Source organism: Paraburkholderia elongata (assembly GCF_013177735.1).
In the GTDB taxonomy this organism is placed as follows: Bacteria; Pseudomonadota; Gammaproteobacteria; order Burkholderiales; family Burkholderiaceae; genus Paraburkholderia; species Paraburkholderia elongata.
Window position 1 is genome coordinate 1 of record NZ_WOEZ01000279.1, and the last position, 56,964, is coordinate 56,964.

The window sequence follows — 56,964 nt, forward strand, 5'->3', positions numbered from 1 at the left end:
CTTCGCCGCGTCAAGGGTCCCGCTGGCGCCAGGCTTTGGCCTGCCCTTGACCCGATACGCGCTCCCGCACGTGAGGCGCAGAAGGAAGCTGACCGATGATCCGTGACCCAGTTCGCGAAAGGCCTTGACAACTTACTGCTCATAGAAGGCATGAGCCATTCCGTCCTCACCAGGGAGACATGTCATGCTGACCGCTTGCGCTGGAATTGTGCCGCAATCCGCTGCCGCACCTTACGCCGACGATGGCAGCGCCGCGCAGCCGCAAACCCCTCAGACCAGCCCTGACCTCGCGCCAATCGACATCCGGGCCATGCTCGACACGCACGCCGAATCGTTCCGGCACGCGGGCGTGCTGTCCGTGCGCAGCGGCTTGCAATGGCCGGCATCTGGACGCGCTGCCACGCGTGCCATCGTCGTGACCGTCATGGCGGACAAGCTGGCCACGCTGCAAGCCGCGCTGCCCAAGCAGATCGACGGCGTACCCGTCGATGTACGCGCGGCAGACGCGATGGAATCGATGCAAGCGCTCGACCCTTCACGATATTGCGCACTGGCGGAAGCCCGCCACGAACTGCGGCAGCCCTATTTCGCGGACCAGGTGTTCTTCGACAAACAAGGCAACCCACTTGCGAGTCCGCCTGCACCGCTCATCGCATTCGCTGCCGCCAGCACGCGCAAACAAGAGATTCCGTACACGCCGGCGCCCGGCGCGAGTCTCGATTCGGTGACGGAGCAGGTCTCTTTGGTACTGCATGCGAGTCCCGATGCCGGGTGGGCGGAGCTATCGAAATTCATCGCCGGCGTTCGCGAAGAACTGGTGGTCGGCATGTATGACTTCACCTCCGCGCACATTCTCACCACAGTTGAGGCCGCGCTTGCCGACGGCAAAAAGCTGACGCTCACGCTCGACCATCCCGCGAAGAATCCCACGGCCGATCAGACCGACGAGCAAACGCAGACCGATCTCTCGACCCGGCTCGGCGAGCGCTTCGCCGGCACGTGGGCACTCACCAATGCCGACCCGAAGGCACCCGTCTGGATCTATCCGAACGCGTATCACATCAAGGTCGCCGTGCGCGAAGACGATACTTTCTGGCTCTCTTCGGGCAACTGGAACAACAGCAATCAGCCGGAGATCGACCTGTCGGACGTGGCGGCCGCGCGCAAGCTCGCCGAGACACATGATCGCGACTGGCATGTGATCGTCACGAGCAAGGCGTTGGCGAGCACGTTCCGCGCATTCCTGCAGCACGACTATACGGTCTCTCACAACGCGATTCTTGAGGCTAAGGCACAGCGCATGACTGTTCCGGGAGCCGGAGCCGCTGCTCTCGACGTTCCGATCGAAGCGTTTGCTGCCGGCAAGGCTCCGCACCAGTTCTTCGCGCCGAAGACCTTGACTGACACTGTGACGATCCAGCCGCTACTCACACCCGATAACTATCAGCCTCATGTTTTGGCGCTCATCGAGTCCACGCAGCAGCACTTTTACATGCAGACTCAATATATCCATCCGAGCGGACGCCCTGACGATGCAGAACATGACGCACTGATTGCGGCGCTGAAGGCGCTCATCGATCGCGGACTCGACGTGCGTCTGATCACCAGCCAGTTTCAGAATGACGCGTGGGTCGAGAAGCTGATCGCGGCGGGTGTGCCGTCGTCCGTGCTGCGCCGGCAGGCGAACGTTCACAACAAGGGTATCGTTGTCGACGGAAATGTCGTTCTGGTCAGCAGTCAGAACTGGTCGGCGGACGGCACGCTGCGCAATCGCGATGCGGGCCTGATCATTCATAGCGCCGATGCCGCGGCTTATTTCGAGCAGATTTTCCTGCACGACTGGAATTATCTGGCTTCGCCGGTGGGGAGCTGAGGGAACTCTCGAAGCGTCTGGCCAGTTCTGAAAACCGGCTCTGCGAAACGGACGTGACACAACGTGGCAGCAGTCACGCCACGAAACGGATTCGTCAGGCAACCCGCGGCCCGACGTAATTTGACCGTCACCTTCCAGCAATATGGCGATGTAATGATGATGCTTCGTACCCGCCCTAGCGGCTCGAGAACTTGCAGCCGGATGCGCTGCAGTCCGACACCGCCCGGGCGGGCACGAATTGATTCAAACCTTGCATCGAACCATGATGCCGGGGTTTAGCCATTCGCTGGACGCCCCGTCTTCACCGTCTCGAGCGACGACACTGCGGCAAGCAGGCGCTGCGGCGCTGCCGACTCCAGCATCATCAACCCTGCTCGCAACAGCTCGCTCTTCTTGACCGATACGCCGGCGTCGAGGCACTTCTGCTTGAGAGAAGCAATCTTGTCGTAGTCCGATTTCGGCATCGTGAAGCTGTCGCGCACGACTTTCTCTTTCTTCGGCTGCTTGGCTTTCTTTGCTTCGGGAGCGCTGACCGGCGCGGCTTCGGCAGTTGCCGAACGCTTCGCTTTGGCTGCCTTCTTGACAGCAGGCGCTGCTTCCGTGGTTGCTGAGCGCTTCGCTTTGGCCGCTTTCTCGACGACAGGGGCCGCTTCCGCAGCTGCCGAGCGCTTCGCTTTGGCAGCTTTCTTGGCGGCGGGCTTCGCTTCCGCAGTCGCCGCGCGCTTCGCTTTGGCTGGTTTCTCAGCGGTGGGCTTCGCTTCCGCGGTCGCCGCACGCTTCACTTTTTTGGCTGCTTTCTTGACGGCAGGCGTTGCTTCCGCGGCGGCCGCGCGCTTCGCTTTGGACGCCTTTTCGACGACAGGCGCCGCTTCTGCCGGCTGTTCCGGCGCGACTGCGGGCTCGGCGCCATTTACCCCGTGCTTGGACGAGCTCTTAGGGAAATGGAACGCCTTCTTGGTGTGCTCTTTAGTGACGGGTGTTGTCATGTGGTTCTCCGCGTTGATAACTGTATAAACAGTATATACCGTTTATTTCGCTATCGAAGCCTCGGTTCCGATGCGAACCTCAACCCGTCACCTGTACCGGACAGCATCCCACAAACCGTACAGGTACTGTACCGGAATGGTTCGCTAGAATGCTCCAAAGGTCCTATTGGCCGCCACCGGAGCCACCCATGTCCTACCTCAGCCTCAGCCTTAGCGCGCTGCCCGCCGGCATTCTGTTCGCGCTCGTCACGACCATCACGCCTGGTCCGAACAACACGATGTTGCTGGCCTCGGGCGTCAACTTCGGCTTTCGCCGCACACTGCCGCATGTTTCCGGCATCAGCGCCGGGGTCGTGCTGTTGATGTTGTCGGTTGGGATTGGTCTGGGCGAAGCCTTCGTGCACTTTCCCGTGCTGTACACGGTGCTCGAAGTCGCGAGCGTCGCGTACCTGCTGTATCTCGCGTGGAAAATCGGCACGTCGGGCGAGCTGAAGGTCAAGAAAGGCGATCGCCGGCCCATGAAGTTTTATGAAGCCATCGCGTTCCAGTGGGTCAATCCGAAAGCATGGATGATGGTGCTGACCGCCGCCACGACGATCCACCTGAGCGAGAGCTACAGCATGAACGCCATCGCGATGGCGGTGATCTTCTACGTGATCGGTTTTCCGTGCATCTGCCTGTGGGCCGGTTTCGGCACTGCGATGCGGCGCGTGCTGTCGGATCCAAAGCGGCTGCGCATTTTCAATGTGGCGATGGCGCTGCTGCTGGTGCTCTCGCTGTATCCGATCGTGCTGAAGCTGCTCGGCCAGTCCACTTAAGGTTGAGCACAGCTAGATCGCGCCCTGCCCGACTCGCTCGATGAAGCGCCACAACGCGTCGTCGGTCGAGTACGGGGCGTTGAAACGGAACCAGGCGCTCGGGGCATCGTCGGGACGGAAGTAGGAGCCGGGCGCGAGCCAGATGCCATGCGCGAGCGCGGCGGTCGCCACTTCCCCCGCGCGCTCCGCTTCGATCGGCAGCTGCGCCCACAGGAACAGGCCGGCTCGCGGCCGGTGAAACAGTTCGAGGCCGAGTGAATCGAGCCGCTCTTCGACGGTCGCATGCGCGAGCTTGAGCCGCTCGTTCACGGCTTCGACGTGACGCGCATAGCGCCCTTCGAGCAACACCTTGTCGACGATCCGCTCGATCGCTTCCGACGAGGTCAATCCCACCGCCATTTTCGTGCGCGCCAGCTCGCGCAACACCGCCCGCTCGGCGACCACATAGCCGCAGCGCAGCCCCGGCGTCACCGTCTTCGAAAAACCGCCAACGTAGAGCACACGCTGCAAGCCTTCCATTGCGGCGAACAATGGCGCGCCGGGCGGCGCCAGTTCGCGGCTGACATCGTCTTCGATCACCCACATGCGCTGACGCTCGGCGATCTGCAACAGACGGAACGCCGCCGACATGCCGAAGGTCGCGCCGGTCGGATTCTGCAGCGTGGTGTTGACGAAAATCGCCTTCGGATTGTGCTGCGCGACCAGCGCTTCGAGTACGTCGGTATCGACGCCGGCCGGGGTGCGCGGCACCCCATGCACCACCAGCCCCGCCAGCTTGAGAATTTGCAGCAGATTGCAATAACCCGGATCTTCGACGATCACGGCGTCGCCGGCGCGTAGCAGCGTGCGGACGATCAAATCCAGCCCTTGCGTCGCGCCCTGGGTGAGCAGCACGTTGGAGACGTCGACCGGCAACCCGCGCCGGTCGAGTTGCTCGGCGATCCGCTCGCGCAGCGGCGCGAAGCCGTACGGATGCCCGTAGTCGCCGAGCCGCGCCGCCGGCACCCGGCTCATCGCACGCAGCGCATGCTGCAGACCCGTCTCGTTGATCCACTCGTTCGGCAGCCAGCCGCCGCCCGCCTTGATCGGCACCGAATGGTCGGCGAACACATCGGACAGCAGCCAGGTCGCGGTCAGGCTCGGCGGTTGCCAATCGGTCGGGGCGGCCCGCGCGGACTGCAAGCGCGCCGCCACGCGGTAACCGGACCCGCGCCGCGCCACCACGAGGCCCATCGAAACAAGACGGTTGTACGCTTCGGTGACGGTGAAGGTGCTCAGCTCGTGGCTTTGCGCCAACTGCCGCACCGACGGCAACAGCGCGCCGGCGCGCAGCGACTGCGCCTCGATGGCGCGCGCGAAGCCCTGCACGACCTGCTCGACGAGCGTGGGAGCGGCGCGCCGGTCGCGCTCAAGTTGTAGTTCGATCATGATCGGGAGTGAGGAGTCGACACAGTTATCGCAATTCCACCAACACAGTTAGCGCCACACTGCGTCAACTGTTTATGCCGCCATTAAACCGCGAACGCTACAGTTTTGGCTACGCCCCGAAGGAAGTCCCCTTGGGGGACCACTTCGAGGAAAAACCATGACTTCGCGCCCCGTCATCGACGACCTGTCGTCTTTCTGGATGCCCTTTACCGCCAACCGCCAGTTCAAGGCCGCGCCGCGCCTGCTGGAATCGGCCAAGGGTATGTACTACCGCACCACGGACGGGCGTGAAGTGCTCGACGGCTGCGCCGGCCTCTGGTGCGTGAACGCCGGCCACGGCCGCGACGAAATTGTCGCTGCGATCACCCAGCAACTGTCGACGCTCGATTTCGCGCCCACCTTCCAGATGGGCCACCCGCTGGCATTCGAAGCGGCCACGAAAGTCGCCGAACTGATGCCGGACGGCCTCGACCGGATCTTCTTCACGAACTCCGGCTCGGAATCGGTCGACACCGCCCTGAAAATCGCGCTGGCGTACCACCGTTCGCGTGGCGAAGGCCAGCGCACACGTCTGATCGGCCGCGAGCGCGGCTATCACGGCGTGGGCTTCGGCGGCATTTCGGTCGGCGGCATCGCGCCGAACCGCAAGACGTTCTCCGGCGCGCTACTGCCGGCGGTCGACCACCTGCCGCACACGCATAACCTTGAACACAACGCGTTTTCGAAAGGCCAACCCGCCTGGGGCGCCCATCTCGCCGACGAACTCGAGCGCATCGTCACGCTGCACGACGCGTCGACCATCGCCGCCGTGATCGTCGAACCCGTGGCCGGCTCGACGGGCGTGCTGATTCCGCCGCAAGGCTATCTGCAGAAGCTGCGCGAAATCTGCACGAAGCACGGCATCCTGCTGATTTTCGACGAAGTGATTACCGGTTTCGGCCGTGTCGGCAAGGCGACGGCGAGCGAATACTTCGGCGTGACGCCGGACCTGATCACGATGGCCAAGGCGATCAACAACGCCGCGATCCCGATGGGCGCGGTGGCCGCGAGCCGCACGATCCACGACACGATCGTCAACAGCGGCGCACAGGGCGCGATCGAGCTGTTCCATGGCTACACGTATTCGGCCCACCCGGCTGCGGCCGCTGCCGCAGTTGCGACGCTCGACCTGTATCGCCGCGAAGGCCTGTTCGAGCGCGCGGCGACAATGGCGCCGAAGTTCGAAGCCGCTGCTCACTCGTTGCGCGGTGCGAAGCATGTGAAGGACGTTCGCAACCTCGGCATGATCGCGGGCGTCGAACTCGAGTCGCGCGACGGCGCGCCGGGCGCGCGTGCTTACGAAGCCTTCGTGAAGTGCTTCGAGGCGGGCGTGCTGGTGCGCTTCACCGGCGATATCCTCGCGTTCTCGCCGCCGCTCATCATCGACGAAGAGCAGATCGCGCACATCTTCAAGACGGTGGGCGACGTGTTGGCGACGGTGCAGTAAGACTGCAGGCGAGATGCGGCGCGCGTGGGGTGCGCGCGCCGTATTGTTGCGACGCAGCGGAGCTTCAGGAAATTGCCTTGTAGTGCTCGCGCCTGCCGTCTGGACGGCGTATGGTAATGGCAAGGGTTGGCGCCGTGGTCCGGCCCGACGGGAGACGGCCATGAAGATACCTACCGTTCGCGCGGGCGCGCATATCGAAGGCGTGCATTGGATTGCCGAGTACGCTGAAGACGTTCACGAGATTCGCGTGTTTCGCGAAGGCCAGGAAGTGGATGTGCATAATGCGCCGTCCACGTTGTTTGGCGATGAGGAAAATTCGGGGTCGAAGAGTACCGCTGATCATCGGGCTGTGGAAGCCGCTGTGCTGGCTTATTTGAGGCGGTTTGTGATTGAGCATGATGCGGAGGAGTAATGTTTTTTTTGCCTGCGCGGCGCTTTTTGTCTGTGCTTTTATGGCGTTGGCCTTTCCTTGATTTGCTATTGGTCTATTAGTGTCGCCCCTGTGCGGGGCAGGCACTTACTTTCTTTGCCGCCGCAAAGAAAGATAAGCAAAGAAAGCGGCTCGAACCCCCTGCTAAGCGGGTCCCTCGCGCAGTTGCGGTAGTGGTGCATCTAGAATCCGTGTTCTCGCACACTCCGCGCTAGTGACAAGGCAATCATGCTTCCCGCCTCGCACTATGTGCTCGCCGGAAGGGTTCACCATGCAAACCAATGGCTTCGTTTAGTCATGGTGGGGGCCATCGGCTTCGCCTCGGCGATGCGCTGCAAATACCGGATGGCTTGGGGTGTGCCGCTGGGCGCATCAAGCAGCTAGCTGTCGCTAGCACCCCCTAACGCCTGAAGCAGTTATTGGTCTAATGAAGCAGCAGCGAGCGCACCGATAGCGGGTGAGTTGCCGAATAGTCGCGGCGTGTCGGCAGCGGCGCGCGGTTTGACGAAGTACTACCGAACATCGGCAACAGCGTACGGTTTGATGAAGTACCGTGTCGGCGCGCGCAGCGCCGCCGGAAGTATGACTGCCTTGTCACTCACGCTGAATGTGCGAGAACACAGATTCCAGATGCACCACTACCGCGACTGTGCGAGGAACCCGCTTAGCAGGGGTTTTTAGCCGCTTTCTCTTGCCTACTTGTCTTTGCGGCGGCAAAGAGAAGTAGGTGCCCGCCCCGCACAGGGGCGACGCTAATAAACCAATATCAATTCAAGGAAAGGCCAACACCGCAGGCATACAGGCGAACAAGCGCCGCGCAAGCAAAAACAACCTTAGTCAGCAGGCCTCAACTTCTTAACATCCGCATCCGACGGCTCCACACTAGCGCCGTCAATATACCGATAGGAAGTCATCACACCCTTGCCGTCCTTGAGACCGGTGACACCGACAAAAGCCCCCATCGTCGACTGATTGTCCTGCGCCCGATAAGTAATCGGCCCGAAGGGCGTATCTACCCCAAGTCCCTTGAACGCCGCAGCCAGCTTATCCGAATCAGTAGAACCGGCCTTCTTGATCCCCGCCGCGATCGACATCAACGCCGAATACCCCACCACCGACCCCAGCCTCGGATAATCGTGGTACTTCGCCTGATACGCATCCACAAACTTCTTGTTCGCCGCCGTATCGATCGAATACCACGGGTAACCCGTCACGATCCAGCCAGTCGGCGCCTCCGCACCCAACGGGTCGAGATAGTCTGGCTCACCCGTCAGCAACGACACCACACTGCGATCCTTAAACAACCCACGCGTATTGCCCTCGCGCACAAACTTGCCAAGATCGGCGCCAAACAGCACGTTGAAAATCGCATCCGGCTTCGCATCGGCAATCGCCTGCGACACCGCGCCTGCATCGACATTACCCAGCGGCGTCGCCTGCTCGGCGACAAACTCCACATCAGGCTGCGCCGCCGTCATCAGCTTCTTGAACGTCGCCACCGCCGATTGCCCGTACTCGTAGTTCGGATACACCAGCGCCCAGCGTTTCTTTTTCAGCTTCACCGCCTCGGGCACCAGCATCGCCACCTGCATATACGTCGAAGGACGCAACCGGTACGTGTATTTATTGCCGTCGGCCCAAACAATCTTGTCAGTCAACGGCTCGGCCGCCAGGAAGAAAATCTTCTTCTGCTTCGCGAAGTCGGTCAGCGCGAGACCCGTGTTCGACAGGAAACCGCCGAACAGCAATTGCACCTGCTCACGCGCAATCAACTCCTGCGCGACGCGGATCGTGTCGCCCGGATTGCCGTTGTCGTCGCGCGACACCACTTCGAGCTGTTTGCCGAGTACGCCGCCCGCCGCGTTCACCTGTTCGAGCGCGAGATTCCAGCCGTTCTTGTAAGGACCGAGAAAGGCAGGCTGCGCCTTGTAGCTGTTGATTTCGCCGATCTTGATGGTCTGCTGGGCGCTCGCGCCGAAGGCCGCGAGCGATAGAACCGTTGAAACCGTGAGGCGAGAGATCCATCCTGCGCGCGTGGTCATGCGTTTCTCCGTTATCAAAAGGATTGCGGGAATGCGGTCGTTCTTATCAAGCGTTCAAGCGTCTCGCGATTCGTTCGGCGAGCCGTGTTGCGAGCCGTGTCACGAGTTGTGCTGCAAGTGGTGTTGCGAGTTGTGTTGCAAGCCCTGTTGCGCGTTGTGCTGCAATCGGTGCTGCAAGTGAAGCTGCGAGTGAAGCTGCAAACCGTGCAGCAATACGTCTGGCAATTTCACTCCGCCCGCGGTGTCGCGCGGATTCTGGCGACGCTCGCCGTGACGTCCTGCCATGCCGGCTTGCCGCCGGCGAATTGCTGACGCAGGTATGACACAAGTTCGGCGACCTGGGCATCGTTGAAACTGTCGCGGTAAGCCGGCATCGTACCGAGTTCGGGGCGCGCAGGCGAGCCGATACCATCGAGAATCACACGAATCAGATTATCAGGCGTCGTGCTGTGCAGATTCGTGTTAAGCGCCAGCGAAGGATGCGCACCAAACAATTCCGGCCCGCTGCCAGTGTGATGACAGGCTGCACACGCGCCGTCGAAGAGACGTGCACCGAGCCCTGTCGTCGTACCCGCTATCGTGCTGGCCTGCTCGTATTGACGCGCCATCGCCACAGGATCTGCGTTGGCCTCCAGGGGATTCAAAGACGCCAGATACGTGGCCATCGCGCGAATATCGCTGTCGGGCAGCGCAGCCAGATCGCTGACGACCGGTGCCATCGGCCCGGCCGCGACGCCATGCAGCGGCGCGTGACCGTAGCGCATATAGCTGAACAGTTCGTCTTCGCTCCAGGGCACGGGTGCGTTTGAAAGCGTCGACAGCGCGGGCGCCTCCCACCCTTCCGCCATGCCGCCGCCCATGAATGCGGTGCCGGCTTTCTCGGCGCCGAATGCATTGCGCGGGGTATGGCACGCACTGCAATGGCCGAGGCCGTTCACGAGATACGCCCCGCGATTCCATTGCGCACTTTGCGTCGCGCTGGCGGTAAACGTATTGCGGCCAAGGAAGAGCCCGTTCCATGCAGCCATCAACGGACGCACGCTGAACGGATACGCGAGCTTCGTTTCCGGCGGACGGGAGCGCACTGGCGTTTGCGTCATCAGGTACGCGTAGAGCGCCTTCAGATCGTCGTCGGACGTGTTTTTGAACGACGTGTAGGGGAACACGGGATACAGACGATGCCCGTCGCGGCTGATACCTTGCCGCATCGCCCGCATGAATGCGTCGAGCGACCATGTGCCGATGCCCGTCAGTCCATCGGGCGTGATGTTGGTGCTGTAGACGGTGCCGAACGGCGTATCGAGCGGTTTGCCGCCCGCGTTCGGCACGCCGTTGTGCGCGGTATGGCAAACCGCGCAATTGCCCAGCGACGCAAGCAGTTTGCCGCGCGCCACCAATTCCGGCGCGAACGCGCTCGCTAGCGGTGGCGTAATCGGCGCAATCGCTTGCGGCGACATAGCCAGTGCGCCCAGCCAACCGGCCGCGCCCGCGGCGATTGCGCCGAGAAAACCGAACCGCCAGCGCTTCTTTTTGCGCGCAGCCGCCTCTTCCGCTTGCGCATCGGCGAGCGCGGCGCGAATCGTCTCGGGCGTGAACGGCGGCCTGCGAAAACGTACACCGGTCGCATCATACAGCGCGTTGGCGATCGCGGCGGCACCGGGCAGCGACGCCGATTCGCCTGTGCCCATCGGCGGCTCGCCGTGGCGCGGCATCATCACCACGTCGATCACCGGCACTTCACGGAACGTCAGGATCGGATACGCGCCCCACTCCTGACTCGTCACCGCGTTCTCGCCGAACGTCACGCGTTCTTTCAGCGCGCGGCTGGTGGCCTGGATCACATTGCCGTGTATCTGATGACGTACGCCGTCAGGATTCACCATGGTGCCGGTGTCCTGTCCGACCACCACGCGCGTCACGGCAAGCTCGCCGCTCTTGCGATTGACTTCGACGTCGGCGACCCACGCGGACCATGCGGCCCCGAAGCCGGGGAATTTGCTGTGCACGTATCGGGCGTAAGCGAAGCCTCTACCGCGCGCTATGTCACCATCTTCCTGAGCATCTTTCAAAGCGCTGGTACGAGGTTGCCAGCCGGCTTTCTCAGCCACTGCTTTGACGAGATCGATCGCACGCGGATCAGTGAGATGTTTCAGCCGAAACTCAACGGGATCGACGCCCGCTTCCGTTGCAAGTTCGTCGATGAAAGACTCATGCGCGAATGTGTTCGGCAAGGCGGACACGCCTCTTAGCCAGGATGCGCGCACGATCGGCGGCGTGTCGTCGCAGACAATGCGCATGGTCCGATAGTCGTACGGCGGCACGGACGTGCGGTCGCCCATTTCGAATACTTGCGGCTGTGCGGAGATCGTTCCGCTGAGCAGCAGCGCTAAAGTAGGGGCGTCGTTCGATGGATAGCGCGTCGCGAAATCGTATGCCGCGAGCTCGCCTTCTGCGCTTAAAGCGCCGCGCACGTCCATCAATTGCGCAGCGCCTTTGGGCTCCCATGCATGCTCGTCTTCGCGCGATAGTTGCACGCGCACCGGACTGCCGCTTGCGCGCGATAGCAGCGCGGCGTCGGCGGCGACATCGTCCGCGCAATTGCGGCCATAGCAACCCGCCGCGTCCATGCGCACGATTTCGATGTGCGCTTCATCCAGCGCCATCAACAAGGCGAGATCGGCACGCAACGAATGGGGATTCTGCGTGCCCGACCAGACTTTCAGCTTCGCATCCCGGTAGTCAGCCACCGCGCACGAGGGTCCAATCGACGCATGCATCTGAAACGGCCATACGTAGGTGCGTTCCAGCGTTCGAGCAGGGTCTTGCGCGAGGGCTGCGTCGATATCGCCCTCGATCACCAGATCGCGTCGTTTAGCCGGATTTGCTCTGAGCGCAGCTTCCACTTCCTCGCTGGTTTCGAGCGGCGGCAAACCCTCAACTGCTTTCCACTGCACGTTCAACCGCTTCACCGCCTGCTGCGCGATCTCTTCGCGCTCAGCAACGATGCCAACGAAATCGCGGATCACCACGACCTTGACGATGCCGGGCAAGTCACCGATAGAATTTTCATCAACATGCAGCAGGCTATTGCCAATGAACTCGCCCTGCGCGACACCCGCATAAGGCGGCCGTACGACGCGGCCGTGCAGCATGCCCGGCACGCGCACGTCGTGCACGAAACTCAATTCGCCCGTGGCCTTCGCGGGGATATCGACACGCGGCGAGCTCTTGCCGACGATCTTGTACGTGTCGGGCGATTTCAGAGGCGCATCGGTGGCGAGCGTTAATTCGATGCGCCGTCCGGTAATCAATTCGCCGTAAATCAAGCCTTTTGCAGTATCGTCGTCACGCTGAACGACCACACCGTCGCGCACGTCGAGTTGCTCTGCACTTAAGTTCAAACGCACCGCCGCTTCCGCCAGCAGAAACTGCCGCGCCTGCGCCGCCGCGTGCCGCAACGGCACGGCCGAAATCTGAATCGTGGCGCTCGCAATCGTGGGACCCTGATTCGGCGCTTCGTTCGTGTGTCCAAGCACGATCGATACACGCGTCAACGGCACGTCGAGTTCTTCCGCGACGATCTGCGCGAGCGCCGTGCCGATGCCGGTACCGAGATCGACGTGTCCGTTGAACGCGACCACCGTGCCGTCGTCGCGCACCACGAGAAACATGTCCGCTTCCGTCGGCATGAACGAGGACCGCGACCCTGGCTGCCCAACCGCGGCTCGCACCGGCGCTTGCGGCGGCCGCGTGACGATCAGCACATTCTGCGCGTCGTAGAGTTGCTGCCGCGACGGCGGCGCGGCCCGGCGATCGACGCTGAGATCCGGCCCGGTCATGCGCGCGCTCCCTGATCCAACACCGATTGCGCGGCGAGCAATTCAGCCGCGCGCTGCACCGCGCGCACGATCTCGACATGCGTGCCGCACCGGCAGAGGTTGCGCGATAATTCCCGCCGAATCGTCTCGACACTCGGATGCGGATCGCGATCGAGCAACGCTTTGGCGGTCATGATCATGCCGTTCAGGCAATAGCCGCACTGCGCGGCCTGTTCTTCGATAAAGGCCTGCTGCACCGGATGCAGCGCGGCACGCGTGCCCAGTCCTTCGAGCGTGGTGATCTCACGCCCCAATGCAACCTTCGCGGTCGTCACGCATGAACGCGTCGGCATGCCGTCGAGCAATACCGTACACGCACCGCATTCGCCGAGGCCGCAGCCGAATTTTGGACCGTTCAACGCGAGGTCGTTACGCAGCAGATAGAGCAGTGGCGTGTCGGCAGCGGCGCTGACAAGATGCGTCGCGCCGTTGACGTGCAGCGCAAGTGGCGCCGGGCGGTTCATGACAATGCCGGCCACGCCGTGCGGCGCGCGTTCACAGCACCACCGGCACTTCGGTCGCCGGTGGTGTATTGCGGCTGCGCCGGCAGCGGATCAAACCGTCGATCATCACCATGCCGACGCCGGGAATATCGCCGAGCTGCACGCTTTCCAGCAGGGTATCGGCGGCCGTGTGCTGCGCACGGTCCATGAAGACGAAGTCGGCAGGACGGCCTACTTCGATCAGACCCTGGCGCAAATTGCGTTGCCGCGCGGTGTTGCCGGTCGCGAAGCAGAAGGCGATCTCAGCGGGGATGTCGGCGAGGCTGGAGATCAGCGCGATCATCCGTAAAATGCCGAGCGGTTGCACGCCGGAACCCGCCGGGCTATCGGTGCCGAGAATGATCCGATGCGGACACTTCAATTCGATCGCATGACGTGCGGTGAGCAAGGCGATCCGCTCATTGCCGTTGTGAACGATCTCCAGCGCGCGGCTCGATTGCTCGCACAGATCGCATACGTGCCGATAGGAAAGCGACGTATGGCCGCCGTTGATGTGGCCGATCACGTCAGCGTCGGCGGCGAGCACCACGTCTCTATCGATCAGACCCGAGCCGGGAATCGACGGGCCGCCCGTGTGAATCGTGCTTTGAATGCCGTACTTGCGTGCCCACGCGACCATCTGCCCCGCTTCCTCGCCGCCTTTCACGCTGCCGAGACCCACTTCGCCGAGCAGCTTCACGCCCGCTTCCGAGAGCTCCTTGAAGTCTTCCTCGACCATGCCCTTCTCGATCACCGGCGCACCCGCCATGACTTTCACGCCGCCACCGACACCCGCGCCACGCATCCCTTCGAACGAGCGTTGAGCTGTAATAGCAAGCGCCTTTACGCCGATCACGTCTTTCGGACGACCAGGCAAATGCACTTCGCCGGCGGAGATCATCGTCGTCACGCCGCCGTTCAGATTCGATTCGATCCAGCCCATCTGATTCTGCCGCGGCGTCCAGTCGCCGAACACCGGATGCACGTGCGAATCGATCAGGCCCGGGGCGACCGTGGTGCCCTTGCAGTCGACGGTAGTCCGCGCACCTTCGAGGTCGCAATCCGCCTCCTTGCCGATCGCGAAGATCACGCCGTCGTCGATCACCAGCGTGTCAGCGTCGAGAATCGGCTGGTCGATGTCGCCGGATAACAGCAGACCGATGTTCGTTACGGCGACCTTGCCCGACAAGCCTGTCAACGTCTCTGCTGCCATCTGCCTCTCCTTTTGCAACGGTTTGCAACGGTTTGCAACGGTTTGCAACGGTTCGCAACGACTGCCCGGCGCCGCGTGTGTGCGTACCCTGCACGCCTCGTGCGCCGACGGAATCACACACTCAGATAAGCGCGCCTCACTGTTTCGTTCTTTGCGAGTTCGCCGATCGTGCCGCTAAAGCGGATCTGTCCTTTCTCGAGGACGTACGCGCGGTCGCTGACCAGCTCGGCGAAATGCAGGTTCTGTTCGGACAACAGAATCGAGAGCCCTTCGCGCTTGAGTTCGAGAATCATGTTCGCCATCTGCTCGACGATCACGGGCGCGACGCCCTCGGACGGTTCGTCGAGCAGCACCAGATACGGATTGCCCATCAGCGTGCGTGAGACGGTGAGCATTTGCTGCTCGCCGCCGCTCATCTGGCCGCCTGGGCGTTTCGGCATTTCGCCGAGATTGGGGAACAGGCGGAACAGCTTTTCCGGCGTCCATTGCGGCGCGCCTTCGCGCGGCGGTTGACGGCCGGTGTCGAGGTTTTCCATCACCGTCAGATCGGAGAACACGCGGCGGTCTTCGGGGACGAAACCCATGCCCATGCGTGCGATCCGATACGGCTGCAACGCCGTGATGTTTTGTCCGCGAAAACGCACTTCGCCCTGACGGCGCGGCAGCAACCCCATCACTGCTTTCATCGTCGTCGATTTGCCGGCGCCGTTGCGGCCCATCAGCGCGACCACTTCGCCGCGGCCGACTTCGAGGCCCACGTCGAACAGAATATGCGCGCGGCCATAGAACGCATTGAGGCCGGAGACTTTCAGCATCGGTTCGCTCATTGCAGCGCCCCTTGTCCTTGATGGCCGCCGGCCGCTTCGTGCAGCGGAGCGCGTGGCTGGAAGGTCTTGCCGGTGCCGAAATAGACTTCCTGCACGCGTGCGTCGTTGCGGATCGTTTCGGCGTCGCCCTCGGCGATCAGCTTGCCACGTGCGAGCACGATCATGCGATCGGCGTACGCGAATACAACGTCCATGCTGTGCTCGGTAAAGAGCACACCGATCTTGTGCTCGGTGACGAGACGCTTGGTCAGCGCCATCAGCGCGTTGCGCTCCTTTGGCGCCATGCCGGCAGTGGGCTCGTCCATCAGCAGCAACTTCGGCCGGTTTGCCAGCGCGATAGCGAGTTCTACGCGTTTGACGTCACCGTAGGCGAGCACGCCGCAGGCGCGGTTCGCGTCTGCGCCCATGCCGACTTGTTCGAGCAGCGTCATGGCTTCATCGGCATAGCGCGAGCCCGCAGGTTTCCACAGACCGAATGTCTTGCGTTCACGCGACACCAGGGCCATCTGCACGTTCTCGAGTACGGTCATCGAATTGAAGGTCGCGGCAATCTGAAACGTGCGGCCGACGCCCAGCCGCCAGATATCGCGTGGCCGCATGCCGACCAGTTCATGATCGTCGAGACGAATCGAGCCGGACGACGGCTGCAGTTGCCCGTTGACCATGTTGAAGCAGGTCGACTTGCCCGCGCCATTCGGACCCAGCAGGGCGAGCAGTTGACCGGCTTCAAGATCGAAGGAAACATCGTCGACCGCTTTCAGACCGCCGAACGACTTGGAGAGGCCGGACACGCGCAGCAAGCTCATAGCCCCTCCTTGATCGCCGTACTCCGTGATGGCGATGAGGCACGCTCTTCCGCCTTATCCACCGTATCGTCGCCAAAACGCTCACGAATGAAACCGACGATACCCTGCGGAAACGCGATCACCAGCAGCAGGATCGTGAAGCCCAGCAGCGCCTGCCAATAGTCGGTTTGCCTCGCGACGGTGTCCTGCAGCCACGTGAATACAGCGGCGCCGACGATCGGGCCAGTCAACGTCTGCAAGCCGCCCAGCAGCACCATCACGAGGCCATCCACCGAGCGGCTCACGCTGATCACCTCGGGTGAAATCGTCCCCTTGGAGAAGGCATAAAGCGATCCGGCGAGCCCGCAAAACAGCGACGCGACGACGAACGCCGCCCACTGCACGCGTTTCACGTCGATGCCGATCGCCTCGGCGCGCAGCACCGAATCGCGCGACGCCCGCATTGCATAGCCAAGCGGCGAGAACAGCATCTTGCGCAGCAGCCACACACCGATCACAGCGCAGACGAGCGTCAGATAGTAAAAAGCCACCGGCGACGACAACCAGTTCGACGGCCACAAGCCGAGAATGCCGTTACTGCCGCCCGTCACGTCGTCCCACTGGAACACGACCGACCAGACGATCTGCGCGAACGCGAGCGTCAGCATCGCGAGATAGACGCCTGAGAGGCGCACGCAAAACCAGCCGAACACGAGCGCGCCTGCCACTGCGAGCAAAGGCCCGAGCAGCAACGCGGCTTCCATCGGCAAATTGAGGACCTTGAGAAACAACGCGGCGCCGTAGGCGCCCAGGCCGAAGTACGCGGCGTGGCCGAACGAATGCATGCCGCCGGGGCCCATGATGAAATGCAGACTCGTTGCGAACAACACGGCGATCAGGATTTCAACCAGCAGCACAGGCATGTAGGGAAACGCATTGGCCGCAAGCGGCGCGAGTATCAGCACCAACAAAGCGATTGCCGCCAACCACTTCAGGCGTTTGCCCGCGGGCCTCAATGGCGCTTCAGGCGCAGCCATGCCACGCACCGCGGCGCTCGCCTTCCCTAGCAAGCCCCAAGGCCGCACCACCAGCACCACCGCCATCACGACAAATTCCGCAACGAGCGTAAAGCGGCTCAACGACAGATCGATACCGAACACCGATACATGCCCGATGCCGATACAGAGCGCCTTGATCTCGGCGATCAGCAGTGCCGCGACGAACGCGCCAGGAATCGACCCCATGCCGCCGACCACCACGACGACGAACGCATTGCCGATGGTCTCCAGATCCAGCGACAGATTCGCCGACATCCGCGGACCTTGCAGCGCACCGCCCAAACCAGCGAGAAACGCGCCGACGAAAAACACGCCGGTGAACAGCCACGCCTGATTGATACCGAGCGCGCCGAGCATCTCGCGATCCTGCGTCGCGGCGCGCACCAGCGTGCCCCAGCGGGTACGCGTCAACGCATACCAGAGCAGCAGCAACACCACCGGCCCGATCACGATCAGCGCAATATCGTAGGTCGGCAGCGGATGACCGAGAAAATCGACCGCGCCCGCCAGATGCGGCGCACGCGGTCCGAACAGGTCTTCCGGGCCCCACAGCCACAGCGCGGCGTCGCGAAAGATCAGCACCAGCGCGAATGTCGCCAGCAGGTGAAACAACTCGGGCGCGTGGTAGATGCGCCGTAACACGATCATTTCGACCAGCGCGCCGAGCACCGCAACCACCAGCGCGGCAGCCAGTACCGATAGCCAGAACCCACCCGCCGTATGGCCGAAACGGCTCGCGATGCTGTACGCGACATAGATGCCGAACATATAGAACGAGCCATGCGCGAAGTTGACGATGCGCGTCACGCCGAAGATCAACGACAAACCAGCGGCGACGAGAAACAGCGTCGACGCGTCGGCAAGTCCGTTGACCAGCTGTACCAGCAAATTCGAAAGCATCGCGACCCTTAAAATAACTCAGCGCAAACCGTCTTCGCCCTTGATCTCACTCACTTGCAAGCCGCCGACGCGCGGCAGCGGCCGGCCTGAAGCCGTCACCGCGACCGCCACGACGATTTCATTCGCGCGAGGCGCGTCCGACACCCGCGCCTCGATCGCGTCGAAATGACTGCGCACGAAGGCGGCGTCCTTGTGGCCTAGCGGCACGTCGATCGCGGTGCCGAGCGTGCCCATTTTTTTCGCCGACGGCACCAGCGCCGCGCCCTTTTCAACCGCAACTCGCAGCGGGGCGCCGAGCTTGGGGTGCAGGATCGCGGCCGCATGTTCGAGTTCGCCCGCTTCGCCGACGATTGCCGCCTTGCCATAGCTTTGCGCTTCGCCCGGTTTGATGCCTAGCGCTTCCACGCATTTGTTGCCGAGCAATGCGCCCAGTTCCTCGCCGGCTTCGATCAGCGCGTCCAGCTTGGGCTCGTAGCGACCCGCATACGGATTGTCGATCACCGCAATCGCGACTGCACGGCGTGTCGGCGGCTCGACGGCCTGCCCCATTTCAATGCGTGTTTCATCGACCTGCACGATCAGCTTGCGAAGCTTGATTGCCATTTCACTCTCCGGGTTTCGATGCGAGTTCTGCCTGATGGCCTCGGCTTATTGCTTCAGCGCATTGCATCAATTCAGTGCTTCAATTCAATACATAAGCGCATTGCGTGGATCAAGCGCCGTTCAGCGCAAGCCGTCCTTGCCCACAATCGCCTCTTTAGCAAGCCCGCCGACGCGCGCATGCACACGCTGGCCCGTGCTCATCACGAGGATATACACCAGTTCGTCCGCGGCTGGGGCACCCGGCACACGCACTTCGATCGCATCGAAATGGCTGCGCACGTAGCTCGCGTTGACATGCGTCAGCGGCACATCGAGCGCAGTGGAAGGCGCGCCGACTTTCTTGGTCGACGGCACGATCGCATTGGTCGGCACGCCGTTTTTCTCCAGCAATTCGCGCATCGCATAGCCACCGGGCACATGCCACAGCGCGCCATGCTCGAGTTCGCCACGCGAGCCGACGATTGCGCCTTTGCCGTAGCTTTCGATCGACGCATGCGGCACGGCCATCGCCGCCAGTAGCCGTTGCGCCATGTCGAAGCCGATCGGCTTGAGCGCTTCCATGGCGTGTTCGATTCTGGCTTCGTACCGGCCGGCGAACGGATTCGTCATCACCGCGGCAATCGCACCGCGCCGCAGCGGCTGCGCGAGTGCGGGGCCGAATTCGTGGAAAATGTCTTCGACGTGCGTCAGCACGCGGCGTATTTCGAACACGGAGCCTCCGTTGTTATTTCAGCGCGATTCCTGAACAACGCGCCTTGGCGATGAGTACCCGCCACACGCACCCGCCCTTGCAGGAACAGCGCGGCGCCTTCGATCAAACCTTGTTTTTGTAGACGCTGCGCGGCTTCGAAACCACGCGCCAGCGCGAAATCGATCAATGGTTGCGGCAAGGCCGGCACGTCGACGGTCACGAGCATGTCACCAAGATCGCTATCGTCCTTCAACGAGGAAGCCGGCCTGCGCACGATGCCCGCATGGTCCAGATTGACGGCGTTAGCGATCATCGTCGCGGCGGCATCGGCGGCGGCGGCGTTGCGGGCGAGCACGGTCACGCTGTCGGCGATGCCGAGGCTAAAGCTGCGCCCACGCCAGCCGCTTGTCGCGACGCCGCGAATCGGCATGGTAGCGTCAAGCGTCAGGTTTGCGTCCAAAGCTTGATCCCCTGACAGCCTCGTGCCGGAGAACACCGCCACATCAGCGAACACGCCCACGCGGTACTGCTGACCTTCGGTCAAATAGAGTGCGATGTCGCCGCCGTTGTTGATAAAGGCGCGCGATATGCCTTCACGCGCGAATGCCGTGATCAATTCGTCAGCGACGCTGCCTGCAACGGCCGCCATCGGCGTGATGTAACGCGAGCGGTGAGGATGACATGCACTCCACATGCGGCAGGCTACTGGACCTTTCAACGCACAATCGCTATGAGCCGCATTGCTCGGCACAGGCTGCCGAAGCAGTTTCAACTCGCCGACCAACTCAGGCAACACGTCAACAAAGCGCGCCCAGCAAACCGCGTAAGCAGCCTGCACCGCCGAGGGTTCGCCGTCCGCGCTAAGGATCAGATCGATCGGCCCATGCTGCCAATGCCAGCGGGCCGCGTCGAGCTGGGAGCGGGTTGCGTTCATTGTGTTCGTCGCTCTCGTCGCATCGGTCACGTTGTCGCCGTTAGCCGAGCATCGGCGGCATGGCGGGCGGCCACGGGTTGTCCGGATTACGCGCCAAAGTTCTGCGCGCGAGCGGCGCCCCTTCCGTATGCTCCGGCCCGTTCGCCAGTACGCTTGCCAGCGAACGCACCGCGTCGAGATGGCCGCCGAGATCGCGATATGCGTCATACGTCATGGTGAATTCAATCGGCGCGACGATCGCGGGCGTCGGCACAGTGCCAAATGATCGATCGGGCATACGCGAAACATCCACCATTACGGTGATGCCGCCACCCGGCCACACATAGGCGGGCGCCCCGCCACATGTTACGTTGACCAGTTTCTGTTTGATAGCGCGTGTGAGCAGCACCGGATTCTCCGTTGCTCCCGCTCGCAAACTGCCGCCCGCGCCGCCGAGAAACAACACCGTCGCGAGCGAAGGCTCGCAGTTCTCGCCGATCCGTTCGACCGTGCGGCGCACGGCATTCGGCATGGTTGCGATACGCGGCACGAGGTCCTGATCGAGTTCGTACCACTGCGCGTGTTCGCCGGTGGTCGACACCATCAGCAAGCGCATGCCTGGTTTCGCCACGGCGGGATCGAAGCCTTCGACAATCGCCAGCGGGTCCTGAATGTCGGTGCCGCCCCAACCGGTGCCGGGATTCGCGACCTGGAAATAGCGGCCCGGGGTCGATTTGCGTCCGCGAATCTTCAGACCTGAGCGCGTCATGCCGAGGCAGCGGCCCGCCTGATGTTCAGTGAGCACGCCGGTGATGTGATCGTCGACCACCACTACCTCGTCCGCGTGGCCGAACCATTGCTTCGCAAAAATGCCGATGGTGGCCGACCCACAGCCCACCCGCATACGCTGCTCTTCGACGCCGTCGACAATCGGCGCCGCGCCCGCTCGAATCACCAGACTTGCACCGCCGTCGATGGCCAACTCCACCGCTTCCTTGTTGCCAAGCGCGAGCATCATGTCGCACGTCACGCGGCCTTCCTTCTTGCTGCCGCCGGTCAAATGATGGACACCGCCGAGGCTCAGCATCTGCGAGCCGTACTCCGCCGTCGTCACATGGCCGACGATCTCGCCGTGGCAACGCACGTTCGATTGCTCCGGCCCGAGAAAGCGGTCGGTATCGATCTTCACCTTGAAACTGCAATAGCTGAAAATGCCCTCGGTGACGACGGTGATCATGTCGACGTCATCGAGCTTCGAGGAAACGATGAAAGGCGCGGGCTTGTAGTCAGGATACGTGGACGATGCGCCAATGCCGGTGACGAAGAGTGCCTGTTCCGCAACAGGATCGTGTACTTCGGACGATGCACCAAATTCGACCGTAGCCTCCGCGCTGCCTGTGATCGCTTCGGGCGAACCCGCAGCGCGCGACAGAAACACCACAGGGTCCACGCGAATCAGCCGCCCATCCGCATTCGCATAACGATCGCATGCGCCAGTGCGGCCTTCCGATATCTGGCACAACACCGGGCACGCATTGCATTCAATCTTGTTCGACGCCATCCGCTCGCTGCGCGGCATCGCTTTCTCGAGCACGGTCGGACCTGGCGTCGAGGCGGTTTCGCCGTCGACGCTGTCCGCACCGAAATCGACCTTCGTATGTTCTGTCATGGTGGGGTTCCCATACGACGACATTACAATCGGTCCTGCCCGGCTGACGAATAACCCCTGTTTAAAGGGACTTTCGCGTGATCCGCATTTTTCCATGTTGCGGTCACTCACCGTTCGTGTAGTATCCGCTACACCAAACTTGCTTGAAATCTACTCGATCAAAATAGACTGCGCAATGAGTTTCCCGGCGAACATCTGAATGCTGCGGCGCGGCATCGCCGCATGAATCACGGTTCAATCTACGCCGAAGCACGTGATCGCGCCGGGCATTTCGTCGCGCGTAATATGGGCTGTATGATGAAGGCGCGCCGTGCTCAAGCGCACCTAAGCGCACCTAAGCGTGCTTTAGCGGCTACGGCGCATGCCGTTCAACCCGACGCTAACAAAGAGATCCGAGACCGCCATGAGTCCCACTGCCGCCCGCAAGCCGGGCGCTATCGGCATCCGAGCGAAACAGGCGCAAGACACGCGCGCCAAGATTCTCAAAGCGGCAATCAAGGTCTTTGCAAAGCAAGGCTTTGCAAGCGGCCGAGTCGAAAGTATTTCGAAGGCCGCGCGTTCGCACGACCGGATGATCTATTACTACTTCGGCAGCAAGGAACAGTTGTTTGTCGAAGTGCTGGAGACGATCTACACGCAGTTCAACGAGGCCGAAAGCAAGCTCGATCTCGATCTGGACGATCCCGTGCATGGCCTCGAACAGATGGTCGAATTCGTCTGGCAGTACTACCTCGATCATCCCGAGTTCGTCACGCTGCTGTCGAGCGAGAATCTGCACCAAGGCAAGCACGCGAAGAAATCGTCAAAGCTAAAGGAGATTTCGGGCTATGCGATTTCGGTTGTGCAGAAGTTATTGGACGCAGGCAAGGCGCAAAACGTCTTTCGTGCCGACATCAAAGCGCGTGATGTGTACCTGATGATCGCGTCGCTCGGTTATTTCTATAACGCCAATCAGTACACCCTGGGTGCGTTTCTCGGTGAGCCGCTGATGGAAAAAGACGCACTCGCGCATTGGCGCGAGGTCATCAAGGATACGGTGTTGCGCGCGGTGCGCTTGCAGTTGCCGGCTGAAACTGCAGTGATAAACGAGAGCAGGATTGCCTGAAGCGTATTTCGTCTGACGTACGCTTCAGGGCGTCGTTACGGCTTTGCCGCTGCGGCGTCGTCTTCGCGGAACAGTTTATCGGCTAGGTGGAACGCCGAATTGGCCGCCGGCACGCCGCAATAGATCGCGGTTTGCAGCAACACTTCCTTGATCTGATCGCGCGTCACGCCGTTGTTTTTCGCGGCGCGCAAATGCAATGCGAGTTCTTCGCTGCGATTGAGCGCGACCATCATGGCGATGGTTAGCAGGCTGCGAGTGTGACGCGGCAAGCCTTCGCGCGTCCAGATTTCGCCCCATGCATAGCGGGTGATCAGATTCTGGAACTCTTCGGTCAACTCAGTGCGATTCGCGAGCGACCGGTCGACGTGCGCGCCGCCCAGCACCGCGCGGCGCACACCGAGTCCGGCTTCGTAGCGGTCTTCGTCGTTCATTTCTGCTCCGTCAGGAAGTCGAGCACGGTCTTCGTGAAGGCCTCGGCTTTCTCGATGTTGGAAATATGCGAGGCGTCCAGTTCGACATAACGCGCGCCCGGAATCGCTTGCGCCAGTTCGCGGCCTTGTGCCGGCGTCGCGGCCAGATCGTGCGTGCCGCTGATCACCAGCGCCGGCACCTTGATGCCGGGGGTTTCAGGGCGCAGATCGGTTGCGTCGATAGCGTCGCAATTGGATGCGTAGCCTTCCTTGTCCGTATGCACGAACACGTCGCGGATCATGGCAAACACCACCGATTCGCGTTCGATAAAGTCGGCGGTGAACCAGCGCGGCAGAACCACATCGGCCAGCGCGAGCATGCCTTCAGTGCGGGCTCGTGCGGCGCGCGGCACCCACACTTCCGGCGAACCGATGCGTGCTGCCGTATTGGACAGCACGACACGTTCGAGACGGTTCGCGTGACGCGCGGCCAACGCGACGCCGGTGAGGCCGCCCATCGACACGCCGCAGAAATTCGCACGCGAGATCTTCAGCGTGTCCATCAGGCCGAGCACGTCGCCGGTCAGTTGTTCGATCGTGTACGGGCCTTTCGGCGCTTCCGAGTGACCATGACCGCGCGTGTCGTAGCGCAGCACGCGGAAGTGTTTAGACAGCGCCGCGACTTGCGGCGTCCACATCGACAGATCGCTGCCGAGCGAATTCGACAAAACGATCCACGGCGCATTGCCGTGACGGTCACCGTCGATTCGATAATGAAGCTCGGTACCGTTGACTGCGGCGTAGGGCATGCCGGTTACTCCTTGGAAGTGGCGCGCTTGGCGCGCGTGTGATGAAGTGCCAGCGCGGCGTCCACATAAGCGTGCGCCTGGCCGACGTATTGAGCGGGATCGAGCAGTTGCTTCAGGCGCTCGAGCGAAAGATGTTCGGTCACGGCGGGGTCCGCCGAGAGCACGTCGAAGAGTGTCTTGCGCTCGGCGATTGCCGCTTTCGAAGCGCGCTCAACCAGATGGTGCGCATCGAGCCGGCCGATGCTGTCGCCGAGCGCGAGCATCACTGCTTCGCCGAGAATCAATCCGTGCGTGACGTCGAGATTAGCGGCGAGACGCGGCACATTCACGTTCAGCCCCACGGCAATCTGTTCGATGTTGGCGAGTGCACCGCCTGCGAGGCGCGCGAGATCCGGCAACGCGTCCCACTCGGCTTGCCAGCCGCCGAGCGCGCGCTCGTGCTCCTGCACCATGCCGGCGAACACCGTGGCCACCAGCCCCGGCGCGCGCGTCGCGGCCGTCAGCACCGCAGCGCAGCCGACCGGGTTGCGCTTGTGCGGCATCGTCGAGGAACCGCCCTTGCCTGCCGCGGCGGGCTCGGCCAGTTCGTCGATTTCGGTTTGCATTTGCAAGGAAATATCGCGCGCGATTTTGCCGAGCGTGCCGATCAGCATGCCGAATAACGACGCTGTTTCGGCGATGCGATCGCGCTGCGTGTGCCACGGCAAGGTGGGCACTGCGAGCTTGAGTTCTTGAGCCAGCGATTGCGTGACTTGTGGCGCCGCGTCGCGCAGGCTCGCCAACGTGCCGGCCGCGCCGCCGAATTGCAGCACCAGCACACGCGCACGCAACGCATCGAGCCGATCGCGATGACGCAGCAACGCGTCGAGCCATTGCGCGAATTTCAGGCCGAGCGTAATGGGCAGCGCCTGTTGCAACCAGGTGCGGCCGATCATCGGCGTCGCGCGATGGGTGGCTGCGAGTTTCGCCACTGCGTCGCACGTGGCTTGCAAGCCGCTGTCGAGCAGATCGAAGGTGTCGCGCAATTGCAGCACCGTCGCCGTATCGATGATGTCCTGGCTCGTCGCGCCCCAATGGACGTATTTCGACGCTTCCGCATCCGCCGCTTTGACGCGCGCGGTGAGTTGTTTGACGAGGGGAATCGCGAGGTTGCCGCCGAGCGCCGCGTCGCGCGCAAGTGCGTCGGCGTCGAGTTGATCGGCCTGGCAGGCGCTCTCGATCGCGGCCACGGCGCTGTGCGGAATCACGTTGTGGGCGGCCGAAGCGCGCGCGAGCGCTGCTTCGACATCGAGCATCCCTTGCAGCGTGGCGCGCGGCGCCCAGATGTCGTTCATCGGCTGTGTGCCGCAAAGAAGGCCGGTCAGACGGGCGCTGGAGTCGAGCATGATGGCGTCGATGAGGGAATCGGAAGTGAAGGTTTCGCCGGAACTGTCTGGACGCGCTGCGAGGCGCATCCCGGCGCGCTATCTATCGAGAGCGTACCGCACACGGCGTTGCGGCGCATTGTGCTCCGAACATCGCCGCGACGGTGGGCCGGATGCGCCGTGCGCCGAACATCGCCGCGACAGGGGGCCGGACGTGTCGTATGTGCCGCATACGCCACATGTGCTGTATATACGGTAGGCGCGGTGATGTCGGGTGACACGCAGGAAGCGTGCCTCATGCGCGCTCCGGACAATGGCGGCGGGACGCTAGCGCGGCGTGCGCGTTTCGCTTGCCTCGCCAGCATTTCGGCTTCGCTGCAAGGCAAGCGCAGACGCCTGCCACGTCCGTCTGTACTTAGGCCGCGCGAGCCGCTTGCGTGCCGTCGATCAGCGGCACGCCGGTCAGTTTGTGCAGCGCATCGAAGTCGATGTCCGAGAAGATCTCGCGCACCACGAGGCCCTTGTCGGTGACGTCGATCATCGCCAGGTCCGTATAGATGCGGTTGACGCAGTTCACGCCCGTGACCGGGTACGTGCATTCCGCCGCGATCTTGCTTTCGCCCTGCTTGGTCAGGTGCTCCATCATCACGTAGACCTGCTTCGCGCCGATTGCGAGATCCATGGCGCCGCCGACTGCCGGAATCGCGTCGGGCGCGCCGGTGTGCCAGTTCGCCAGATCGCCGTTCGCCGACACCTGGAACGCACCGAGCACGCAGAAATCCAGATGGCCGCCGCGCATCATCGCGAACGAATCCGCGTGATGGAAGTAGGCACCGCCCGTGAGCAGCGTGACGTGCTGCTTGCCGGCGTTGATCAGTTCGTCGTCTTCCTCGCCCTTTGCGGGTGCCGGGCCCATGCCGAGCAAGCCGTTTTCGCTATGCAGGAAGATTTCCTTGTCGGCAGCGAGGTGGTTGGCCACCAGCGTGGGCACGCCGATGCCGAGGTTCACGAAAGCGCCTTCAGGGATATCCTGGGCAACGCGCTTGGCCATTTCATCGCGGGTCAGTTTTTTCATGTCGGTCTCCTCAGGCGGCGGTCGCGGATGCAAGCTCGGCTTGATGCGCAGCTTGCGGCACTTCGATCACGCGTTGCACGAAGATGCCAGGCGTGACGATATTTTCCGGATCAAGCTCACCGAGCGGCACCACTTTCGACACCTGCGCGATGGCCGTTTTCGCCGCGCTCGCCATGATCGGGCCGAAGTTGCGCGCGGTCTTGCGATAGACCAGATTGCCCCAGCGGTCGCCCTTGAACGCCTTGATCAGCGCGAAGTCTGCATGCAGCGGCGATTCCAGCACGTAATGCTTGCCGTCAATCAGACGGGTTTCCTTGCCTTCGGCGAGCTTGGTGCCAAAACCGGTGGGCGTGAAGAACCCGCCGATGCCCGCGCCTGCTGCGCGAATACGTTCCGCGAGGTTGCCTTGCGGCACCAGTTCGAGTTCGATTTCGCCGGCGCGATAGAGCGCGTCGAACACATACGAATCGGTTTGGCGCGGGAACGAGCAGATGACCTTGCGCACGCGTTTGGCTTTGAGCAGCGCCGCGAGGCCGATGTCACCGTTACCGGCGTTGTTGTTGACGATGGTGAGTTCGCGCGCGCCTTGTTCGATGAGCGCGTCGATCAGCTCGGACGGCATGCCGGCTGTGCCGAAGCCGCCGATCATGACGGTCGCGCCGTCGTTGACATCGGCGACCGCCGATTGAAGTGACTCGAAAATCTTGTTGATCATGTCGAATTTCCTTTTGCGGCGCTGCGTACCGATAGGCTTTTTGCCTTTGCAGGCGCGGGCTTGTGCGGGACGGTCTCCGGGCCTGTTGCTGGCGGCGGCTCGCTGGGTGGAGATGCGGGCTGGCGCCTTTGGTTTGTTCGTTGTCGATTTGTTCTGTATGCGAACATGGATTCGATTAGCGAACGGTTAGGCGATTATGGTTGCCCTCCGGGCGGGTTGTCAAGGCAGGGGATTTCCCTTAATCATAGGTTTTTGCCTGCCCGGCAGGGGTCTTTGTTGGCTGGTTGCCTGCTCGGCGTTTTTTTGTCTGTTTGCCTGCGGCGTTGGGCTTTCGTTGGTTTGTTTGCCTGCTCGGCGCTTTGTGTCTGTGCGCCTGCGGCGTTGGCCTTTCCTTGATTTGATATTGGTTTATTAGCGTTCGCCCCTGTGCGGGGCAGGCACTTACTTTCTTTGCCGCCGCAAAGAAAGTAAGCAAAGAAAGCGGCTCCAACCGCTAATTCTTAAGCGGGTCCCCTGGCTTGGAGTGGGTAGTGGTGCATCTGGAATCCGCGTCCTCGCACATTCGGCGTGAGTGACAAAGGGCTCATCAGCTCCCACTCCGCACTGCGTGCGTCGCGGATGGGTCTGCCAGGGAAACCTGGGGCTTCGGTTGGGCGTGGTGGGGGCCATCGGCTTCGCCTCGGCGAGACACCTAGGCATTCAGAAGAGACGTTCCGCGAGCGGCCGCGGTGCCGATCAAAATGCGAGAGCGCAAGCGCGGAGATCGGTTTGGTGAAGTACGCGTCGGCGCGCGCAGCGCCGCCGGAAGTATGACTGCCTTGTCACTCACGTCGAATGTGCGAGAACACAGATTCCAGATGCTCCACTGCCTCCTCCAAGCCAGGGGACCCGCTTAAGAGTTGGCGGTGTGAAGCCGCTTTCTTTGCTTACTTTCTTTGCGGCGGCAAAGAAAGTAAGTGCCTGCCCCGCACAGGGGCGACGCTAATAAACCAATAAGAATTCAAGGAAAGGCCAAAACCGTAAGCGCACAGGCAAAGCACGCCGAGCAGGCAAACAAATCAAGCAAAGCCCAACGCCGCAGGCAAACAGCCAAACAAGCGCCGCGCAGGCAAAAACCCCACTATCCCAAACCAAGATTATTAAACTACCCTCTATCCAAATACCGAATACCCAAACCCCAAAGCGCCGCAGGCAACAACCAGCATGTCCAACACATCCCTGGATCTAAACCTGATCCCCTACCTGGTAGCAATGGAAGACACCCGCAACGTCAGCCGCGCAGCGGAGCAATTAGGCGTCAGCCAACCCCGCGTCAGCACCGCGCTAGGCCGCCTGCGGGAATACTTCGACGATCCGCTCTTCGTGCGAACATCAAAAGGCATGGAACCCACGCCGCGCGCGCTCGCCATCCTCCCCGCCGCCCGCGACGCGCTTCTTCGTATCGAGAAAGGCATGCTCGACGTGCAAGACTTCGATCCGGCCACGAGCACCCATACCTTCTCCATCGCACTCTCCGACGTCGGCGAAATCGTCTTCCTGCCGCGGCTCCTGCAACTCTTCGCCGAACGCGCGCCGTATGCGAATCTGCGCTCGGTGTCGCTCTCGCCCTCGCACGTGGAACGTGGGCTCGAATCGGGCGACGTCGATCTCGCCGTGGGCTATTTTCCCGATCTGTCGGGCAATAACTTCTTCCAGCAACGGCTCTTCACCCATCGATTCATCTGCCTGATGCGCACGGGGCATCCCCTTTCGAAGGCGCCGCTCACACTGCAGCAGTACGTGGCGTCGGGCCACGCAGTCGTGCGTGCCGAAGGACGCAGCCAGGAAGTCCTCGAACATTACCTGGAAAAGAAACGCATCAAGCGCCGCGCCGTACTCGAAACGCCGCACTTCATGAGCCTGCCGTTCATCCTCGCGCGCACCGATCTGCTCGCGACGGTGCCGCACGCCATCGGCTTCGCGTACGTGTCGGAGCATGCGTCGATCACGCTGGTCGAGCCGCCACTGCCTTTGCCGCGCTTCGATCTGCGGCAGCACTGGCATCGCAAGTTTCATAACGATCCGCGGGGAAGCTGGCTGCGCAGTATCGTCACCGGGCTCTTCAACGACGCTATGGACGAGTGGCCAAAGTGAGCTCGCGCCCCGCCGGCGAAAGGGGCATCGGCACGATGCGACGCAAAACATGGAACAATGGCCGCACTCATTGAACCCGCGCTGCGTCTAGCGTCGACGCGCGATCCCAAAGGAGCGACGGATGGCCAGCAGCAAAGCAAAGAAAACCAAACCCGCGGACGCAGTAGACCGCCCCAGCCGCGACGAAGCTGAAGCAGCGGTACGTGTGCTGATACGTTGGGCCGGCGACGATCCCAAGCGCGAAGGCCTGATCGATACGCCATCTCGCGTGGTGCGCTCCTATGAGGAGTTCTACGCGGGTTATCAGATCGATCCGCGCGAGATCCTCGCCCGCACCTTCTCCGAAGTGGACGGCTACGACGAAATGATCGTGCTGAAAGATATCCGCTTCGAGAGCTATTGCGAACACCACATGGTGCCGATCATCGGGCGGGCGCACGTGGCGTACCTTCCCGGGCATCGGGTGGTCGGCATTTCGAAGCTGGCGCGCCTCGTCGATGCGTTCGCCAAGCGTCTGCAGATCCAGGAAAAGATGACGGTGCAGATCGCCGATACATTGAACGACGTGCTGCAACCAGCAGGCGTCGGCGTGATTCTCGAGGCCGCGCATCAATGCATGTCCACACGGGGCGTGCACAAGGCCGGTGTCACGATGGTCACCTCGCGCATGCTGGGCACGTTCCGTACCGATCCGTCGACGCGTCGCGAGTTTCTGTCGATCGTGGGCAATCCGGGCGTAGTCGCGGTCGCCAATACCTGAATCGCGATTCGGTCGCGCCGCGGAGCAGGCTGCGGCGTTGGCCGCCACCTCACGCCGTGCTGCGCACCGTACGCATCTGACCAAAGGTGGCCAGCAACACTGCGCCAAGCACACACGCGACACCCGCAAGTTGCGCCGCGCTGACCGGCTCCCGCAACACGACAGCGGCCAACGCCACCGCGCTCACCGGCACGAGCGCGGTCATGAGTCCGGCTTCCGCGCCGCTGATGCGCGCAGCGCCCGCATACCAGAGAACGAAGCCGGCCACGGTCGGCACGAGCGCGTAATACAGCACGCCGCTCAGGGCGCTCGCATTGAATGGCACGCTCCAGGGCCTTTCGAAACACGCTGGCACAATCGCCACCGCGAAACCGATGCCGCACATCAATGCCGACAGCGGCAGCGGTGCGACCGGCGTGCGCAACTTACGATTAAGCAAGATGAAGAGCGCCTCGCAGACGATCGCCGCGAACACCAACACGTTACCTGCCAGCGAACCGGCCGCATGCGGCGCGGTGAAATCGTCGATATGCACGGTACACACCAGCACGCCCAAGGTGGCGAGAACAATCGCACCGATCAACGCGGGCGCGGGCCGCTCACCCAGCGCGAGCATGGCGACCATGGCCGACACAGCCGGCAGCGTGCCGGCAATCACGCCTGCATCGGCGGCCGATGCGAGCTTCATACCGCTGATGAGCAACACCGTATAACCGACGCTGCCCGCCCCCGCCTGGGCAATCACGAGCACCGTATCGTATCGATTGAGACGTGGCCAGCGCACGCCACGCCAGCGCATCACCAGCACAAACAGGGGAAACGCGATGGCAAAACGCAACGCGGTCGCGCTAAACGGCGGCAATCCGCTTGCGATCGATTTGCTGACGACAACCGTGCTGCCGACCCCGATCATCGCCAGCGCGCAAAACAGGTATCCGACATGCCGTGAATTCATGCTGCTGTCCTATTCTTTTGAACGAACAGGCAGATTAGGGGCAGTTAACGCGTGCGGTCTTGAACGAAATTGCAGAGAAAACGCTTGCCAACGGCTCGCGGTGTAGCGTCAGCTTGACAAAATGCCGGCGCGAATCCGGCTTACGGGCAAGTGGGACCGGCCGGCACTTCAGTGAGGCCCATCGAGTATCCTGATCAAAATAGGATCCCGCCGCAGCGCGGCCCAATCGCAACAACAGGAGTTCCGCAATTGGTAGCGTTTCCGTCGTCGGCGGTTTCAACCTGGGGCAGCGCATTCGTCTTTGTCAACGTCCTGTTGACGCGCCTCGGCCTGCCGATCCCTGCGGTCCCCGTGCTGCTCTTCGCGGGCTCCGCGATTGCCGCCGGCACACTGTCTTTCTGGCCGATCCTATTGGCCGCCGTACTCGGCGCGCTCATCGGCGACGGCACATGGTTCGCCGCGGGCCGGATCTACGGCCGCAAATTGATCGCCGCCTTGAGCCGGATCTCGCCGGTGGTCGATTCGAGGGTCGACATGGCTCGCTCGCTATTCGAGCGCTTCGGCGTGCCGCTCGTGTCGATCTCGAAGTTCGTCCCCGGACTGGGACTCATCACGCCGCCGCTTATGGGCACGACAGCCGTGGATAGTCGGATCTACGCTATGTGGGACCTCGCCGGCGCCCTGGCGTGGGCCACCTTCTGGCTGCTCGGCGGTGCCGCGGCGGAACGGCAGTTGCATATGCTGCTCGCGTTCGTCAGAGCGCGCGGCGGTACGGTGATCGACATCCTGCTGGCCGCGGCGTTGGCCTATCTGGTGTACCGCCTCCTGCAGCAACACCGCGAGCGGCGCCGTTTAGCGAACGCCGCCTCCACGACTGCGTCGCAAGCGACACTTGGCGGATGGCGCCGGATCACGCCTCCCAAGGTCCTGGATACCCGCCCACCAACATCAGCAGGTGAAGCGCTGCACCCTATTCCCGGCGTGCTGGCGCTCGACCCGCGCTCGCCTGAACAGATCGACGGCGCGCTGCTCGTCTATGACATGGTGATTTATTGCATTTGCCCGGACAGCGCGACCGCCGTCGAAATCAAGCAACGGATGCGCCTGAACGGCTACACGCGGATTCGCGCACTGAAGGGCGGCCTAGACGCCTGGCAAAGGCGCGGCTTTCCCGTCGAACCGCTCTCGCCGACGGACGAATCGACCACCGGCAAACGCACGCCGAAGCCCTACGGCGAAACATGCGGCGCGGTGACGCTGCGCGGGTTCGCCCCTCGGCGCAGCAAAAGCGCCTGGGCAAGTCCCTGAGCGATCAGGTACGGACGCACAGCCAACAGGGTTATTCGGGCCGCTTGGCTTGAGCGTGCAGCTGCTCCTTAAGCCGCATCACAGTTTGCGTAGCAGTCCCGCTGCCGCGCGCATCCGGCGTTTGCGCTCCTTCCTGAGCCAATTAAGCGCTGCATCGGTGTCGCCGGATCCGGCTAGCAAGCCCATGTTGTCGCGCAGCAGCATCTCGCTTGCGACAATATCGTTGAGCGTACCGAAACGCTTCTGAATCTGCTTTAACCGCTTCAGGACACGCTTGTGGCTGCCGCTCAGAACCGGCTCGAAAAACTCGAGGAGATAGCGTACTTTTTTTCCCGCCTTTCTGACGTCGTGAAACGCGGCGTAGTTGGAGCGCTTGGCGTGCGACGCACGTTTTATGCGCTTTTTCAGCGAACGTTCAGAAGCCGCCACGCGCTGATCGACGAACGTTTGCAGCGGCACGCGCTCATGGGCCGTGTTCAGTTCCTTACTGGCGCTGGTCAGGGCGTCTTGCAGCAGATGCTTGACGTCCGCGTTAGAAAGCGTTTCACGGCTCGTCACCAACGCGCTGCCGCGCGCTTCCTGGAGCTTCGGTGCTATCTCGTGCGCAACGCGTTCGTCCTGGGTAATCAGTTCGATCAGAATGTCCCAATCGCGCGTCTTGCCGGCTGCCGTCGCCAGATATTTATATAGCGCCCGTTGGCGCGTGTTCTCGCCTTTGTCCAGCAAGGGTTCGAACGCCCACCACAACGAGCGCAACCGCCGCAGCGATACGCGCAGTTGGTGCAGCGATTCGGGCGATGCGTCTTCGCGCACCGCATTCGCGTGTTCGATGGCGTCGACGACGAGGGGCGCCGCGTACGAGGCGAAGGCCGACTCCGCCGAGGAACCTGTGCCGGCCGGCTTGCTATCCGCAGCCTGATTGTCGATTTTCCGGCTCGCTCGCTTCATCGAACGTCCTTCAAAAGTCGCATTATGTCAGCCTAGCAAAAAAAGGTCCCGGTGGATATCCGCCGACGCGTCCCCTAAACTGCACGAGGATGGCCGCAAGAAAATGCGGGTTGCATGGATTGCAATCCGCCGCAAGCCGTGGTGGCCGCCTGGGTCGCGCGAGTCCGCACAAGTCTGTCTGCAACCTTGGTGATAGGTGAACTGGAAAATCCATTCCGCTCCATAGGCGCACTTCACGCATCGTTCTTTTCGGACCGCTTATCATTATTTCGCGCCGCGCATGCGCGACCTATCCAGTAGCGCCAATTTCCACGCACCTTCTCGCGAACACCCGTCCAGCATAGCCGTCACGCCACTGTCATCATTACGACACACAGGCCACGCAGGATCGGCAGTCCCGCGACAAACTTTTGGGGCTCACCTCATGCCGGAACTTTCGTACCCGCAACCGGGCGCTGCAAGTGGAAAGGGGCGCAATATCGGCCTCATCATCTTCCTCGTTGTGATTGCGATCGGCGCTGCTTATTGCGCCATGCATCTGGCAGACGATTTGCAATCGGTTCGCGAAGCCTCGTATTTGCCGTACCTGCTGCTCGGCATTGCGCTCGTGATCGCGCTCGGCTTCGAATTCGTCAACGGCTTTCACGACACGGCGAACGCGGTCGCCACTGTAATCTACACGCATTCGCTCGCGCCGAACATTGCGGTGGTCTGGTCCGGCGGATGGAATTTCCTCGGTGTGCTTACTTCAACGGGTGCGGTCGCGTTCGGCATTCTGCAACTCCTGCCCGTCGAATTGATTCTGCAAGTGGGTAGCAGCGCGGGCTTTGCAATGGTCTTCGCCCTGTTGATCGCTGCGATCATCTGGAATCTGGGCACGTGGTATTTCGGACTGCCGTCGTCGAGCTCGCATACGCTGATCGGCTCGATCATCGGCGTCGGTCTGATGAATCAGCTAATGCACGGCGTGAACGGCACGAGCGGCGTGGACTGGAATCAGGCGCTCGGCGTGGGCAAGTCGTTACTGTTTTCGCCGCTGGTCGGCTTTCTTGCCTCCGCTTTGCTGCTGCTGATCCTGAAGGCCGTGGTGCGCGTTCCCGCGTTGTATGCGGAGCCGAAGGGGAAAAAGCCGCCGCCGTTCTGGATTCGCAGCCTGCTGATTCTGACCTGTACGGGTGTTTCGTTCGCGCACGGTTCGAACGACGGACAGAAAGGCATGGGTCTCATCATGCTGATCCTCATCGGCACGGTGCCGACTGCCTACGCACTGAACAAGGCGGTCACTCCGGCGCAAACGCAAACCTACCTCGCAGTCTCGCAACAGGCCTCGACGACGCTCGCCAAGTACACCCAGGGCGCGGCACCGTCCGCCGATCCGCGCGCCGATGTCGAAGCGTATGTGCGCACCCGCCAGTTGACGCCCGCCACGTTGCCGGCCTTGCAGCAGCTGATCGATCTGATCGGCCAGCAGGTCAGCACGTCTGGATCGATAGCAACCGTGCCGCAAAGCATCGTCGATAACGTGCGCAACAATATGTATGTCGCTTCCGAAGCGATCCGCCTGATGGACAAGAGCAAACAGCCGGCGTTTTCACCGGCAGATGCCAAAGCGATCGACAACTTCAAGGCGCAAACCGATCACGCGACCAAGTTCATACCGACATGGGTCAAGGTCGCCGTGGCCATCGCCCTGGGTCTCGGCACGATGGTTGGATGGAAGCGCATCGTCATCACGGTCGGTGAGAAGATCGGCAAGCAGCATCTGACCTATGGACAGGGTGCATCGGCTGAAATGGTGGCGATGCTGACGATCGGCGCGGCCGACATGTACGGCTTGCCGGTCTCGACAACGCACGTGCTGTCGTCAGGCGTGGCCGGCACCATGGCGGCCAACGGCTCCGGCTTGCAATGGAGCACCGTGCGCAGCCTGATCCTCGCCTGGGTACTGACGCTGCCGGCTTCAATCGCGCTGGCCGCGGGCTTGTACTGGGTGTTCCGGATGGTGTTCTGAAACTGCCGAAGCCGCTGGTGCCGGGTGCAAATCCGGCCACGGTGAAGGCAAAAAAAGCGCGGTTTCTGCCGCGCTTTTTTCATTCCATCGAGCCTTCATTCCACCGGGCCGAAACTCGATCAATACATCTCGGGCACGATCATCGACTCCGGCACCGGCTGGCGGCTGTATTCGTCGTGATAGACCCGTGCGGGCAACTCGATTAGCGGATGCTCGATCTCGTGATACGGCACCTGGCTCAGCAGATGGTGAATGCAGTTCAGGCGCGCGCGCTTCTTGTCGACCGCCTGCACGACCCACCACGGCGCCTCGGGAATGTGCGAGCGCTGCAGCATGACTTCTTTCGCCTGCGTATAAGCCTCCCAGCGACGCCGGCTTTCCAGATCCATCGGACTTAGTTTCCACTGCTTCAGCGGATCGTGGATGCGGTTCTGAAAGCGGATTTCCTGTTCTTCGTCGGTGATCGAAAACCAGTATTTGAGAATCTGCACGCCGCTTCGCGCCAGCATCTTTTCGAATTCCGGCACCGAGCGGAAAAACTCTTCATACTCGTCGTCGCTGCAAAAATTCATCACACGTTCGACGCCCGCGCGGTTGTACCAGCTGCGATCGAACAGCACCATTTCGCCGCCTGCCGGCAAATGCGACACGTAACGCTGGAAATACCATTGCGTGCGTTCGCGGTTGTTCGGCGCCGGCAACGCCGCCACGCGGCACACGCGCGGATTGAGCCGCTGCGTGATGCGTTTGATCGCGCCGCCCTTGCCGGCCGCATCGCGTCCTTCGAAAATCACCACCAGCCGATGCCCGGTTTGCACGATCCAATCCTGCAGTTTGACAAGCTCGCCTTGCAACCGGAACAGCTCGCGGAAGTACACCTTGCGCGCCTCGCGATGCTCGGGCGTGAAACCCTGCGCGCCGTCGATAATGCGATCGTCGACCTCCATTTCGAGCTCCTCGTCGTATGCATCGATGAGGTCTTCCTCGAAACGGCGTTGCCGTTCTGCCATGACTTCGGCCTCGGGTCTCGGATCCAGCTCTTTCATTGCGACTCTCCTGGCAACGGAAATGGTTAGGCACGCGGCGCATGCGCGTCGCGAACGCGTTCGATTATCGAAGTGCGAGGTGTCAGCCGTGTTACCAGCGCGGCAGCCGCGCCTTGGGGCGATGGGCGTTCGCCGGCGGCCTGCGCGCCTTTTTGGGTATCCATGATAGCGAGTTTTGCGTGGCCGCCCGGCGCTAACACAATGGCTTCGCGAAGCTGAGTTCGTGGCCGTCGGGATCGGTAATGTGGAAATAGCGCTCGCCCCACGGCGCATCGGACGGTTCGAGCGATGGCTTCAAGCCCGCCGCCAGCGCCTTCCGGTAGAGTGCGTCGACGTCCGAGACATAAATGATCACGCGGCCCCACCAGTTGACTGGGGCACGCGTATCGACGATCAGGTTCAGATACGAACCGCCGAATGCAAACGACGTGAATGCTTCGTGCGAACCGCCGAATTTGATCGGAAAACCAAGCGCTTCGTAAAACAGCACCGCGCCCGGCATATTGCGGGTGGCGAGCGTGATGGCGCTGAGCGACTCGATGCGCGGCTCGGTCGGGTCTGCCGACTCTGTCGGCGCGCTCGACGAGGCAGAGGCAGAGGCAGAGGCTGCGGCTGACGTGGCGGGTGAGTTCATGGCGGCTGTCTCCTTGGTATGGCGACGCCTAACGGGCTCGCAAGGTGTATGCCCGGGCGTTGCAAGCATCGGCGTGGACATTGGCATCGGCATGGGCGTCTGCATCGGCGTCGGTCCGGGCATTGGCCGGCGTTCCCGCTCGTGCAACGACCTCAGCGTTGGCGTGGCCTGACAGACGAAAGTGTCTCATAGCCGCCTCGCGCACGCCGCCCCTGCCCGCACTTGAAAACCCGCCCACCGCCCCGCATCTGGATTCCCGCCTATCCGGAGCATCGCCATGGGAAGCCGCCCACGCTTCGTCGATGACCTGTCGCGCGCCGCATCCGACGCCCCCGGGTCCGATCCACTCAACGCTTTATCCGACGACGCCCTGCTCGACGCCTATTCCCGCACCGTAATCGGCGCGCTGGAACGCGTTCAGCAAGCAGTCGCCTTCATTTCCGTCGAACGCCGGCTGCCCGGCGCCCCCACCGGGCGCGATAGCCGCGGCGCGCGCAGCGGCACCGGCTCGGGCTTTCTGTTCACGCCCGACGGCTATTTGCTCACCAACAGCCACGTCGTGCATGGCGCCACGCACATCACGGTGACGCTCGCCGACGGCGCGAAATTCGACGCTGATCTGGTCGGCGACGATCCCGGCAGCGATCTCGCTGTCCTGCGCATCGGCTCGCCGGAGCCGTTGCCGCACGTCGAACTCGGCGAATCGTCGAAGCTGCGGGTCGGCCAGATTGCGATCGCGGTCGGCAATCCGCTCGGCCTTGCGCAAACTGTGACGACTGGCGTGGTCTCGGCGCTCGGCCGCTCGCTGCGCTCGAATTCGGGCCGCATGATCTACGACGTGATCCAGACGGATGCCGCGCTCAATCCCGGCAATTCGGGCGGCCCGCTGATCAATTCGGCCGGTCAGGTAATCGGCGTGAACACCGCGATCATTCCAGGCGCGCAGGCGATCTGCTTCGCCACCGCAATCGATACGGCCAAGTGGGTCATCATGCAAATCTTCGCGCACGGCCGCGTGCGGCGCGCGTACATCGGCGTGGCCGGCACCACGCGGCCGCTGTCGCGCCGCGTGCAGCGCTATTTCGGCCTGGGCTCGGAGAGCGGCGTGCATGTCATGGAGATCGTCAAAGGCAGTCCGGCCGCGCTCGGCGGCTTGCGCACCGACGACACGATCGTCGCGATTGACGCGCTTGCAGTGCAAGACGTCGATAGCCTGCAACGCACGCTCGACGCGTCGCGTATCGACAAGCCGGTCAACGTGACCGTGTTGCGTGGCGCGCAACGGCTCGAATTGATCTTGACGCCGGTCGAGCAGACAAGCTGATTGAGCGGTTGCACGGGGGCTCAAAGAAGCCTCACGCTCAACCGAGCGCGAGGCTTTTCTTCGGCATGCAGCGCATCCACAAAGATGCGCTGCGCAGATGCACTTAAACGATTGAAGTCAAACGCTCACTGAATCACGCGCGTGACACCACGGCCGCGCGGATCGGCGGCGGCTTCCGGCGTATCGCCATTGACCTTGATCGCCTGGATGTCGCCGCTGAAATCCTGCCCCTCGAGCTTATAGCCCTTGGCTTCGATCTGCTTGGCGAGTTCGCCGTCGATCGGCTTGTACGGCTCCCAGAAGATCGTGTTCGGCGGCAACAGTTGGTGATGGAAGCGCATTGCGCCCACGGCTTCCTGCAACGGCATGTTGAAGTCGTAGATGTTGTTGATCACCTGGAAGATCGACGTGAAGATCCGCGATCCGCCCGGCGTGCCGATCACCAGCGACACCTTGCCGTCCTTGGTCAGAATCGTCGGGCTCATTGACGACAACGGGCGCTTTTTCGGTTCGATCGAATTCGCGTCGCTGCCCACCACGCCGAACATGTTCGCGACACCCGGCTTCGCGGAGAAGTCGTCCATCTCGTCGTTCAGCACGATACCCGTGCGATCCGCCACCACGCCCGAGCCGAAGTAGCCGTTGATGGTGTACGTATTCGACACCGCGTTACCCCACTTGTCGATCACGGAGAAGTGTGTGGTTTCCGCTTTCTCCGGCATCGACGTGCCGAGGCCGGCCTGAATGCTCTTCGTATCCGAAGGCGCATTCGGATTGACTTCACCTGCACGCTTGGCGATGTACGCGTCGTCGGTCAATTGTGCGACCGGCACTTTGTAGAAGTCCGGATCGCCGAGATACTGCGCGCGATCGGCGAACACGCGCTTCTCGATTTCAGCGATCAGGTGCACGTATTGCGCGGAATTGAGCTTGACGTCCTTGAAGTCGGGCGCAATGTCGGCCTTCATCTTCAGCAACTGCACGAGACCGATACCGCCGGAGCTCGGGGGCGGTGCGGTAATCACGCGACAGCCATTCCAGTTCGCCTGGATCGGCTGGCGCCACACCGCCTTGTACTGCTGCAGATCGGCTTTGGTAATCAGACCGTGACCGCGCATGGACGCCGCGATCAGATCAGCCGTCTTGCCCGAGTAGAAGTCTTTCGCGCCTTGATCCGAAATGCGCTGCAGCACGGCGGCGAGATCCGGTTGCTTGAAGTTGACGCCCTGCTTCAGGTTGCCGAAGTAGGTGTCGAAGTTGGTCTTGCCGGCGAAGTCTTTCGCGGCATCGTCGCGGCGTTGCTGCAATTGCTCGCTAACCTCAAAGCCGTCGCGTGCGTAGTGAATTGCCGGTGCGAGCACCTGCTTCCATTTGAGCTTGCCGAAGCGGCGCTGCGCTTGCCACATGCCGTCGACGGTGCCCGGCACGCCCACCGCGCGATAGCCGAACAGGCTCATGCCTTTGATGACCTCACCCTTGTCGTCAAGATACATGTTCTTCGTCGCGGCCAGCGGAGCGCGCTCGCGATAGTCGAGGAAGTACGGCTTGCCGTCGACATACAGCGTCATGAAACCACCGCCACCGATATTGCCCGCTTCCGGATATGTCACGGCAAGCGTGAAGGCAATCGCGACTGCCGCGTCGACGGCGTTGCCGCCTTCCTTGAAGATCTGTTCTGCGGCGTCGGCGCTGTACTTGTCCGCGACCGCAATGGCTGAAGCCGTGAGAACCGCCGGCTGCGCTTTCGCGGGTGCTTTGGCAAAGGCCGGGGTGGCTTCGAGAAAACCGCTTGAAACAGTGACGAGTGCGACCAGCGCAAGTCCGCTAGCGGACGATTTAGCGTTGTGAAACAACTTCATTGGACCTCCTCCAAGACAACTCTTTCATCTGACGAAAGCTGCCTTGCGCTTATAACACGCCGGTCCGGCATTTGCGAAGCCGTTGCACGCATGTGGTGCATGCTGCAGCACACAAAAACGTGCCGCTTCATGACGCTAATTGTCGCGAGTAGCTGTGCTCGAATAGGCATCTAACGCAGTTGACGCGCCGCGCCACGAGGCGAAACGCATCGCGAGTTGAACACTCAGGCGCGCCCTCTGCTGGCGCGTGCGATTTCATCGCCGGCGCCTTGCGGCAAGCGCGCGGTCACCGGAATCGACAGGAACGAGAACAGGCCGACCACGAGAAACGCCGGCCAGAAGTCGGAAAACACGATGGTCGAGTGACCCTGCACGTTATGCGAGATTTGCAGCACGATGCCGGCGATCGTCACGCCGAGCCCCAACGAAATCTGCTGGATCACACTAGCAACGCTCGTCGCGCGGCCGACGTCGCGGCTCGGAATATCCGCATACGCCAAGGTATTCAACGAGGTGAATTGCAACGACGGGAAGAAGCCGCCGAACAGCACGACACACCAGATCAGCCAATGCGGCGTTCCAGGAAAGAACAGCCCGTAGACGGCAATGGCCAGGCCCGCGCAGCCGGCATTGAACATCAGCACCGTGCGGAAACCGAAGCGGCCGAGAAGGCGCGACGCGGCCGCCTTCATGAAGATCGAGCCGAACGCGGACGCGCAGGTGATCGACCCCGACTTGAACGCTGTCATGCCAAGGCCTTCCTGCAACGCAAGCGGCAACAGAAACGGCACCGCGCCCAGACCGATGCGAAACAGCGACCCGCCCACCACGCTTGCGTGAAAACTCGGAATACGCAACAGCCGCAAATCGAGCACCGGCAATTCGACGCGGTTCGCGTACAGCACGTACATCACCACCAGCACCACGCCGATCACGCACATGCTGACCGATACCGTATTCGATACCAGTTCGCCGCCTACCAGCGAGAGCCCCAGCATGAGCAACGACGCCCCGCTCGCCGACAACGCAAAGCCGGTCCAGTCGAGCCGGCCGGGATGCGCTTCGCGCACGTTGGCGATGTGCTTGTTCGCAAGCCAGATGCCCAGCAGGCCGATTGGAATGTTGATGAAGAAAATCAGACGCCAGTGCAGATAGGTCGTGATGAAACCACCAAGCGGCGGCCCGACCACTGGCCCGAGCAGCGCAGGCACCGTCAGATAGTTGACCGCGCGGATGAAGTCCGACTTGGGCACCGAGCGGAAAATGATGATGCGCCCTACCGGCACCATCATCGCGCCGCCGATGCCTTGCACGAAGCGCGCAACCACGAAGGTGCCGAGCGAAGTGGACGCCGCGCACATGAGCGAGCCGGCCATGAAGATGCCGATTGCCGTGCGAAACACCGTGCGCGAACCGAAGCGGTCGGCGACCCAGCCGCAAATGGGAATGAAGACGCCGAGGCCGATGACGTAAGCCGTCACGGCAAGCTTGAGGGTGATGGGGTCCTGCCCGAGATCGCGCGCCAGAACTGGCAGCGACGTCACGATGACCGTGCCGTCCACGTTTTCCATGAACATCGCACACGCGACGATCAGCGGAACGATGAAAGTGCCTAAAGCTAGAGGCATTGGCATGACGACGGGTTGCAAGGCCGTCGGTGTAAAGCTGCGATTCTACCCGTCGCCCGATGGTTGCGCACGCAACGAAATGCAAAAATGCTACGAAATAAAGGAGTGAAATGGATGGGCCAAGCGACGCGATGGTGAGCCGGCATATAGCCGGCTCACAATGCAATACGGCGGCAATTCAGGCGCGGAGTTTAATGCGAGGCGCTGACCAGCGGTTGCAATTGCGGCAGGATCTCAGTGCTTGCTCGAGCGACGTCGTTCGGGAAGTCGATCTCGATCCACGGCGAGCCGGTCACGTCGGCCGTGTCGAACACCTGGCTGCGCTCCAGCAGCGGGTCGCGCACCGCTTCTTCGTGCGGCATGTTGGCCCGGCCGCTATCCACGTAGCCCGCGACGATCTGCGTGAATGGGTGGTGACTTCGGGTGCGAGGATATCTTCCAGATACAGGAACGCGTCCTGATCGGCAAAATCCTTGGAGAGACGCGGGGTGTCGAATATCCGCGTGCGGCTCGCCACTGCGCGATCGGCATTCGGTGCGTGTGTGGCCGGCGATGAAACCAGCGGATGTTCAACTGAAATTGGCGCGATCACGTCGTCTTCGGCGTGCATACTCATTCGCTGGCCCACATTTGACTCGTTTCAGACGCCTTGGCAGGGGCGGCCGCCGGGTGTGCGGCGCGGCGCGGCGCGCCAGCCACACCAATCAGCAGGCGCAGCGTGGTCAGATGGTTCGGCGTGACCCACTGTTGACGACCGGCGTGACAAGCTGACGGGCGAGCCTTGCGTCCCATGTTCTGGGGGCCGGAACGGTCGTTGGATTTTTCTGTCTCAAATTCATAGCCCGGAAATAAATACGGGATTCTGAAAGCTTGCTTTCTTCCTTAACGTTTTCTTAAGGACCCTCCGTTGCCGCTGCCCGCCAGGCGCCGCGCAAGATATGCCGAATCACGTTAAAGTGCGACTCCAGTTGCGCCTGTCACGACGGATCACTTCGATGCGCAACGTCCTTCGGGTCGCGACACTTAGCCGCCGTCCGTTGCGAACACACTACATCGAACGCGGGTCGCCATTCACGCCTATGAAATGCTTGTTTTCTTCCGTACTCCTTGCTCTGACCACCGCGGCGCTGCCGCTCACCAGCCACGCCACAGTCCTCGATGCGCCGCTGACCTGCAATGAGAGCGGTCATCAGTTCATTGCCGACCTCGCCCAGCAGCAATTGATCGACCCGAAACCGACGCGGGTCGAAAGCAACTCCATCAATGCGTTTTCGCCGACGCAGGGCGCCGATCTGACCGCATTCGGCTTTCATGTTTTCGCGGTGGTCGGCTACGAAAAAGACGATCCGATGTTTCGCGTCGGCGATGGTGAACCGGTGGCCCGCTCCGCCTATGGCGTCGTGGTGTTTGGCAGCGAATCAAAGGTCCAGAACGCGATCACCGAGGCCGGCGGCAGCACGGCGATCGTCCATCGAGTGGCGCCGCTCGTGACAGCGATTTTCTGCAAGCGGAGTTGAGGCGGCGGTGTGCGCCGCGAAGCCGGCCGGGAATGGCCGATTGGGAGATAGGGGCGGCTGGTAAGCGAGCTTAACCGAGCGACTGCTGTCGTCGCTCGGTTGCACCGAGAGGGCCGCCGCCCTAGCCCGGACGGCGGAATTCGTTTTCGACCCACGCAGTGGCACTCGCCTTGCTCAGCTTGAAGTTCGGCGCGACCTGCACTTGTGCGAGCTGTTCGCCGAATGTGTCGAGCGCGGTCAGCAGCGCGTACGGTTCGTCTTCGTCGGGGACGATGTCGAGTGTGATGTCAAGTTCGTCATTGCCGTCAGCGCTGGCGACGCGCACTTCTTTATGCAACTGCGCGCGCAGTTGCTGCTCATGCCGGCGTAACACCTCAGACGCGGTTTTCACAAGCGTGTTGAACGCCGACGTGTCGAGTGGCTTCGGATCTTTCTTGTTGCGGCCCATCGTCCACGGGCCGACGAGCGCTGGTTCCGCTTCGCCGTCCTTGATCATTTCGACGGCCCAGCCTTCATCGTCTTCGTTCTTGATGACGCGCGCGGTCCAGCCATCGTCGCGCCACAGACGCGCTTCGTGCTGGATTTCGGGCTGCACTTCTTCCAGGTGCTCTTCCAGATGCTCGAGCGGGGTTTCGTGGATTTCGGACGCACCTTCCGTCGTGGAGTCAGCAGCGGTGTCGGACGATGGAAGGGGGGTATCGGTCATTACAGGTTTACTCACGTTCGCGGGGCGGAAACACATCTCAAGCCTGCGATTCTACCTGTCCCGCACACGCCGAATGCGGCCCCCTGACGAACGGACAAGCCGGGGCAAGCTCCTCGCCAATCGAAATAGTGCATTTCGTTATTCGCGGGAACTTATAAATCGATTATAAAAAATGCGAAAAAAACGCGGCCCGGAAGCCGCGTATAAAAGATGAAAAAGACACCCCTGGTCAAGGGGTGAAGTGAATTGTAGAACCGTAATTCGCCAAGATAGATCACACAAATTGGAAGAGTGCTTTGCAGAAAACAGAATGAACCGATGTCTACGCGGCGATACGCTAAAATCCTTACTGGATATGACACAGCGAGAGCGTCGCTATCGAGCAACACCCACAATTTGACGAATAGTTACAGCATCATCGCACACAAAGATTTTTTCTTTATTTACCCGCACTTACACACCCCCGAATCTGCTGTTACGAATTATAAAATGCATTGTTGCGCCATATGCGCTTAAAGATATAAATGGCAGGCATACACTTCGCAGCGGATCGTCAGACAGCCGGCGGAATCGGCTGTAAACACTGGAATGCGATTCTCTACGCACTGTCCCGGAGTTATCTAAACATGAAAAAAACCCTCATCGCAGCAGGCCTCATGGGCGCGTTCGCCATCACCGCTCACGCACAAAGCAGCGTCACGTTGTACGGCACGCTAGACGCCGGTCTCGTCTATTCGAACAACCAGGGCGGCCACAGCAACTGGCAACAAGGTAGCGGTTCGGTGTCGAACACCTATTTCGGCCTGCGCGGCAACGAAGACCTTGGCGGCGGTCTGCATGCCATCTTTACGTTGGAAAACGGCTTCAACCTGAACAACGGCCAGTTTTCGGAAAGCAGCACGATGTTCAATCGTCAGGCTTTCGTCGGTCTGCAGAGCGATCAATACGGCACGCTGACGCTCGGCCGCCAGTACGATTCCGTGGTCGATTACCTCGCGCCGCTGTCAGAAGCGGGCGCGGGCTACGGCAACAACCTGGCCGCCCACCCGTTCGATAACGACAATCTGGACAACTCGTTCTCGATCAAGAACGCCGTGAAGTACACGAGCGCGAACTACGCCGGCCTCAAATTCGGCGGCCTGTACGGCTTCAGCAATTCGGCCGGCCAGTTCTCGAACAACCGCGCATGGAGCGCCGGTGCTTCGTACGACAACGGTCCGTTGAGCGTTGCCGCTGCATACCTGCAACTGAACAAGTCGGGCAGCTCGAACCTGAGCGGCGCAGTCTCGCAAGGCGACGGCACCGCTGCTGTCGCAGCGAACCTGCAACGCACGTTCGGTGCGGGTATCAACTACACGTACGGCCCGGCAACGGCAGGCTTCGTGTACACGCATACGCAACTGGACGGCATCACGGGCGTGGACGTCGGTGGCGTGACGCTGCCGGGCATCGCAGGCACGAATCTGCATCTGGACAACTACGAGTTGAACGGCAAATACGCACTGACGCCGGCACTGAGCCTCGCGGCTTCGTACACGTTCACCGACGGCAAGATGTCGGGTTCGAACGGCTCGGGTGATCCGAAGTGGCACACGGTGTCGCTGCAAGGCGACTACTCGCTGAGCAAGCGTACAGACGTGTACGTGGAAGGCGTGTACCAGCACGCATCGGGCGAACTCGGCAACTTCGGCGCGAACGTGGCGGCGATCAACACGCTGGCACCGTCGTCGACCGGCAACCAGGTTGCGGCGGCCGTCGGCCTGCGTCACCGCTTCTAAGTTTTTCGGGTAGTACATGCAGAGCGGTGTACCGTTCCGCTCCGCAGTCGAACCCGCGCGTGACATGATCGCGTGCGGGTTTTTTCATGGGGCTTACGCTCTCAAATTTCGACGTGGCGATAGTGACGGTGCAAGCGCGCCGTGGGTATACTGAGGCGCTGCCTTCCTTGCCGTAACGTCGTTGCGGTTGAACGGCGGCTTCGTCGCGAAGCATGACGTTGCGTTCAATCGCGTCGCGTTTCGCCCGCGCCCCAAGTTCCCGTGCACGACCGGGGACGCCGACGATCGGATCATGAAAAGACTTCTCCTGCTTGTTCCCGCTGCTGCCGTCACCGCTTTGCTCGCTGCCTGCGGTTCCTCCAGCGGCCCCGCCCGCGATGCGTCCCAGCCGATGATGTACGTGTCTTCGCAGCGCGCCCCTGCTGATATCGCCGATTGCCTCGAGAGCAAGCTCTCGCGCGTGCGGATGTCGCGCGTAGGCGATGCGACCGAGATCGCCGTAGGCTCCGATTCGAACAACTCGTATTTCGTCACGCTGACGCCGTTGAACGCCGGCTCGGTCATCAAGGTGATACATCCCGCGAATGCACCGGACGACCCGCCGGAATCGGAAATGCGCTTCGATATTGCGCGCTGTGCGACCTGAGTTTTGGGTCACACGGTTGCGTTGTTGAAGACCACACTGAAGGCCCTGCCGATGCGCGATTTTTTATATCGCGTGCCGGCTATTTTTTTATCTGCTCATCTGCGAACATAGCCGCCCTTTAGCTTTTATCCGGCGCGCTGCGTCGTGAGGTTCGATGGCATCCAACAAAGCACATCACGCGACTGGGTTTGCAGCCGGCGTTATCGCGGCGGCGGTTGTCGCGCGCGTCGGCGGCGGCGGTTCGTTTCATATCGGAGTGTTGTTGAGCTTCATCGCCGGGGTGGCAGGGAGTACGGCGCCGGACTGGCTGGAGGTGGCGTGGTGGTCACGCGCCCGAAGGCTGTGGATTACGCATCGTACGTTGACGCATTGGGGGGTGGCATGGCTCGCGTTGCTCGCGGGTTCTTATCATTGGCTTGGGCATTCTGTTTATGCGGCGGCGGGGTTTGGGTTTGCTTGTGGTGGGTTGATGCATCTGTTGGCCGATTGGCCTAATCCGCTTGGGGTGCCATGGGTTGCTGGGCGGCATTCTCTCAACCTTTGGAATAGTGGGCACTGTGATTTGATCGTTGTTGCGGCTTCGTGGGTCGCGGCCTGGTTTATTGGTGAACATGTCTGGTTGCATGGGGTGCATGGGGGTTCGGTTTTGCGGGTTTTGGGAATGGGGTAGGTGCTGGGGTTTTTGTGCCTGCGCGGCGCTTACTGTCTGTGCGCCTGTGGCGTTGGCCTTTCCTTGATTTCTTAGTGGTCTATTAGCGTCGCCCCTGTGCGGGGCAGGCACTTACTTTCTTTGCCGCCGCAAAGAAAGTAAGCAAAGAAAGCGGCTTCACACCGCTAATTCTTAAGCGGGTCCCCAGGCTTGGAGGAGGCAGTGGAGCATCTGGAATCTGTGTTCTCGCACATTCGGCGTGAGTGACAAGGCCGTCATACTTCCGGCGGCGCTGCGCGCGCCGAAGGGTAATTCATCAACCCCATCGCGGGGTTATGAGCGCGTCGCAGACGCGTAGTTGGCAGGTGTAATTCCCAGCAATCGTACGAACGCTCGAGTCATGTGGCTCTGGTCGGCAAACCCCGAGGCGGCGGCCGCATCGGCCAACGTCGCGCCACGCGCAATCAGCTGTCTCGCAAGCATCACCCGGCGCTGCATCCTGTATGCGTGCGGCGGTAACCCCATCTCGTGCGCGAAACCTCGTAGCAGCTGGAAGCGGCTCATGCCTGTGTCAGCAGCGAGATCGGCTAGTGTGAGCGGTGACGATGGATCGTCGTCGATCCTGGTCCTCGCTCGTGCGATCGGGCCCAACGACTGGGCCACCGGCGAACGTGCATGCGTGGTCGCATGAGTCCGAATCAGATACCCAAGCAACTCGAGCATCGCCTCCTCTCGGACCAGGTCGTCCGGCACGGTTTGCGCTTCCACCGATACCGCGAACAGGCGCTCGAATAGCGCCTTCAGCAACGGATCGTGCACCACAGGTTGCGTCAGTTCGATCTCGTGCGCAGCCACGCCACGCAACTCGACGGCGACATCGGTCAGCATCGACGGCTCAAAATACAACATGCGCCATGCCCGTCCGCGCTCGTCGAGCGGGCTGCCGTCGTGCACCTCCCCCGGATTTACCATGATCGCGTCGCTCGCAAGCGCTTCAACCACGCCGCGCCCACTCGACGATCGATGCCCGCCAGCTACGATCACGCCCACGCCGAACCTGTCATGCGAATGGCGCGGAAACGAATGCGCCGTTTCGGCCACCGTCGCTTCGACGCCAGCAATCGCGCAACGAGGCATGTGAACGCGGCCGCGTGACATGGTTCGCCTCCCAGAAGTTAAAGAGCGTTCCGCGCGGCGCAACACGCGTGAGGCAGCCCGCTCATCAACCTCCCTCCTCGTCCGTGCGTCCACCCTCGCGGATCTTGCCTTGCGACACACTGCTGCCCGGCGGTACGCTATGCGTCAGCCACACATTGCCGCCGATCACCGAGCCACGCCCGATAGTCACGCGGCCGAGTATCGTCGCGCCGGCGTAAATCACGACGTCGTCCTCGACAATCGGATGGCGCGCGTTGCCCTTGATCAGCGTGCCGTCAAGGTCCGCAGCGAAGCTCTTCGCGCCGAGCGTCACGGCCTGATAGACGCGCACACGCTCGCCGATGATCGCGGTCTCGCCGATCACGACACCCGTGCCGTGGTCGATAAAGAAGCTCTGCCCAATAGTCGCGCCCGGGTGAATGTCGATGCCGGTCGCGGAGTGCGCGATCTCGTTGATGAAGCGCGCGAGCAAGGGCACGCCGAGGCGATGCAGCGCGTGCGCAAGGCGATGGTGCGTCATCGCCCACACGCCCGGATAGCACAGCAGAATTTCCGTGATGTGCTGGGCGGCCGGGTCGCCGGTGAAAGCGGCCTGAATATCGCTGACGAGCAACGCGCGAATGCCAGGCAACTGCGTGCCGAATTCTCGCGCGACGTTGAACGCGCGCTCCTTCAGTTCCGCATCAGGTGTTTCTCCAAACTCGGGCAGAAAGCGCAAGGCGCGCCGTATCTGTTCGGCGAGCAATCGCAACGTGCTTTCGAGCGTGTGGCCGACGTAGTAGTCGACGGTTTCGTCAGTTAGATCGGGGGCGCCGTAATGCGTGGGAAACAGCGCCGCGCGCAAGCCGGTGACAATGGCGATCACCGCTTCGCGCGACGGCAACTCGCGAATGCCGAGCGGATGCCGCGTGCGATGCAATTCTTCACGCGACGCACGCAAGTCCGCGACGATCTGTTCGAGACCCCAGTTGGGGGAAGGCACGTTAGGCATAAAAGGACAGCGCCGTGCGAGAGACACGGTTCAGAGTGATTGTCCCAAGAGATTACCGCGTTTTGCCGTGGCTCGCGCAGCGCCGCACGGCTGCCCGGTATGCCTGATGCTTCAGATGGTCACGCTGCTCGCATCGATCCAGCGCACCGCCCAGTCGCGTGCGTGCGCGATAGCGGTGGCTTCGTCAGGAAAACGCAAGTCAGTGGGGAAAAAACGGTTGGCGACCAGTTCGCCGTCGCTCGAGCGGGAGATGACCACATAAGGTTGCCAAGTACCATCGCCCGCGCGCGCCGGCGCACAATTCAGCAAGTAGCCGCGATGTGTGAATGCAGCATCGAAGTGCATGTGTCACCCGCCCTGACGGCCCCGTAGGATGTTTTGAGTAGCGCGCGTTTGTTCGTTGTTGGCCATGTAAAAACAGCCGGACGCATGTCGTCTCCGCATGTCGCCAATTTAACCGCGCTTCGCTCGTCGGAGTAAGATCATACTCTGTAGAAAATGGACGTCCATTAAAAAAAACGAAAGGAATCCCGGACGCAATCGCCAGGTGAAGCCAGGGAAAAACGCCCGCATATATGTCACTGCGCATAACCGCGAGGCAACTTCGGCGCAAACGCAGTACAAACGCACACACGCAAAGACGTTGTGTCACACGGAACGGGTTTTGCCGCACTTCAACCATGTCCTCTTCAATGGAGAATGCATGATGAACAGCGATATCAGCAAGCCAGCAGACGCCGGCAAACAGCCGCGTACCACCGGCCCGTGCACGGCGGAACTGCATAACGATCGCACCCATGACAGCACGGTCGACACCGATGGCAAGAATCTCGAGGCCGCCCGCATCGCCGGCTATAGCCCGATCTCGCCCGACGAAATCACGACGAGCAACGCGACCCTCGTCAACAGCGTGCCCGAGGCGCACGACGGCATGGCCGGCTTCGACAGCCGGGTTGGCGGCAATCATCTGCTGCTGGCGCTCGAACCGGGCTGCACAGTCATCGACAAAGGCATGGTCGAGCCACAAGGCGCCGATTCAACGGATGATCTGTTCGACGACCCACGCTCGATCCGCAGCCGTCGCGAACGCGGCCGCATTCACTACGCCCTTAATCATTTTCGGCCCACTCGCGTGATCGAATTACATCGGGCGAAATAAGTATTGGCGCGGCGCATATTCGTTTGAATTGCGCCGCTTGCGCCCATTAATCAGTCGATTTCAAAGCGCGCCCCGTTTGAATGACGGTGCGCGTTTCGTCATGGATTAGAAACTCAGGGTTGCAGGACTTGCAAGCCGAACCGGCTATTTCCGCCGGCCGAACGCCGACACAATCGACTGCACGTCCAATACTCAACGGAGCAGAAAATGAAAAAGATCGTCGTGATCGGCGCAACCGGCACGGTCGGCCGGGCAGTGAGCGCAGCATTGAAAGTGCGCCATGAAGTCATCGAAGTGGGCGCGACGCGCGGCCAGTATCGCGTCGACAGCACCGACCCGGCCAGCATCGAGCGCCTCTTTAGCGAGATCGGCATGGTCGACGGCGTCGTCACGGCCACCGGCAAGCTGCATTTCGGCCCACTGCCGGAGATGAGCATCGAGCAGTTCTGGGTCGGCCTGCGCGACAAGCTGATGGGTCAGATCAACGTGGTGCTTGGCGCCCAGCGGTACGTGAATGACGGCGGCTCGTTCACGCTGACGAGCGGCATTGTCGGCGACGAACCGATTCGCGAAGGCGCGAATGCAACCACCGTCAATCTGGCCCTGGAAGGCTTCGTGCGTGGCGCGGCAATCGAGTTACCGCGTGGCATCCGCATCAACGTGGTGAGCCCGACGGTCCTGACCGAAGCGCTCGACGCCTATGCGCCCTACTTCCGCGGCTTCGAGCCGGTGAGCGCCGAACGTGCGGCGCAGGCTTACCTGCGCAGTGTGGAAGGCGCGCAAACGGGCCGGGTGTATCGCGTGGGGTATTGAGCCCGCAGTTAGCTCAGTGAATCTCCGGCTCGCCGGTTGCGTCCGCTTGCGCGCCGCCGCGCTGCAGGAAATCGAAGTCGCAACCTTTATTCGCCTGCAGCACATGAACCTGATGCAAGGCGCCGTAGCCGCGCGTAAAACGCGGCTCGGGCCCGACCCAGGCGGCCTTGCGACGCGCCAGTTCTTCCTCCGGCACGAGCATGTTGAGCTTGCGCCGCGGCACGTCCAGTTCGATCAGATCGCCGCTTTGCACCAGCGCAAGCGGGCCGCCGACAAACGACTCCGGCGCGACGTGCAACACGCACGCGCCGTAACTCGTCCCGCTCATGCGCGCATCCGATATACGCACCATATCGCGCACGCCCTTTTGCAGCAGCTTCTGCGGGATCGGTAGCTGCCCCCACTCGGGCATTCCCGGCGCACCCACCGGTCCCGCATGCTGAAGCACGATCACGCAGTTCTCGTCGATGTCGAGCGCTTCGTCGTCAATGCGCGCGGCCATGTCGTTGTAGTCCTTGAACACCACCGCGCGGCCGGTATGGACGAGCAGTTGCGGCTCTGCCGCGCCGGGTTTGATCACGGCGCCGTCGGGCGCGAGATTGCCGCGTAGCACCGCGAGGCCGTTGTTGGGCAGGAGCGGCGCGCTGCGGCGACGGATCACCTCGTCGTTGAAAATCGTCGCGCCTTCGAGGTTCTCGCCGAGCGTGCGGCCGTTCACGGTTTTCTGCGAGCGGTCGATCAGGTCACCCAGTTCGGCGAGCATGGCCGGCAAACCGCCCGCATAGAAAAAGTCCTCCATCAGATAGGCGCCGGTCGGACGAATGTTCGCGAGCACCGGCGTGCGGCGCGAGATGTCGTCATAGCGATCGAGCGTCAATTCGATGCCGGCGCGGCGCGCGAGCGCGATCATGTGCACGATCGCATTGGTCGAGCCGGACAGCGCGAGGCAAGTGGTCACGGCGTTGTCGATGGAGCCGGCGGTGATCAGATCGGAGGGCTTCAGGTCCTCCCACACCATCTCGACGATACGCATGCCGGTTTTCGCCGCCATCTGCGCGTGCCGCGAATCCACTGCGGGAATGGAGGCAAAACCGGGCAGCGTAAAGCCAAGCGCTTCGGCAGCGCTCGTCATGGTCGACGCGGTGCCCATCGTCATGCAGTGTCCCGGCGAGCGCGCAATACCGCTTTCGACGCCTTGCCAGTCCGCTTCCGTGATGGTCTCCGCGCGCAACTCGGTCCAGTACTTCCAGACGTCCGACCCGGAGCCGAGCGTGACGCCGTTCCAGTTGCCGCGCAGCATTGGCCCTGCCGGCAGAAAGATCGCCGGCAGATCCATCGAGATCGCGCCCATCAGCAAGGCAGGCGTGGTCTTGTCGCAACCGCCCATCAGCACGGCGCCATCGGCGGGATACGAGCGCAGCGTCTCCTCGGCTTCCATCGCGAGGAAGTTGCGATAGAGCATCGTGGTGGGCTTCTGGAACGGCTCGGAAAGCGTCTGCACGGGCAGTTCGACCGGAAAGCCGCCCGCCTGCCAGATGCCGCGTTTCACTTCCTCGACACGTTGCTTGAAATGCGTGTGGCAGGCGTTGATCTCGCTCCACGTGTTGAGGATCGCGATCACCGGCTTGCCTGCATATTCCTCGCGGCTATAGCCCATTTGCGCGGTGCGCGAGCGATGGCCGAACGAGCGCAGATCGTTCACGCCGTACCAGCGGTGGCTACGCAGCTCTTCAGGTTTCTTTCTCTTCGTCAACGTTTGCTCCACGATGTCTTTCGCCGTCCCTAGGGGGACTTCCTTCGGGGCGTGCCGCCGCAATTCAGTGCCTCAGTGTTTCAGCGCTTCTGCTCCTTTACGCGCGACACGATCTGCGTCGGGCTGACGAATTGCAGCGCGATCAGCACCCAGATCAGCGTGATCGCCATGTAGATCATCGCCATCGCGTCGATCGATTGCGGTGCACGCACGCCGGTTGAAAATACAGCGTAGTACAAGGCGACCACGAGCGTTTGCGTCGCGGGACCCGCTGTAAAGAACGTCAACTCGAACATGCCGATGGTGCGTACCAGCACCAGCAGCCCCGCGGCCAGCATGCCGGGCACCAGCAAGGGCAGCAGCACGTAGCGGAAATAGCGGAACGTGTTGGCGCCGAAAATGCGCGCCGCCGCTTCGAGATTGGGATCGATCTGCTCGATGAACGGCGTCATCACCAGGATCACGAACGGCAGCGCCGGCACGAGATTCGCAAGAATCACGCCGCCTAGCGTCCCCGCGAGGCCGACCTTGTACATCACGGTCGCCATCGGAATGCCGTACGTCACGGGCGGCACCATCAGAGGCAACAGAAAAATCAGCATCGCCATGCGCTTGCCGGGAAACTGCACGCGGGCGAGCGCATACGCCGCGGGCACGCCGAGCACAACCGACAACACCACCACCGCACCGACCACTTCGACGGTGACCCACAATACGCTCGCCAACTGGAAATCGCTCCACGCCTGCGCATACCAATGCAGCGTAAAGCCCTGCGGCAACAAGGTGCCGAACCAGCGGGGCGCCACCGAATTCACCGCAACGGTCGCAATCAGCAACACCACGTTGACGAGAAAGAACACCATCGCGCCCCACACCAGTACATGCCAGATGCGGCCCGGCACACTGGCGCGCTGCTTCACGCGCTTGCTGGGTTGCTGCGCACCGTGGTTGTTTTCGTTCGATGTGGACGCGGACCACGAAGGATGTGCGGCGTGGTGATCGGCAGCCATCAGCCTTTGCCTCCTGTCACCGGACCGCTGTAGAAGAAGCGGCGCGCGCCGAGCATGGTGGTGACCACCAGCAGTTGCACGAAACCCATCACCATCGCGATCGCGGAAGCAAGCGAATAGTCGTAGCTTTCGAACGCGGCTTCGGCCGCGGCGATCGACATCACACGCGTCGGGCCCGCGGGCGCCCCCAACAGCACCGCCGATGGAAACACTGAGAACGCCTGCACGAACGATAAACACGCGGCCATCGTTAAACCAGGCACCAGCAGCGGCAGATAGATGCGACGAAACTGCTGCCACGGACTCGCGCCGAGCGTGGCGGCAGCGCTCGCGAGCGTCGGATCGATGCCGGTCACGTATGACAGCGTCAGCAGAAATGCAAACGGAAAACCCGACACGATCAGCGAGATCAGCACGCCCCAGAAGTTATGCGTCAAACGCACTTCGTCGGTGTAGAGATGCAGACCTTGCAGCGCCTGCGGAAACCAGCCGTTCGGGCCGAAGTACGTGAGCATGCCGTCGGCGATCAACACGGTGCCGAGCGTGACGGGAATCACCAGCAGCGTGGTGACGAGTTTCTGATAGGGCGAATTGCGGCGCAGCGCGAACGCCACGGGAACCGACACGCCGACGTTGATCAGCGTCGCGGGTACAGCGAGCTTGAGCGTGACGAGAATGGTCGGCCACATCGACGTGTCGGTGAAGAACGTCAGATAGTTGGCCCACAGGCCACCGCCGTTCATCGGCCGGAACGACAGCACCAAACCGTACGCAAACGGATAGATGAACAACGCGACGATGAAGATCAAAGCCGGTGCGACCAGCCACGCCTTGGCGTCGCGCGGCACAAATGGTACGCGTGGCGGCGACAGCGTGGGCGTGTTCATGCAGCCTCTCCGTCATAGACGAGCGTACGTGACGGCGGCACGCGCAGACTGATGCGTTCGCCCTCTTCGAATTCGCCCGTAATGCGCGCCCATAAGTCGCCGAACGCGGTCTTCACCCGCAGCAGGGAATCGTGGCCACCGTATTCCACGGTGGTCACCAGCGCGTCAAAGGCGTTTTCCGCGCCAGGTGCTGCACGCTCCATATCCTCTGGGCGCAACGCGACGCTCACGCGCTTGCTATTGAAACCGGCCATCGGCGTACCGATCAGACGCACGCCGTTCGCGCTCACCGCAACCCCATCGCCCTGCGTGCCTTCGAGCGTGAATTCAGTCACGTTGCGATAGCCCATGAAACGCGCAACATGCAAATTCTGCGGCCGCGTGTAGACCTCTTTCGGCGTGCCGATCTGCTGCACCACCCCCTCTTTCATCACGACGATGCGATCGGCCATGGAAAGCGCTTCGTCCTGATCGTGCGTCACGTAGAGCGTCGCGCGTTCGAGCTGGCTATGGATGCGGCGAATCTCCGCGCGCATTTCAATACGCAGTTTCGTATCGAGATTCGACAGCGGTTCGTCCATCAGGATCAGCGGCGGTTCGATCACGATCGCGCGCGCAATCGCCACGCGCTGCTGCTGACCGCCCGAAAGCTGCCCGGGCAGCTTGCGTTCATGCCCGACCAGTTGCACGAGCTGCAACGCTTCACGCGCACGGCGCATGGTTTCGCTCTTGCCGACGCCGCGCATCTTCAATCCGAAGCCGACGTTATCGAGCACACTCATATGCGGAAACAGCGCGTAGTTTTGGAACACCATGCCGAAGCCGCGCTTTTCCGGCGGCAGCACGTCGATGCGTTTATCGTCGAGCCAGATGCCGCCGCCGCTCAACGGCTGCAAACCGGCGATGCAATTGAGCGCCGTCGATTTACCGCAGCCCGAAGGTCCGAGCAACGCGATGAACTCGCCACGCTGGATATTCAGATCGAGACCTTGCAACGCCGCGATCGCCTGGCCCTCCGCATTCGTGAAACTGCGGCTCACCGAATCGAGCCGCAACTGCTCAAAATGATGCTTCATGGCGATTTCCTGATACGCGTGACGCTTGACGTTTGCCACACGAGTCGCGGCGGCCCAATAGAACTGATGCGCGTGAAGCTTCACGGCAGGTTTCCTGCGCGCGTGACACGCGAATCCCGGCGGACCGAACGAACGGATACGCGTGTTACTTCGCAGCCTACTTGGTCTTCTGCGCGCCGATGTCGCTGTCCCACTTCTTGAAAGCCGCAACCATTGCGGCCGCATTCAGCGGCAAAACATGCGGACGCTCGGCCAACAGCTTCGTGTACTCCGGCCGACCGTATTTCTTCAGCACATCCTGGCTGTGCGCGGGCGCCTGCTCGACGCTCACGCCCTTGATCGCCGGCCCCGGGTAGAAATAACCGTCGTCATAGGTCATGGCCTGTTGCGCGGGTTCGAGCATGAAGTTCATCAGCTTGTAGAGCACGTCGAGCTTTTCCTTCGGCACGTCCTTCGGAATCACCATGTAGTGCGCGTCGTTCACCCACGTCATATTGTCGAATGCCTGCACGCGAAATTCCGCCGGTACGATGCCGAGCGCGCGCGGATTGATGTCCCAGCCGGTGACGCTCACGGTCATGTCGCGCGTACCCTCGCCGAGCTCTTTCATCACTGCCGACGTGCCGCCCGGATAGTAAGGAATGCAATCGTTCAG

The 56,964-nt window shown here is 61.9% G+C and carries 50 protein-coding genes and 3 pseudogenes (1 of these 53 only partly in view); 17 read left to right on the top strand and 36 right to left on the bottom strand.

Annotation, left to right across the window (positions count from 1 at the left end):
- Nucleotides 1–184 precede the first annotated feature (184 nt).
- Nucleotides 185–1,873, top strand: a complete 1,689-nt coding sequence (locus GNZ13_RS45945; protein WP_172177469.1) for a phospholipase D-like domain-containing protein — start codon at nucleotides 185–187, stop codon at nucleotides 1,871–1,873.
- Between the two features lie 275 nt (nucleotides 1,874–2,148).
- On the opposite strand, the gene GNZ13_RS54040 is transcribed toward GNZ13_RS45945, so the two are convergent.
- The gene (locus GNZ13_RS54040) at nucleotides 2,149–2,859 is read right to left on the bottom strand and encodes a hypothetical protein (RefSeq protein WP_172177471.1); all 711 of its coding nucleotides are present in this window, start codon (nucleotides 2,857–2,859) and stop codon (nucleotides 2,149–2,151) included.
- A gap of 188 nt (nucleotides 2,860–3,047) precedes the next feature.
- Between GNZ13_RS54040 and GNZ13_RS45955 the strand changes: the two genes are divergently transcribed.
- Nucleotides 3,048–3,677: a LysE family translocator gene (locus GNZ13_RS45955; protein WP_172177473.1), complete on the top strand. Its 630-nt coding sequence runs from the start codon at nucleotides 3,048–3,050 to the stop codon at nucleotides 3,675–3,677.
- 12 nt (nucleotides 3,678–3,689) lie between these two features.
- Here GNZ13_RS45955 and GNZ13_RS45960 read toward each other — a convergent pair whose 3' ends face one another.
- Nucleotides 3,690–5,105 (bottom strand): aminotransferase-like domain-containing protein, encoded by a 1,416-nt coding sequence (locus GNZ13_RS45960; RefSeq protein WP_172177475.1) that lies wholly within the window; start codon nucleotides 5,103–5,105, stop codon nucleotides 3,690–3,692.
- A gap of 157 nt (nucleotides 5,106–5,262) precedes the next feature.
- Between GNZ13_RS45960 and GNZ13_RS45965 the strand changes: the two genes are divergently transcribed.
- Together GNZ13_RS45965 and GNZ13_RS45970 are read left to right on the top strand one after the other, a co-directional pair.
- Nucleotides 5,263–6,591 carry an aspartate aminotransferase family protein gene (locus GNZ13_RS45965; RefSeq protein WP_172177477.1) on the top strand — a complete coding sequence of 443 codons (1,329 nt, stop codon included), beginning with the start codon at nucleotides 5,263–5,265 and terminating at the stop codon, nucleotides 6,589–6,591.
- Nucleotides 6,592–6,751: 160 nt separating this feature from the next.
- A complete protein-coding gene (locus GNZ13_RS45970; protein ID WP_115776711.1) occupies nucleotides 6,752–7,003 on the top strand; it encodes a hypothetical protein in 252 nt (83 codons plus the stop codon).
- A gap of 851 nt (nucleotides 7,004–7,854) precedes the next feature.
- Here GNZ13_RS45970 and GNZ13_RS45975 read toward each other — a convergent pair.
- The 11 genes from GNZ13_RS45975 to GNZ13_RS46025 form a co-directional block, all read right to left on the bottom strand.
- Nucleotides 7,855–9,063, bottom strand: a complete 1,209-nt coding sequence (locus GNZ13_RS45975) for an ABC transporter substrate-binding protein (protein ID WP_172177479.1) — start codon at nucleotides 9,061–9,063, stop codon at nucleotides 7,855–7,857.
- Nucleotides 9,064–9,290: 227 nt separating this feature from the next.
- Nucleotides 9,291–12,902, bottom strand: coding sequence for a molybdopterin cofactor-binding domain-containing protein (locus GNZ13_RS45980; RefSeq protein ID WP_172177481.1), 3,612 nt, complete (start codon nucleotides 12,900–12,902; stop codon nucleotides 9,291–9,293).
- A complete protein-coding gene (locus GNZ13_RS45985; protein ID WP_172177483.1) occupies nucleotides 12,899–13,405 on the bottom strand; it encodes a (2Fe-2S)-binding protein in 507 nt (168 codons plus the stop codon). The genes GNZ13_RS45980 and GNZ13_RS45985 overlap by 4 nt, the downstream gene beginning before the upstream one ends.
- Nucleotides 13,406–13,436: 31 nt before the next feature.
- Entirely contained in the window at nucleotides 13,437–14,636 is a 1,200-nt protein-coding gene (locus tag GNZ13_RS45990) for an amidohydrolase family protein (RefSeq protein ID WP_172177485.1), read from the bottom strand.
- Between the two features lie 113 nt (nucleotides 14,637–14,749).
- Nucleotides 14,750–15,463 carry an ABC transporter ATP-binding protein gene (locus GNZ13_RS45995; RefSeq protein WP_172177487.1) on the bottom strand — a complete coding sequence of 238 codons (714 nt, stop codon included), beginning with the start codon at nucleotides 15,461–15,463 and terminating at the stop codon, nucleotides 14,750–14,752.
- Entirely contained in the window at nucleotides 15,460–16,269 is an 810-nt protein-coding gene (locus GNZ13_RS46000; RefSeq protein WP_172177489.1) for an ABC transporter ATP-binding protein, read from the bottom strand. Before GNZ13_RS46000 ends, GNZ13_RS45995 begins: the two co-directional genes overlap by 4 nt.
- Complete coding sequence (locus GNZ13_RS46005) at nucleotides 16,266–18,206, bottom strand: ABC transporter permease (protein ID WP_172177491.1); 1,941 nt, start codon at nucleotides 18,204–18,206, stop codon at nucleotides 16,266–16,268. Before GNZ13_RS46005 ends, GNZ13_RS46000 begins: the two co-directional genes overlap by 4 nt.
- A gap of 18 nt (nucleotides 18,207–18,224) precedes the next feature.
- Entirely contained in the window at nucleotides 18,225–18,809 is a 585-nt protein-coding gene (locus GNZ13_RS46010; RefSeq protein WP_172177493.1) for an amino acid synthesis family protein, read from the bottom strand.
- A gap of 120 nt (nucleotides 18,810–18,929) precedes the next feature.
- The gene (locus GNZ13_RS46015; RefSeq protein ID WP_172177495.1) at nucleotides 18,930–19,520 is read right to left on the bottom strand and encodes an amino acid synthesis family protein; all 591 of its coding nucleotides are present in this window, start codon (nucleotides 19,518–19,520) and stop codon (nucleotides 18,930–18,932) included.
- Nucleotides 19,496–20,434: a UPF0280 family protein gene (locus GNZ13_RS46020; protein ID WP_172177497.1), complete on the bottom strand. Its 939-nt coding sequence runs from the start codon at nucleotides 20,432–20,434 to the stop codon at nucleotides 19,496–19,498. The genes GNZ13_RS46015 and GNZ13_RS46020 overlap by 25 nt, the downstream gene beginning before the upstream one ends.
- Before the next feature lie 40 nt (nucleotides 20,435–20,474).
- A complete protein-coding gene (locus GNZ13_RS46025; RefSeq protein WP_172177499.1) occupies nucleotides 20,475–22,082 on the bottom strand; it encodes a 6-hydroxynicotinate reductase in 1,608 nt (535 codons plus the stop codon).
- 403 nt (nucleotides 22,083–22,485) lie between these two features.
- On the opposite strand from GNZ13_RS46025, the gene GNZ13_RS46030 reads away from it, so the two are divergent.
- The gene (locus GNZ13_RS46030) at nucleotides 22,486–23,187 is read left to right on the top strand and encodes a TetR family transcriptional regulator (protein ID WP_172177501.1); all 702 of its coding nucleotides are present in this window, start codon (nucleotides 22,486–22,488) and stop codon (nucleotides 23,185–23,187) included.
- A 35-nt stretch (nucleotides 23,188–23,222) separates the two neighbouring features.
- On the opposite strand, the gene pcaC is transcribed toward GNZ13_RS46030, so the two are convergent.
- From pcaC to GNZ13_RS46045, 3 genes are read right to left on the bottom strand one after another with little or no spacing between them, the layout of a single operon-like run.
- Entirely contained in the window at nucleotides 23,223–23,618 is a 396-nt protein-coding gene (pcaC, locus tag GNZ13_RS46035; RefSeq protein ID WP_172177503.1) for a 4-carboxymuconolactone decarboxylase, read from the bottom strand.
- Nucleotides 23,615–24,406 carry a 3-oxoadipate enol-lactonase gene (gene pcaD, locus GNZ13_RS46040; RefSeq protein WP_172177505.1) on the bottom strand — a complete coding sequence of 264 codons (792 nt, stop codon included), beginning with the start codon at nucleotides 24,404–24,406 and terminating at the stop codon, nucleotides 23,615–23,617. Before pcaD ends, pcaC begins: the two co-directional genes overlap by 4 nt.
- A 5-nt stretch (nucleotides 24,407–24,411) precedes the next feature.
- Nucleotides 24,412–25,791 carry a 3-carboxy-cis,cis-muconate cycloisomerase gene (locus GNZ13_RS46045; protein ID WP_172177507.1) on the bottom strand — a complete coding sequence of 460 codons (1,380 nt, stop codon included), beginning with the start codon at nucleotides 25,789–25,791 and terminating at the stop codon, nucleotides 24,412–24,414.
- Here GNZ13_RS46045 and GNZ13_RS46050 point away from each other — a divergent pair.
- On the top strand, nucleotides 25,790–26,029 hold the full coding sequence (locus GNZ13_RS46050; RefSeq protein ID WP_172177509.1) for a hypothetical protein: 240 nt from the start codon (nucleotides 25,790–25,792) through the stop codon (nucleotides 26,027–26,029). The genes GNZ13_RS46045 and GNZ13_RS46050 overlap by 2 nt on opposite strands.
- Nucleotides 26,030–26,185: 156 nt before the next feature.
- On the opposite strand, the gene GNZ13_RS46055 is transcribed toward GNZ13_RS46050, so the two are convergent.
- Both GNZ13_RS46055 and GNZ13_RS46060 read right to left on the bottom strand, forming a co-directional pair.
- Nucleotides 26,186–26,845: a 3-oxoacid CoA-transferase subunit B gene (locus GNZ13_RS46055; protein ID WP_172177511.1), complete on the bottom strand. Its 660-nt coding sequence runs from the start codon at nucleotides 26,843–26,845 to the stop codon at nucleotides 26,186–26,188.
- 10 nt (nucleotides 26,846–26,855) lie between these two features.
- Complete coding sequence (locus GNZ13_RS46060; RefSeq protein ID WP_172177513.1) at nucleotides 26,856–27,560, bottom strand: 3-oxoacid CoA-transferase subunit A; 705 nt, start codon at nucleotides 27,558–27,560, stop codon at nucleotides 26,856–26,858.
- 1,203 nt (nucleotides 27,561–28,763) lie between these two features.
- On the opposite strand from GNZ13_RS46060, the gene GNZ13_RS46065 reads away from it, so the two are divergent.
- Nucleotides 28,764–29,693, top strand: a complete 930-nt coding sequence (locus GNZ13_RS46065; protein WP_172177515.1) for a LysR family transcriptional regulator — start codon at nucleotides 28,764–28,766, stop codon at nucleotides 29,691–29,693.
- Between the two features lie 121 nt (nucleotides 29,694–29,814).
- Nucleotides 29,815–30,453, top strand: coding sequence for a GTP cyclohydrolase I FolE (gene folE, locus GNZ13_RS46070; RefSeq protein ID WP_172177517.1), 639 nt, complete (start codon nucleotides 29,815–29,817; stop codon nucleotides 30,451–30,453).
- Between the two features lie 49 nt (nucleotides 30,454–30,502).
- On the opposite strand, the gene GNZ13_RS46075 is transcribed toward folE, so the two are convergent.
- Entirely contained in the window at nucleotides 30,503–31,408 is a 906-nt protein-coding gene (locus GNZ13_RS46075) for a DMT family transporter (protein WP_172177519.1), read from the bottom strand.
- A gap of 249 nt (nucleotides 31,409–31,657) precedes the next feature.
- Here GNZ13_RS46075 and GNZ13_RS46080 point away from each other — a divergent pair, with 249 nt between their 5' ends.
- Nucleotides 31,658–32,716, top strand: a complete 1,059-nt coding sequence (locus tag GNZ13_RS46080) for a VTT domain-containing protein (protein ID WP_172177521.1) — start codon at nucleotides 31,658–31,660, stop codon at nucleotides 32,714–32,716.
- 78 nt (nucleotides 32,717–32,794) lie between these two features.
- Here GNZ13_RS46080 and GNZ13_RS46085 read toward each other — a convergent pair whose 3' ends face one another.
- Nucleotides 32,795–33,664 (bottom strand): CHAD domain-containing protein, encoded by an 870-nt coding sequence (locus GNZ13_RS46085; RefSeq protein ID WP_172177523.1) that lies wholly within the window; start codon nucleotides 33,662–33,664, stop codon nucleotides 32,795–32,797.
- Between the two features lie 424 nt (nucleotides 33,665–34,088).
- On the opposite strand from GNZ13_RS46085, the gene GNZ13_RS46090 reads away from it, so the two are divergent.
- Nucleotides 34,089–35,675, top strand: coding sequence for an inorganic phosphate transporter (locus GNZ13_RS46090; RefSeq protein ID WP_172177525.1), 1,587 nt, complete (start codon nucleotides 34,089–34,091; stop codon nucleotides 35,673–35,675).
- A 119-nt stretch (nucleotides 35,676–35,794) separates the two neighbouring features.
- On the opposite strand, the gene ppk2 is transcribed toward GNZ13_RS46090, so the two are convergent.
- Both ppk2 and GNZ13_RS46100 read right to left on the bottom strand, forming a co-directional pair.
- Entirely contained in the window at nucleotides 35,795–36,721 is a 927-nt protein-coding gene (gene ppk2 / locus GNZ13_RS46095; protein ID WP_172177527.1) for a polyphosphate kinase 2, read from the bottom strand.
- Nucleotides 36,722–36,914: 193 nt separating this feature from the next.
- Complete coding sequence (locus GNZ13_RS46100) at nucleotides 36,915–37,355, bottom strand: VOC family protein (protein ID WP_172177529.1); 441 nt, start codon at nucleotides 37,353–37,355, stop codon at nucleotides 36,915–36,917.
- Nucleotides 37,356–37,632: 277 nt separating this feature from the next.
- Between GNZ13_RS46100 and GNZ13_RS46105 the strand changes: the two genes are divergently transcribed.
- Nucleotides 37,633–38,679: a S1C family serine protease gene (locus GNZ13_RS46105; RefSeq protein WP_172177531.1), complete on the top strand. Its 1,047-nt coding sequence runs from the start codon at nucleotides 37,633–37,635 to the stop codon at nucleotides 38,677–38,679.
- 125 nt (nucleotides 38,680–38,804) lie between these two features.
- Here the strand turns inward: GNZ13_RS46105 and ggt are convergent, their stop codons facing one another.
- The 5 genes and pseudogenes from ggt to GNZ13_RS53230 all read right to left on the bottom strand — a co-directional run.
- Nucleotides 38,805–40,538, bottom strand: coding sequence for a gamma-glutamyltransferase (gene ggt / locus GNZ13_RS46110; RefSeq protein WP_172177533.1), 1,734 nt, complete (start codon nucleotides 40,536–40,538; stop codon nucleotides 38,805–38,807).
- Between the two features lie 224 nt (nucleotides 40,539–40,762).
- On the bottom strand, nucleotides 40,763–42,166 hold the full coding sequence (locus tag GNZ13_RS46115; RefSeq protein ID WP_172177607.1) for an MFS transporter: 1,404 nt from the start codon (nucleotides 42,164–42,166) through the stop codon (nucleotides 40,763–40,765).
- Nucleotides 42,167–42,357: 191 nt separating this feature from the next.
- Nucleotides 42,358–42,576, bottom strand: a pseudogene (locus tag GNZ13_RS46120) (phosphocholine cytidylyltransferase family protein); the annotation flags it as partial.
- Nucleotides 42,561–42,782, bottom strand: a pseudogene (locus GNZ13_RS53225) (2OG-Fe(II) oxygenase); the annotation flags it as partial. The pseudogenes GNZ13_RS53225 and GNZ13_RS46120, both read right to left, overlap by 16 nt.
- A gap of 71 nt (nucleotides 42,783–42,853) precedes the next feature.
- Nucleotides 42,854–43,005 (bottom strand): annotated as a pseudogene (locus tag GNZ13_RS53230) (CDP-alcohol phosphatidyltransferase family protein); the annotation flags it as partial.
- Between the two features lie 240 nt (nucleotides 43,006–43,245).
- On the opposite strand from GNZ13_RS53230, the gene GNZ13_RS46125 reads away from it, so the two are divergent.
- Nucleotides 43,246–43,683 carry a hypothetical protein gene (locus tag GNZ13_RS46125; RefSeq protein ID WP_172177609.1) on the top strand — a complete coding sequence of 146 codons (438 nt, stop codon included), beginning with the start codon at nucleotides 43,246–43,248 and terminating at the stop codon, nucleotides 43,681–43,683.
- 121 nt (nucleotides 43,684–43,804) lie between these two features.
- Here the strand turns inward: GNZ13_RS46125 and GNZ13_RS46130 are convergent, their stop codons facing one another.
- Entirely contained in the window at nucleotides 43,805–44,389 is a 585-nt protein-coding gene (locus GNZ13_RS46130) for a hypothetical protein (RefSeq protein ID WP_172177535.1), read from the bottom strand.
- A gap of 626 nt (nucleotides 44,390–45,015) precedes the next feature.
- Between GNZ13_RS46130 and GNZ13_RS46135 the strand changes: the two genes are divergently transcribed.
- From GNZ13_RS46135 to GNZ13_RS46145, 3 genes are all read left to right on the top strand, one after another.
- Nucleotides 45,016–46,167: a porin gene (locus GNZ13_RS46135; protein ID WP_172177537.1), complete on the top strand. Its 1,152-nt coding sequence runs from the start codon at nucleotides 45,016–45,018 to the stop codon at nucleotides 46,165–46,167.
- A gap of 292 nt (nucleotides 46,168–46,459) precedes the next feature.
- Nucleotides 46,460–46,813 carry a sugar ABC transporter ATPase gene (locus tag GNZ13_RS46140; protein ID WP_172177539.1) on the top strand — a complete coding sequence of 118 codons (354 nt, stop codon included), beginning with the start codon at nucleotides 46,460–46,462 and terminating at the stop codon, nucleotides 46,811–46,813.
- A gap of 154 nt (nucleotides 46,814–46,967) precedes the next feature.
- Nucleotides 46,968–47,483, top strand: coding sequence for a metal-dependent hydrolase (locus tag GNZ13_RS46145; RefSeq protein WP_172177541.1), 516 nt, complete (start codon nucleotides 46,968–46,970; stop codon nucleotides 47,481–47,483).
- A 312-nt stretch (nucleotides 47,484–47,795) separates the two neighbouring features.
- On the opposite strand, the gene GNZ13_RS46150 is transcribed toward GNZ13_RS46145, so the two are convergent.
- The 3 genes from GNZ13_RS46150 to GNZ13_RS46160 all read right to left on the bottom strand — a co-directional run bounded on the left by GNZ13_RS46150 (nucleotide 47,796) and on the right by GNZ13_RS46160 (nucleotide 49,956).
- On the bottom strand, nucleotides 47,796–48,620 hold the full coding sequence (locus tag GNZ13_RS46150; protein ID WP_172177543.1) for an AraC family transcriptional regulator: 825 nt from the start codon (nucleotides 48,618–48,620) through the stop codon (nucleotides 47,796–47,798).
- Between the two features lie 64 nt (nucleotides 48,621–48,684).
- Nucleotides 48,685–49,611, bottom strand: a complete 927-nt coding sequence (gene epsC / locus GNZ13_RS46155; protein ID WP_172177545.1) for a serine O-acetyltransferase EpsC — start codon at nucleotides 49,609–49,611, stop codon at nucleotides 48,685–48,687.
- Nucleotides 49,612–49,722: 111 nt separating this feature from the next.
- Entirely contained in the window at nucleotides 49,723–49,956 is a 234-nt protein-coding gene (locus GNZ13_RS46160) for a hypothetical protein (protein WP_063498620.1), read from the bottom strand.
- A 361-nt stretch (nucleotides 49,957–50,317) separates the two neighbouring features.
- Between GNZ13_RS46160 and GNZ13_RS46165 the strand changes: the two genes are divergently transcribed.
- Nucleotides 50,318–50,770, top strand: coding sequence for a DUF3005 domain-containing protein (locus tag GNZ13_RS46165; protein ID WP_172177611.1), 453 nt, complete (start codon nucleotides 50,318–50,320; stop codon nucleotides 50,768–50,770).
- Nucleotides 50,771–50,977: 207 nt separating this feature from the next.
- Nucleotides 50,978–51,583 (top strand): short chain dehydrogenase, encoded by a 606-nt coding sequence (locus tag GNZ13_RS46170; RefSeq protein ID WP_172177547.1) that lies wholly within the window; start codon nucleotides 50,978–50,980, stop codon nucleotides 51,581–51,583.
- Nucleotides 51,584–51,596: 13 nt separating this feature from the next.
- On the opposite strand, the gene araD is transcribed toward GNZ13_RS46170, so the two are convergent.
- The 5 genes from araD to GNZ13_RS46195 form a co-directional block, all read right to left on the bottom strand.
- Complete coding sequence (gene araD / locus GNZ13_RS46175; protein WP_172177549.1) at nucleotides 51,597–53,336, bottom strand: L-arabinonate dehydratase; 1,740 nt, start codon at nucleotides 53,334–53,336, stop codon at nucleotides 51,597–51,599.
- Nucleotides 53,337–53,416: 80 nt separating this feature from the next.
- Nucleotides 53,417–54,346, bottom strand: coding sequence for an ABC transporter permease (locus GNZ13_RS46180; protein WP_172177551.1), 930 nt, complete (start codon nucleotides 54,344–54,346; stop codon nucleotides 53,417–53,419).
- Nucleotides 54,346–55,233, bottom strand: coding sequence for an ABC transporter permease (locus GNZ13_RS46185; protein ID WP_172177553.1), 888 nt, complete (start codon nucleotides 55,231–55,233; stop codon nucleotides 54,346–54,348). The genes GNZ13_RS46180 and GNZ13_RS46185 overlap by 1 nt, the downstream gene beginning before the upstream one ends.
- Nucleotides 55,230–56,309, bottom strand: coding sequence for an ABC transporter ATP-binding protein (locus tag GNZ13_RS46190; protein WP_172177613.1), 1,080 nt, complete (start codon nucleotides 56,307–56,309; stop codon nucleotides 55,230–55,232). Before GNZ13_RS46190 ends, GNZ13_RS46185 begins: the two co-directional genes overlap by 4 nt.
- Before the next feature lie 157 nt (nucleotides 56,310–56,466).
- Nucleotides 56,467–56,964, bottom strand: the final stretch of a protein-coding gene (locus GNZ13_RS46195) for an extracellular solute-binding protein (protein ID WP_172177555.1). It continues 672 nt past the right edge of the window; only the last 498 of its 1,170 coding nucleotides appear in the window; its start codon lies off the right edge, out of view — the gene reads right to left on this strand; it ends in the stop codon at nucleotides 56,467–56,469.

Coding starts and splice junctions, on each gene's coding strand:
- GNZ13_RS46045 (WP_172177507.1), bottom strand. CDS start 25,791: ATGCTCGACTCCAGCGCCCGTCTGACCGGCCTTCTTTGCGGCACACAG.
- GNZ13_RS46090 (WP_172177525.1), top strand. CDS start 34,089: ATGCCGGAACTTTCGTACCCGCAACCGGGCGCTGCAAGTGGAAAGGGG.
- folE (WP_172177517.1), top strand. CDS start 29,815: ATGGCCAGCAGCAAAGCAAAGAAAACCAAACCCGCGGACGCAGTAGAC.
- GNZ13_RS45990 (WP_172177485.1), bottom strand. CDS start 14,636: ATGGCAGCAGAGACGTTGACAGGCTTGTCGGGCAAGGTCGCCGTAACG.
- GNZ13_RS46135 (WP_172177537.1), top strand. CDS start 45,016: ATGAAAAAAACCCTCATCGCAGCAGGCCTCATGGGCGCGTTCGCCATC.
- GNZ13_RS46030 (WP_172177501.1), top strand. CDS start 22,486: ATGAGTCCCACTGCCGCCCGCAAGCCGGGCGCTATCGGCATCCGAGCG.
- GNZ13_RS45985 (WP_172177483.1), bottom strand. CDS start 13,405: ATGAACCGCCCGGCGCCACTTGCGCTGCACGTCAACGGCGCGACGCAT.
- GNZ13_RS46010 (WP_172177493.1), bottom strand. CDS start 18,809: ATGGCAATCAAGCTTCGCAAGCTGATCGTGCAGGTCGATGAAACACGC.
- GNZ13_RS54040 (WP_172177471.1), bottom strand. CDS start 2,859: ATGACAACACCCGTCACTAAAGAGCACACCAAGAAGGCGTTCCATTTC.
- GNZ13_RS46065 (WP_172177515.1), top strand. CDS start 28,764: ATGTCCAACACATCCCTGGATCTAAACCTGATCCCCTACCTGGTAGCA.
- GNZ13_RS46020 (WP_172177497.1), bottom strand. CDS start 20,434: ATGAACGCAACCCGCTCCCAGCTCGACGCGGCCCGCTGGCATTGGCAG.
- pcaD (WP_172177505.1), bottom strand. CDS start 24,406: ATGCCCTACGCCGCAGTCAACGGTACCGAGCTTCATTATCGAATCGAC.
- GNZ13_RS45960 (WP_172177475.1), bottom strand. CDS start 5,105: ATGATCGAACTACAACTTGAGCGCGACCGGCGCGCCGCTCCCACGCTC.
- GNZ13_RS46005 (WP_172177491.1), bottom strand. CDS start 18,206: ATGCTTTCGAATTTGCTGGTACAGCTGGTCAACGGACTTGCCGACGCG.
- GNZ13_RS46130 (WP_172177535.1), bottom strand. CDS start 44,389: ATGACCGATACCCCCCTTCCATCGTCCGACACCGCTGCTGACTCCACG.
- GNZ13_RS46060 (WP_172177513.1), bottom strand. CDS start 27,560: ATGATCAACAAGATTTTCGAGTCACTTCAATCGGCGGTCGCCGATGTC.
- GNZ13_RS45945 (WP_172177469.1), top strand. CDS start 185: ATGCTGACCGCTTGCGCTGGAATTGTGCCGCAATCCGCTGCCGCACCT.
- GNZ13_RS46170 (WP_172177547.1), top strand. CDS start 50,978: ATGAAAAAGATCGTCGTGATCGGCGCAACCGGCACGGTCGGCCGGGCA.
- GNZ13_RS46190 (WP_172177613.1), bottom strand. CDS start 56,309: ATGAAGCATCATTTTGAGCAGTTGCGGCTCGATTCGGTGAGCCGCAGT.
- ggt (WP_172177533.1), bottom strand. CDS start 40,538: ATGAAGTTGTTTCACAACGCTAAATCGTCCGCTAGCGGACTTGCGCTG.
- GNZ13_RS46125 (WP_172177609.1), top strand. CDS start 43,246: ATGAAATGCTTGTTTTCTTCCGTACTCCTTGCTCTGACCACCGCGGCG.
- GNZ13_RS46115 (WP_172177607.1), bottom strand. CDS start 42,166: ATGCCTCTAGCTTTAGGCACTTTCATCGTTCCGCTGATCGTCGCGTGT.
- GNZ13_RS46050 (WP_172177509.1), top strand. CDS start 25,790: ATGATGGCGTCGATGAGGGAATCGGAAGTGAAGGTTTCGCCGGAACTG.
- GNZ13_RS46185 (WP_172177553.1), bottom strand. CDS start 55,233: ATGAACACGCCCACGCTGTCGCCGCCACGCGTACCATTTGTGCCGCGC.
- pcaC (WP_172177503.1), bottom strand. CDS start 23,618: ATGAACGACGAAGACCGCTACGAAGCCGGACTCGGTGTGCGCCGCGCG.
- GNZ13_RS46100 (WP_172177529.1), bottom strand. CDS start 37,355: ATGAACTCACCCGCCACGTCAGCCGCAGCCTCTGCCTCTGCCTCTGCC.
- GNZ13_RS46000 (WP_172177489.1), bottom strand. CDS start 16,269: ATGAGCTTGCTGCGCGTGTCCGGCCTCTCCAAGTCGTTCGGCGGTCTG.
- epsC (WP_172177545.1), bottom strand. CDS start 49,611: ATGCCTAACGTGCCTTCCCCCAACTGGGGTCTCGAACAGATCGTCGCG.
- GNZ13_RS46025 (WP_172177499.1), bottom strand. CDS start 22,082: ATGACAGAACATACGAAGGTCGATTTCGGTGCGGACAGCGTCGACGGC.
- GNZ13_RS45955 (WP_172177473.1), top strand. CDS start 3,048: ATGTCCTACCTCAGCCTCAGCCTTAGCGCGCTGCCCGCCGGCATTCTG.
- GNZ13_RS46085 (WP_172177523.1), bottom strand. CDS start 33,664: ATGAAGCGAGCGAGCCGGAAAATCGACAATCAGGCTGCGGATAGCAAG.
- GNZ13_RS46165 (WP_172177611.1), top strand. CDS start 50,318: ATGAACAGCGATATCAGCAAGCCAGCAGACGCCGGCAAACAGCCGCGT.
- GNZ13_RS45980 (WP_172177481.1), bottom strand. CDS start 12,902: ATGACCGGGCCGGATCTCAGCGTCGATCGCCGGGCCGCGCCGCCGTCG.
- GNZ13_RS46075 (WP_172177519.1), bottom strand. CDS start 31,408: ATGAATTCACGGCATGTCGGATACCTGTTTTGCGCGCTGGCGATGATC.
- ppk2 (WP_172177527.1), bottom strand. CDS start 36,721: ATGAAAGAGCTGGATCCGAGACCCGAGGCCGAAGTCATGGCAGAACGG.
- GNZ13_RS45965 (WP_172177477.1), top strand. CDS start 5,263: ATGACTTCGCGCCCCGTCATCGACGACCTGTCGTCTTTCTGGATGCCC.
- GNZ13_RS45970 (WP_115776711.1), top strand. CDS start 6,752: ATGAAGATACCTACCGTTCGCGCGGGCGCGCATATCGAAGGCGTGCAT.
- GNZ13_RS46145 (WP_172177541.1), top strand. CDS start 46,968: ATGGCATCCAACAAAGCACATCACGCGACTGGGTTTGCAGCCGGCGTT.
- GNZ13_RS46180 (WP_172177551.1), bottom strand. CDS start 54,346: ATGGCTGCCGATCACCACGCCGCACATCCTTCGTGGTCCGCGTCCACA.
- GNZ13_RS46140 (WP_172177539.1), top strand. CDS start 46,460: ATGAAAAGACTTCTCCTGCTTGTTCCCGCTGCTGCCGTCACCGCTTTG.
- GNZ13_RS46055 (WP_172177511.1), bottom strand. CDS start 26,845: ATGAAAAAACTGACCCGCGATGAAATGGCCAAGCGCGTTGCCCAGGAT.
- GNZ13_RS46105 (WP_172177531.1), top strand. CDS start 37,633: ATGGGAAGCCGCCCACGCTTCGTCGATGACCTGTCGCGCGCCGCATCC.
- GNZ13_RS45995 (WP_172177487.1), bottom strand. CDS start 15,463: ATGAGCGAACCGATGCTGAAAGTCTCCGGCCTCAATGCGTTCTATGGC.
- GNZ13_RS46150 (WP_172177543.1), bottom strand. CDS start 48,620: ATGTCACGCGGCCGCGTTCACATGCCTCGTTGCGCGATTGCTGGCGTC.
- GNZ13_RS46160 (WP_063498620.1), bottom strand. CDS start 49,956: ATGCACTTCGATGCTGCATTCACACATCGCGGCTACTTGCTGAATTGT.
- GNZ13_RS45975 (WP_172177479.1), bottom strand. CDS start 9,063: ATGACCACGCGCGCAGGATGGATCTCTCGCCTCACGGTTTCAACGGTT.